Origin of the sequence: Streptomyces rishiriensis (assembly GCF_030815485.1) — a bacterium.
GTDB lineage: Bacteria > Actinomycetota > Actinomycetes > Streptomycetales > Streptomycetaceae > Streptomyces > Streptomyces rishiriensis_A.
Genome location: NZ_JAUSWV010000003.1, coordinates 1 through 57435, shown reverse-complemented (window position 1 = coordinate 57435; position 57435 = coordinate 1). Strand labels below are relative to the sequence as shown.

Genomic DNA, 57435 nt, shown 5'->3' with positions numbered 1-57435 from the left:
CAGACCACCGCCTGCCGTGTCTGCGCCCCAGCGCACCAGCCCCGTCCAAGGAGATGTGTCGTGACCACTGCAGTGACCCGCCGGGCCGCCACCGACCAGGAGCCCGCTGCCTCCGCACGGCGCACCGTCGAGGACCTGCTCCAGCGCGTCCAGGACCGGCTGAGCTCCTTCCTCGCCGCCGAACGCGCCCACTACGCCGAGGTGCACGACCACGCCGTCGTCGCCATCGACGCGCTGTCCGACCTCGCCACCGCCGGCGGCAAGCTCATCCGCCCGGCCTTCTGCCTCACCGGCTACCTCGCCGCGGGCGGCGACCCCGACGACCCCGCCATCGTCGACGCGGCCGCCGCCCTGGAACTGCTGCACATCTCCGCCCTCGTCCACGACGACGTCCTGGACGACTCCCGCACCCGGCGCGGCAAGCCCGCCGTCCACCTCCTGCACTCCACGCTGCACCGCACCCGCGGCTGGCAGGGCGAGTCCCGCCGGTTCGGCGAGGGCGTCGCCCTCCTCGTCGGCGACCTCGCCCTGGTCTACTCCGACGAGCTGATGTCCACCGCCCCGCGCGGCGCCTTCGCCGAATGGCACCGGCTGCGCTCCGAAGTGATGATCGGCCAGTACATGGACGTCGCCGCGGCCGCCGAGTTCAGCATCGACCCCGACCTGTCCCGGCTGATCGCCCTGATCAAGTCCGGCCGCTACACCATCCACCGCCCCCTGGTCGTCGGCGCGAGCGCGGCCGGCCGCGCCGACCTCGCCCCCGCCCTCGCCCAGTACGGCGAGGCGGTCGGCGAGGCCTTCCAGCTCCGCGACGACCTGCTGGACGCGTTCGGCGACTCCGCCCAGACCGGCAAGACGGCCGGACTCGACTTCAGCCAGCACAAGATGACCCTCCTGCTGGGCTGGGCGATGCAGCGCGACGCCCGCATCCGCGACCTCATCACCGAGCCCGGACACACCCCCGACGAGATACGCGGCCGCCTGCTGGACACCGGCGTCCCCGAGGACGTCGAACGGCACATCGCCGCCCTCGTCGAGCAGGGCCGCACCGCCATCGCCGACGCGCCCGTCGACGCGGTGTGGCGCGGCGAACTGGCGAACATGGCCCTGCGCGTGGCCTACCGGAACAAGTGACCCGCCCCCGTACGGCAGTTGGAGGAAGCATGTCGGAAACCACGCAGCTGGCGGACCTCTTCGCCGGGGTCGAGGAATCGGCGGGACTCATCGACGTGGCCTGCTCGCGCGAGAAGGTCTGGCCCGTCCTGGAGGCGTTCGAGGACGCCATCCCGCAGGCCATCATCGCCTTCCGGGTGGCGACCAACGCCCGCCACGAAGGAGAGTTCGACTGCCGCTTCACCATCCCGCGGCACATCGACCCCTACCTGCGCGCCCGCGACCACGGCTTCATCACACAGAGCGGCCGCCCCGCGGAGACCCTGCTGGCCGACATCCAGCAGCACTGCCCCATCGACAGCTACGGCATCGACTTCGGCATCGTCGGCGGCTTCCGCAAGATCTGGGTGTACTTCCCCGGCGGCCACCGCCAGAGCCTCGCCGAACTGCGCGACCTGCCCTCGATGCCGCCGAGCCTCGCCGAGAACTTCGCCTTCTTCGCCGACCGCGGCCTGGCCGACAAGATAGACGTCGTCGCCATCGACTACCGCAACAACACCGTCAACCTGTACTTCACCGGCTTCCCCGACCACCTGCGCCGCCCCGACGAGGTCCTGGCGATGCACCGCGCCACCGGCATGCCCGACCCCAGCGAGCAGATGCTGAGGTTCTGCGAGAAGTCCTTCGGCTTCTACGCCACCCTGAGCTGGAACTCGGCGGACATCGAACGCATCGCCTTCAGCGTGAAGACCCGCGACCCGCTGGCACTGCCCGCCCGCCTCGGCCCGAAGATCGAACACTTCCTCACCAGCGTCGCCTACGGCGGCGACGACCCCAAGATGGTCTACGCGGCCATGACGTCCTCGGGCGAGGAGTACTACAAACTCCAGCAGTACTACCGCTTCCAGGCGCGCAGCCGGCTGGACCTGATGCCGTCGATCGACCATGCCGCCGACGCCGCGTAGCGCGAGCCGCCCCGCGCAGTTCCACTTCCACCGGATGGAGCGTCTCCTGCGCGGCCACCCGCTGCGCACCGTCTCGGTGGACGGCGTGAGCGCCGAGTTCGTCACGGACGCGGCCCTGGTGCGCCGCATCCTCGTCAAGGACGGCAAGCACTACGGCAAGGGCGAACTCTTCCAGAAGGCGAGGATCCTCAGCCGGGCCGGGCTGCTCGCCCAGGACGACACCCTGCACCGGCACTACCGGCGACTGGCGCACCCCTACCTGCGCACCGCCGCGGTCGCCGGCCACGCCCCGCTGATGGAGGAGATCGCCCGGGACACGGCGGCCTCATGGCGCCCCGGGCAACCGGTCGACGTCCAGGCCGCGATGTGCCGGGCGGCGAGCGCCATCGCGCTGAACACCCTCTTCGGCGCGCTGGCGCGCGAGACGTCCGACGTGCTCGGCGCACACCTCGCGGCCCTGTCCTGGGAAATGATCAGAAAGCCGCTGTACGGAAGGGCGGCCCGCTCACCGCAGCCCTCCCGGCGGCTCGCGAAGGCGTTCACCGCCTTCCGTACGCTGCTCGCCTCATGCGTCGCCGGCCGCCTCGGCTCCCCGGCCGCGGCCGCCGATCACCTCTCGGCGCTGCTGGCGGACACCGGACCGGACGGCGCCGCCGCCCTGAGCGCGGATCAGATCTGCGACGAGGCCGTCATGATGCTGACCGCGGCCACCGTCACCACCGCCTCGGTGATGTCCTGGGCCCTGCACCTGCTCGCCGAGGACCCGCTGATCGAGGAGAAGGTCCTCAAGGACCTGGCCCGGACCACGGCCGGGGGAGAGGGCGCGGACGCAGCCGGGCGCTCCGGCCACGGCCACGGCCCGCCCGGCTACGCCCTGCGCTTCCTGATGGAGGTACTGCGGCTCTACCCGCCCGTATGGATCACCTGCCGGACGGCCCTCTCGGAGGTCACGCTCGGCGAACACGCCCTGCCCGCGGGCACCCACGTGATGTTCAGCTCCTACCTGCTGCACAGGGACCCCGGCCGCTACCGCGACCCCCACCGCTTGGACCCGGACCGCTGGCTCACCCTCAGGCCGAACGCGCAGGACGCCTCCTACCTCCCCTTCGGCGCCGGAGCCCGCGGATGCGTCGGCGAGGCATTCGCCTGGAAGGAACTGGAGATCCTGCTCGGCGCGGTGGCCCGCGAATGGCGGCTGACCCTCCCACCGGGCAGCCGGGTCCGCGCCGCGGCGCACACCACCTTGCACCCGCAGCGCCTGCTCATGATCCCCCAGCCGCGCTAGCCCGCCCCCTCAGCCGCACCAACGCCCCACGCCCCTTCCCCAGTCGTGTCCGATCGCGCGCCCCGACCAGCCGAGGAGTGCCGCCATGGCGACCCCCACGACCCACGCACGGACAGCCGAGATCACCTCCCGGGCCCGGACCGAGGCCCGCTCCATGGCAGGCGCCGGTCCGGACCTCACGCACCGCCCGCAGCACGGCCCCCTGGCCGCCGCCGCGCTGCGCACACACCGCAGGCTGTCGGCCGGCCTGCGCCACAGCGTCCCGCTCACCGTCCTCGGCCCGGCCGGCGGCACAGTGCACGCCCTCACCGCCTTCCTCGCGGTGTACGCCGCCCAGGACCCCGACGACACAATGACCGCCCGGGACCGCCACTGAACGTTCGCGGCGCAGGCTGCTGCACGAGGCCCGACGCCTTGACCGTGCTGTCGTAACCGAGCGGCTGCGCCTGCCGGCACCGCAGTAGGCGCAACCCGGCCGCCCGGGCAGCCGAGGGCGAAGGGGCCGGGTTCCGGGACCGGGGCGCGGGAGCGGGCTGTACCGGCGGTGTCCGTCCGAACGGCGGGGATGCGGGGGAGGGGCGGGGCCGTCGGATAAGTCGGTGACGTTCAGTCGGGTGTCGGGCCGGCAGTGCGTGCAGGCGCGCAGACCGTCGGCCAGGAGACGGCGGGCTTCGTCGCGGCCGACGGCGCGACGGCGCTTGCCCGCCGAGAAGCAGTCGCCGGCATGGACCTGGACCGGCGGCCGGCCGGCGCCGATGCCGAGCTCGACGGTCCACTCCGGCGCCCGCGGCCTGCGCGCCCGGCCCCGTTCGGTCTCGGCCTGCCGCTGCCGCACGGCCGCGATCCTGGCGTCGATGCGGGCCAGCCACATGGCGTGCCACACCCGCAGGGTGTGCAGGCGCTCCAGGTCGGGCGGCAGGTCATCGAACATATTTTTGATTCTATGCCCGCGATCAGCGCTCGGGCCTCGCGTGTTCGATTTTTTGTTCGATAACATGGATGGGGGAGGTGGGTGTCATGACCGCACAGACGCCGGCGGGTCGGAGCACGGTGATGCAGGTGCGCTGCCCGGACCGGCTGCCGCAGGAGACGTACCGGCAGGTTCTGGAGGAAATGGCGGAGCTCTCCCCGGTCGTGCAGGCCCTGCCGCCGGCCGCGGCCCTGGCGGAGCTGAAGGGCGCCCTGCGCTATCACGGCGCCGATGCCCGCCGGCTGGGGGAGATGCTGCGGGTGCGCACCCTGTCCCGTCTCGGTGTCGACATCCGGGTCGGTATCGGGCCGTCCATCACGGTCGCGGCGACCGCCTGCGCCCGGATCGGCGCCCCCGGTGGCGTCCTCGCCGTCGCCCCCGACCAGGTCACCGACTGGCTCGGCCCGCTGCCGGTCGACGCCCTGCACGGCATCGGCCCCCGCCAGGCGGCAGCGCTGCACGACTACGGCATCCACACCGTCGCCCTGCTCGCCGCCGTCCCCGCCGAGACGGTGCAGCGCCTGCTGGGCGGCCGCGCCGGCCGCACCGCCGCCGACCGCGCCCGCGGCATCGACCCGCGCCCCGTCACCCCCCGCGGGCTTCCCGCCGCCGCGACCGTGCGCTGCTCCTTCTCCCGCCACGCCCTGGACGGCGCCGACGTCCGCAGCGCCCTGCTTCACCTGGTCGTGCGGCTCGGACACCTGCTGCGCGGGCGTGGCCAGGCCGCCCGTGGCCTGACGCTGGTCCTGAAGTTCGCCGGCGGCGCCTCGTGGGAGAGGACCCGCCGCCTTCCCGAGCCGTCCGCGCACGACGACGACCTGCGCGTCCTCGCCTACCGGCTGATGGACGCCGCCGGTCTGCAGCGTGGCCGCCTGACCGCGCTGGCACTGAAGGGGGAGGACCTGGTCGACGCCGGCCGGGTCGCCCGGCAGATCAGCCTCGATGACGCCCGGGAGGCCCGGTTGGTGGCCGAAGCGGCCATCGACCGCGTCCGCGACAGGTTCGGCGCCGGCGTCATCGGCCCGGCCGCCGTCTTCCGGTGCGCCTCGTGAACAGGAGACGGCGAAGCCGCGGGGCACGACCGGCTCCGAAGGCGTGTCGCCTGCTCGGCGTGCCCGCCCGGCGAACGCCGGCCCGTCCGGGCGCTCACCGTCACTGCTGCTGGGTGGCGGAGGGCGTGCGCAGCGCGAGCATGGCGACGTCGTCGTCGTTGTCGCCGGGGCGGACCTGGTCCAGCAGGGAGTCGCAGAAGGAGTCCAGGGGCCGGTGCGCGAGGGAGGCTGCGTGCCGGCGCAGCCGGTCCAGACCGTGGTCGATGGAGCGGCGCGGGGATTCGACCAGTCCGTCGGTGTAGAGCAGGAGCGTGGCCCGGGGCGGCAGGACGGTGACGGCGTCGGGACGGTGTCTGCTGACCCCGGTCCCCAGGAGTATGCCGTGAGCTTCGTCGAGGTAGCGGGCCTGGCCGTCGTGGGTGACGAGCAGTGGTGGCGGGTGGCCGGCGTTCGTCCAGTGCAGGTGCCACAGGGTGTCCTGGGCCAGGGTGAGCCTGGCGAGGATCATGGTCGCCATGGGGACCTCGGCTATGTGCATCACGGCCTCGTCGAGCCGGGTGACGACGCTGCTCGGGGCGGCCTCCGGGTGGGACCAGGCGAAGGCGCGGAGCATGTTGCGGACCTGCGCCATACCGGCTGCGGCGTCGAGGTCGTGCCCGACGACATCGCCGATGGCCAGTGCGTGGGCATGGTCGGCCAGGGCGAAGGCGTCGTACCAGTCACCGCCCACGGAGGAGGCGTCCGGAGCGGGCACGTAGCGTGCGGTCATCTCCAGCCCGGGCAGGACGGGGAGCTGCGGCAGCAGGTGGCGCTGCATGGTTTCGGCGACTTTGCGCTGGCGCTGGTACAGGCGCGCGTTGTCCAGCGCCAGGCCTGCCCGGCGGGTGAGGTCCTCCAGCAGCGGCAGGTCGGCAGGGGTGAAGGCGTCATGTCGCTGTGCGCGGCCCAGGGTCAGGGCGCCCAGTACGTCGCGCAGACCGCGAATGGGAGCGATGGCAGCGGAGTGCATTCCCGTCTCGGTGAACAAACGCTGCTGCTCGACCGCGATGCCTGAATCGGGCGGCCCCTGGTAGGTGGCGGGACCGACGAGGGAGGAGGCGGCGCCACGCAGGGCCCGCGACAGGGGCATCGGCGACTCCGACGGCACGGGAGGCATCGGGCCCTGCAGGTCGTCGCGCTCGATCAGAATGCCGTCCTTGTGCTCTGCCACCAGAACGCGTCGTACTTCGTCCCGTTCGGTGAGGAGGTCGAACACTGCCCAGTCCGCCAGGCGTGGCACGGTCAGGGCCGCCAGCCGGTGCAGCGCCTCCTCCGCGTCCAGAGTGGAGGTGAGCTGTGTGGTCGTCTCCGCCAGCAGGGCCAGGCGGTCCAGCTCCGTCAGCGGGGCGGAGTGCCGGTCGTCGCCGGGGTGCACGTCCTCCTGCCCCGGTCCGTGCAGCATCGTCAGCGCACCTGTCACCCCCGGGCCGAGTGCGCAGGGCGTGACCAGCCAGGACAGCTGGACGAAAGTGCCGTTGCCGCAGGCGAACCACTCGGCGTCGCCGTGCATGGTCTGCCGCGTGAGCAGCGCCTTCCTCATCCGGCAGCGAGTGCGCGGCATCGCGTGCCCGTGCCTGTCGCGGTGCAGCAGGTCGTGGAAATCCCGCCCGACGAGTTCCGGGGCCTTGCGGCCCAGCAGGTTCTGGGCCGCGCTGTTGGCCGCGACGATGAGGCCGTCGTCATCGACCGCGACGGCGGACGCCTGCAGGCTTTCCAGCGCCTGGTCGAGCAGGGCGCCGGATGGGGCCTGATGCCCGGGCGCGGGAATGCCTTCCCTGCCGGGGTCGGCGTCGTCGTCCATGTCCCTCCTTCGTCATGACACGAATCCCTCCGTCTACCCCGACCGGACCGATGCATGTGACAACGGCCTGCTGCCGTACCGCAGCAGCAGCAGCAGCAGCGGCGGGCGGCCCCTGGGGCCCGCCCGCCGAGACGTTCCGCCCACCGGGTCGTCCAGCAGGCGTCGCGCCATGTCGCGCCTGGTCAGTGCTGCCGCTTGCCGTGGTAGCGCCCGGCGAGGCGGGCGAGTGCGACGGCGGCGAGGAGGAGACCGAAGTCGCGCAGCGCGATGGCGTAGTGATCGGGGATGGTCAGGAGGGGTAATGCCGTCGGCGCCCCCCAGGGCCCGAGCCTTCGAGGCGCTCGCACACCGCCCGAGTCGGTGAGCGCAGGACCGGTCAGCCCACCTCTGGTGTGTTTGCGTGATGACTGCACACATGCGGGACGGCGGGGTCGCTTCTAGGCTGTTGCTGCTCGGGGTTACCGCGGAGGTTGGTCATGCCCCGATCCATCTGGTCCGGCGCCATCTCGTTCGGGCTGGTCACGGTGCCGATCCATGTGCAGTCTGCGCGGGAGGACCACTCGATCCGGTTTCACCGGTACCACCTCGAGGACCTGGGCAGGATCCGCACGAGGAAGGTGTGCGAGCTGGAGGACCGCGAGGTCAGCCAGGCGGAGATCGGCAAGGGGTATGAGTACTCCAAGACCCAGGTGATCCCGATCAGCGACGAGGATCTGAGCAACCTGCCGCTGCCGACGGCCAAGGCGATCGAGATCGACGCGTTCGTGCCGTGGGAGTCGATCGACCCGATCCGGATCGGCGAGGGCTACTACCTGGCGCCGGACGGGCAGGTCGCGGCCAAGCCCTACAAACTGCTGCGGCAGGCGCTGACGCGGTCGGCGAAGGTGGCGGTGGCGAAGTACGCGTGGTCGGGCCGTGAGCGGCTGGGGCTGCTGCGGGTGCACGGCGAGGCGATCGTGCTGCACGCGATGCACTGGCCGGACGAGGTCCGCGACCCCACCGAACTGCTGCCACCGCCCGTGGAGCTGTCCGAGGACGAGATCCAGGGCGCACTGGCGCTGATGGACAGCATGACCCGCGACAACCTCGAGGGGGAGGACTTCCGCGACGCGTACACCGAAGCCGTCGCGAAGATCATCGAAGCCAAGCGGGAGGACAAGCCGCTCCCGGACGCGCCGGAGCCGACGGAGCAGGGCCAGGTCCTGGACCTGATGGCCGCATTGCAGGAGTCGGTGCGCAAGGCGCAGGCCTCCCGCGGCGAGACGGGCGAGACGGGCGAGACGGGCGAGACGGGCGAGGCCGAGGCCGACGTCCACGAGCTGGCGCAGCCGAAGAAGAAGGCGCCTGCGAAGAAGACCGCCAGGAAGACGCCGGTCAAGAAGGCCACGGCCACGGCCGCCTCGCAGAAGACGACTGCCGCCAAGAAGGCCACGAAGAAGACGGCGGCGCGCAGACCGCGCAGCGCGTGAGGCGGCCGTACGCCGGAGCGGGCAAGATGGCGGTAGGGCTCCCGTTCCGTGTTTCCCCCGAGCCGGGACGGGAGCCCGCCCGCCGGCCGGTGGACGGCGCGGGAATGCCGGCGCGGCGGACCGTGTTGTGAGGGGTGTGGTCGTGGAGGGGACAGTGTCCCCGGGCCTCACCTATTGCCTGCGGGGACGATCGTCCGGCTGAAGCCCCGCAGAGCCTTTCGCCGCGTAGGCGACCGCCCTCCACGACCACACCTCTTCGTCCGCGGCCCCGGCCGGCGTCCTAGCCGACCGGGGCCGCACCCCTGTCTGTCGCCGGCCGCCGACGCTGCCTGATCATGGACGGCAACGACCACCTCGACCTGACGAGACCGAAGAATCAGAACCGACCCCGGTCAGGGGCGCACTGCGGCACGGAGCTGATGACGATCTCCGAAACCTCCACCGCGGCTCGGCTGATCCGCAAGACTTGCTCTTGTTTCCCGGCCGAGAAGGGGACGGCAGGCATGGCGAACAGCGCACTTCTGGTGATGGACGTCCAACGGGACGTCGTGGCCATCGCCGACGACGGTTCCGGGTACCTGCCGCGCTTGCGCAGGGCGATCGACGGCGCCCGGGCGGCCGGCATCCCCGTGATCTACGTGGTGATGGGACTGCGGCCGGGCGATCCGCAAGTCAGCCCTCGCAACAAGGTGATGACCAACGCCGTGCGGGCCGGCCTGTTCACCGAGGGCGCCCCCGGCACCGCGATCCATGACGACGTCGCGCCCCAGCAGGGCGACGTCGTGGTCACCAAGAGGCGGGGGAGCGCGTTCTCGGGCAGCGACCTCGACCTGGTACTGAGGGCTCGCGACATCGACAGCCTGGTTCTCACCGGCATCGCCACCAGCGCTGTAGTGCTGTCCACCCTGTGGCACGCCATCGACCTGGACTTCGGCCTCACCGTCCTGGCGGATGCCTGCCTCGACACCGACCCCGAGGTGCACACGATGCTCACCGAGAAGCTGTTCCCGCAGTGGGCAGACGTCGTCGCCGTCGAGGACTGACTCAAAGCCATCGCACCGCGATAGCGGGAAGCCGTCCCGACCCTCGCGTGATGATCACCCCGACTCACACACCAGTCGCAGGACTCCAGCCGGCCTCGGCGATCGCGCTGGGCGTGGGCGACGGTAACTGCCCGGGAAGGCGCACCGCCGTCCCTGCGGCGCTCCCGTTCGTCCACCGCCGTGCACGCCCAAGGACGGGTGTGGTGACGGTGGTTGCTCATGGGGTGGGTGATGGTGGCGTGGGATGCGGGAGATGCTGCTTCTTGCGGGCGAGTTGAGCTGTTCGAAGAGCTGTGGGGACCGATTTTGATTGTGCGGTGTTCGATGCTGACCGCTTTGCACGTGCAGGCGTGTCGGATACCGCAGCGATGTCATTTACGTACGGTAGCGCTATGCGTTCGTTTGAGTGGGCAGGTAAGTTCCCCTCAACGCGCGAGTGAGCCCCGGCACGGCGGGATACCAGACCGGGGCTCAACTCAACTCTCCTCTTCGATCAAGGAGTTGACATGCCCCCTGACCGAACCTCCATCTTCGACCGGTCGCCGGATCCGGCTCGGCCGAAGCGGTTCGACCGTAACATCCCGCAACAGGCCGCGGTTGAAACTCGCGATCTGCGTGACAGGGAAGTCACCATGCAGGTAGGGGCGTTCATTGCGGCCCCCGTCCTTGGCATCGTGCTGGTCCTGCGGCCCGAGGCGTACGACCTCGCCGCAACGGCGGTCTGCATGCTGCTGGCCGCAACACGTCGTTCGCACCTGCGCTACCGGCGGATTCGCACCGCCTGACGAACAGGTGGCTGCCGTCCGGCAGGGAAAGCCGGCCGGACGGCAGCCACCCGGTGCACGGAGAATTCACCTGCCCTGGCCCACACAGCAGGCGCCACGCCGTGTCGGGATCTGTCGAATCTCTCCATTTCCGCACCCGTGCCTGTTCCCGGTAGCACTTCGCGGAAGGGATGCCCCTGCCATGACGCCGAAAGACCTAGGCCCCGCCTACTGCCCCAACCCGGAGTGCGGCAAGCCGATCGGCCGCAGCCCCGGCTCCGGGCGGCCGCGCAATTACTGCAGCGACACCTGCGGCCGTGCCTACCGCAAGGCCCGTGAGAAGTCCCTCACCCCCGACGCCCTCGCCCACCAGGCATTTGCCGGCCAGGTCGCCGACGAACTGGCCCGGGTGGTCACTCAGCTGCTGCAGCTGGCCCACACCAGGCAGCCCCTGGCAGCGCTGAGCCTCATGCGTGTGGCAGAGGGCGATCTCGAGGACCTCAAGGCCGCACTGATCCAGCAGGCCCGCGACGACCGGCAGAAGAATGCCGACATCGCTCAGTGCCTGGGGCTGCCCTCCGAGCAGCTCACCCGCAAATACTCGGCCGAAGCCGTGCGCCGCCGTAAGGAAAGCCGCCCGCTGCGCACCCGAACGAGGGTGCGTCTGCCGCGTCAGGCCGCCCCTGCGGCCACGTCGGCACCGCAGGCAGTGTCTGCCGCGCGGTTGCCTGCCCACCGCCGTACGGCCGATGGCGGAGGAGAGGTGACGACGTCCCGGGCCAGAGCCCCCGACCGGCACGCCCACAGCCCGGCTGCCGTACTCACTCGTGCTCTGTCCCAGTTGCAGCACCTGAGCGGCAAGTCCCGTCGTGAACTCGCCGACGACATAGAGGTGTCCGCCTCCTACGTCTCGCGCGTCCTCAGCGGCGAACGCTGCCCCTCCTGGAAGATCGCACGCCGGCTCACCCTCGCCTGCGGCGGAGACCCGGCAGAGATCCAGCCGCTGTGGATAGCCGCCCGCGGACAGACGCCCGCTCAGTGTCAGAGTCTGCCCGCGGCCCTGCGCGGACTGCACCTTGCCGCCGCCCGCCCCCGCGCCGACCAGATCAAAGCGAGCACACGCCTGACCGCGCACGCCATCACCGGCATGTTCAACGGCACAGCCCTACCGGCCTGGGAGGACGTCGAAGAACTCGCCCACGCTCTGAACGCTGAAGCCCAGCCGCTGCGGCCCCTGTGGAATGCCGCACGCGCCGCCCTGGCCGGCCCGCTGCCCTGCACAGCCGACTTCGCGACCAAGGTGACCGGATGACCACCTCCACCCCATCTCGCCCCACCGCCCCTGCCCGCGCCGACGCAGCACGCCTCCCGCGGTCTCGCACCAGCAAAAGCCAGCCGCGCGAGCCGGCCGACCTCACTGCAGCACTTCCTCCCGCCTTCGAGGCGTTCTGCGCCCTCAACCGCGACAGCTACCTCGACTACGCCCGCGCCCACCTGCCGCACGTACAGGCCCACCGCCTGGTCCGCGGCCTGCTCGGCGAACTCGCCGTCGGCTGGCTCGACATCGTCGGCAGCCCCAACCCCCAAGCCAGGGCCTGGACACATCTGCGCACCCGGGTCCAGCTCACCGCCCCTGCCCTGCCCGCTCTGCAAACCTGTTCCCCGCACCAGTACGACGCACTGGTCCTGCACTGCAGGCTCGGCTACACCAGCGCCGGCGCCGCCGCCGTCATGGGCCTGGACGCGAGCAAGATCCGCTACCTGGTCCTGTCGGCGACGTCAGCCCGACGGCAGGCCGTACGACACCTGCATCCCAGGCCCGCCGTCTCCCGCGCGGCCTGAGCGAGCCACCCGACCGAAGTCCGCGAAATCCTGCAGGGTGCTCTCGGCTCGGAAGACGACACACAGCGCACCGTCATCCTCACCTGGCGGCCGTGGAAGCTGCCGCCGGTATCTCCGGCGGCGCCCGCCAGGACGCCCGACGGCACGCCCGACCGGGCACCGGTGCCGCGCCAGGCCGCAGTGTGCACCTGTCAGAGGTGGCTCAGGATCCAGGTCTGCAGAGGGCCGGCGCCCACTTCGCTGTAGTTCGCGCCGGTGGAGCAGTTCTGGCCTTTCATGACGCCTACTTGGAAGAGCTCACCGCTGATGCTGACCATCAGAGGGCCTCCGCTGTCGCCCGGGCAGGGACCGCCGCTGGTCGGGATCGATTTCAGCCCCACACCGTCGGGCCCGGCCGGCATGATGGACACGCCCTTGAACTGCAGCCGGTCGGGAAGCTGCCCGGCGCCGTTCTGGCCCCACCCCGCAATGATGCCGTCGTCGTACTGCGTGAAGGGACCGCCCTGCCGGCCGTCCCATCGGTGGCTCTGGCCGGGATCGGCCAAACTGATCGGCGTGATGCCGTTCACCGGGGATTGCAGTTCCAGAAGGGCTATGTCGTTGTGCCCGCCGCTGTACCCGGGATACGAGTAGAGCGCACTGGCCTTCCTGACCTGCCCGCCGGTGTCCTTGAGGTTGGTGCCGACACGCACGGTCATGTCACCAGGATTGGTGACACCGCCCACACAATGCGCTGCGGTGAGCACCCAGTTGTTTCTGATGAGGGTTCCGGTGCAGAAGGTTCCCCCGACGTACGAGACCTTGGCGACGGCATTGAAGGAATCGTCGGTGACCGCGTTGCCACCGGTTATCGCATGTGCAGGCGACGGGGCAAGGCCCGCTACACCTGTGCTGATCAGGACGCCGACGGCCAGTAACCGCAATGAATGTCCCAGAGTTCCTTGAAGTCCGAAAGACATGGCCTGTCCTTGTCTCCGCAGGTACCCCCAGACCAGTCTTGCGCGCCCTCCTCAGCTCCGCCATTCGGATTAGGAGTTCGGGGAATTGGCTGAGCCGGGCCGGCTTCGTGGTCGCGGGCCCGGCACCACTGGTGGACGCCGGTTGAGTGAGAACAACGCGAGCCCACGGCTTCCCGCCCTGGCATTGCCGGTCGCCCTGCGTTCTCAGGCGGGAAGTATGAACTCACGCCAGACCGCTTTGCCTTCGACTCAGCGAGAGCCGGGAGCCGCATGCGGCGGTGATCGACTCGGCGTCCTTCGCGAAGGGCTGACCGAGGCGTCCCTGCCGCAGATCTGGCAGTGCAGGGCTTGCATGCACATCAATTGCCGGTAGGAGTGCATCAGTTTCCACTGCGGGCGGCCGGCGGGCTGGCTGCATGCGTCGAGGAGGTCGAAGGAGCAGCGTGCCCACGGCGCGCCGCGCACCTTGCGGTCGCGGAGGTCCTCGCCGAGGCAGTGCAGGTGGAGCCGGCCGTCGGTGCGGGGGAGGAGGGGCAGGTCGTCGGGGGCTGCGTCCTCGCCCTCGCGGTGGGTGATGAACTCCGGCTGAAGGATGCCCGCAGGCGCGGCGAGGTGACGGACGAGGAGACGTGGCGGCGCACGGCACCGGCCCTCCGCGCCGAACGGGGGCTGCGCTGCCTGCGGGGCCTGCCGGACCGGGTCGTCGCAGGGCTCCGCGGTCGTGGACGACTACCTCGCCGCTGGAGTCACGAAAATCTGTGGTGGCTGGAGTAGACATTGGGTGGCGGGCCGGTTATGGTTTCTCTCGTAGCCGAGATCAAGAAGGGCCCGGCAGAGATGAACTGCCGGGCAGCAGTACGCAGTTGCAGTGCGCAGGACGGTGCGGCGGTGGAGTTCCGGAGCCAGAGCGGTTGCAGGACGGTGACGGGACTGACGGCCGGACCGGGCGGCCCGCAGTGATCAGGGGCCGCCATGAGCAGTACCGCAGTACCCGCAGTGCCGCAGTATCCGCAGTGAGATTTCGAGTGGTTCCCCGGTAAAGGCGTCTGGCTGCGGGCGCGCGTACCGGGAGGTTCGGCAGTGGGGTTCCAAGCCAGAGCAGATGCAGGACGGGCGACGGGGCTGGCTGCCGAAGAGTGGCGCTGTTCCAGGCCACAGCAGTACGCAGTACCAGCAGTTCGCAGTACCGCAGTATCAGCAGTTCGCAGTACCGGTTTGGCAAGTGTTTGGCCAGAGGGAAGAACGGAGGAGTCTGGCGCCATCGGGATCGCCCGGACGAGTGGTGGGTCCGGGTACCGCAGGACATCGACAGTGAGGTGGTCTCCGGTCACGCATCCGCGATCCCCGCAGTTCCGGCAGTGTTCAGGCCGGGTCCGCGGAAACAGAAGGCCGGCGCAGGACTGGGGCCGGCAGATGGTGTAGCAGTTCCTTCGGGGCCCTGGTGGCGGTACGGCACCAGGGCCCCTCGACGTGTTCCGGCAAAGAGGTGCGATGACAGCAGACGATTCCTACGGCCGTCTCGATGACGACGACTACCCCGCCTACACCATGGGCCGCGCCGCCGAGATGCTCGGCACCACGCAGGGCTTCCTGCGGGCCATCGGCGAGGCCCGCCTCATCACCCCGCTGCGTTCCGCGGGCGGGCACCGCCGCTACTCCCGCTACCAGCTGCGCATCGCCGCCCGCGCGCGTGAACTCGTCGACGACGGCATCCCCGTCGAAGCCGCCTGCCGCATCGTCGTCCTCGAGGACCAGCTCGAAGAGGCCCGCCAGCGCAACGCCGAACACCGCCGCACCGCCGAGGCGTTCGGAACGCCCGCGGCCTGAGGCGGCACGTGGCCGTTGCCTCTGGTGACAGCGTGTGTGGAGCGTGTAGCGTCTGCGTCAGCTGTCATGGTTCGGAAGTTTCCCTTCGCCCACGTCTTCGGCGTGGGCGTTCTGCTGTGCTGTGCCGCAGGAACCAGGGCGATCACCTCCGCCTGCCACATGGAGTGGGAGGCGTAATCGACCGGAAGGCATCAGACATGGCAACGGGAACTGTGAAGTGGTTCAACGCGGAGAAGGGCTTCGGCTTCATCGCCCAGGACGGCGGCGGCCCGGACGTCTTCGCCCACTACTCGGCGATCAACTCCTCGGGCTTCCGTGAGCTCCAGGAGGGCCAGCTGGTGACGTTCGACGTCACCCAGGGCCAGAAGGGTCCCCAGGCCGAGAACATCAGCCTGGCCTGACCCACCGGCCCGCCCGAGAGGTCGGGGCTCACCGCGTCCGGCAGCACGCGTAGGCCATACGGCCGACGCTGTCAGCCGGACGCGGGACCCCGCTCCTCGTGGTTCCTGAACCCGGTCGGCCTCGGCCCGGGTCGTTCGCCCGCAGGACGCAGGACGCAGGACGCAGGACGCAGGACGCAGCACGCAGCACGCATGCCGTTGCGCCGGAAGCGACGACGCTGCGGTCATGGCGGGAGGCGCAGGCCGTCGGTGACCGGCGCCCGGAGCATGCTGCGCGCCTCCCGAGGCTGCGTGCCGCGGGGCGGCTGGGCGCCGCATGTCCCCCGGGGCGGGGGCAGACGTTCAGACGCTCGTCCAGGCTTCGAAAAAGGCTCTCCGCCCAGCAGGGTCGTCCGACCTGCGGTCGGCGTGCAGGACGCGCCAGGCGGTGAGTTCGAGATCGCGGAGCCACAGTTCTCCGATGACCTGTGTCTTGAGATCGGGAAGACGGTCGGACTCGACGAGCGCCTGACCGATCACCTCACCGGCCGCGACGCGTTGGGGCGGGGTCATCTCATCGACAGCCGAGAGGATCTGCCGGGCCAGGGGGGTGCCTTCGCCTGCCAGGGCCCGCAGCACCTCGGCCCTGATGTTGGCCGGCAGCAGGTAGGCAGTGCCCGAGGACCTCCACAGGTCCGACCAGAAGCGTTCGCCTGCCGCGGTGGGGGCAGGGAGCGCGGCCAGCAGCCCGAGGAGATGGCCGATGGCCGCGTAGCCGCCGGAGTGGGCGGCTGCGACGACCGCGATCCCGGCGACGCGCTCCACATCGAGAGGACCGGCTTCGAGGCCTGATGCCAGGCCCAGTTGGTGTTCCAACTGGTCGGTGAGCGGGGCGGACACGTGAGGGCGGACCTCAGGAAGCATCGGCGATCCTTGCGGTAGGCGAGCGGTGGTGCCCGTTCGAAGCCTTGATCGTTCCCCACGACCAGCCGCTGTACTCGGCTTGGGACGGCCCAATCGGCGGCGGGAACAAGGGGCCGCAGTCCACACGGCGTGGAGTCCACGCGGTTTTCGCAACCAGCCTTTCGACAAGGCCGTCCTGCGAGCTCTCCTGGCATGAGCGCGGTGTTCCACCCGCTGACCGTGGCAGCCCTCGCGGCGCACCGCACCGCCCTTTCCCTGGCCGCCTGCTGACCGCTTCCGCGCTTTGGTCCGTCACCATGTCCGCCGCCGGCCGGTCACGCCCTGAGGGTGGCCGCGATCCCCTCGGCCAGGGCGATCGACGGGACGAACCCGAGGTCCCTGCGCGCCCGTTCGGCCGAGCACGTCCATGCCGCGCAGCGCAGCTCGCGGCTCTTGTCCCGGTTGAGGGGCGGGACGAAGCCACCCAGCCGCCCCAGCGCCTCGGCGCACTCGGCGACCCCTCGCGTCATGGCGTGCGGCACGGGCAGCACCAGCGGAGGACGGCGGCCCAGCGCCTCGGCCACTGCCCGGCAGATCCCCTGCCACGTGTGTTCCGTGCCGTCCGAGACCGTGTAGACACCCGAGTCCGCAACACCGGGACGCATCCTGGTGCCCCGTGTCGCGGCGGCGAGCAGGGCCGTGCACAGGTCGTCGACGTGGATGACGGAGTAGTGCCTCGGCCCGAAGCCGCTCTTGACGACGAGCCCGCTGCGGATCATCGGCACCAGCGACGGCAGGAACGCCGGATCGCCGGGCCCGTACACGATGGGCGGCCGGATCGCGATCACCGGCAGCACGCCGGCCCGTTCCCGCACGGCGAGCTCCCCGGCCAGCTTGCTGCGCCCGTAGTGGGAGACCGGGGCGGGCGGTTCGTCCTCGGTTCTCGGCCTGCCCGGCCGGGCGGGACCGGCGGCGGCCAGCGAGGAGCACACCACCAGCCGCGGCGGGGACGCCAGCGCGGCCAGGATCTCGGCGAGCCGCCCGGAGCCCTCGGCGTTGCAGCGCCAGTAGCCCTCGGCCGAACGTGCTTTGACCACCGCGGCGAGATGGAACACGCAGTCCGCGCCGGCGGCCGCCTCACGCACCGCCCCGGCATCCGCCGCGCTGGTCAGATCGCCCACGACCAGCCGCGCGCCGGAGGGCAGACCGGCCCGGACGGACGTTTCCCGCACCAGGGCCGTGACGTCGGCCTTCCGTGCGGCGAGCCGGGCGCACAGGCGCCGGCCGACGAAACCGGTGGCACCGGTGACCAGGAAACGCCGCCCGGACAGGTCGTCGGGGCCGTCCGGCCTCACCGTAGGGGTCCGCGCGCACGGGCCCGGGCGGAGGGCTGCCTCGCTGCGGGGGAGGTCGGGGTGCGCACCATGCCTGCCTTCGTGGGGGGACGTCGCGGGAGCAGGACCGTACCACCACAAGTACACAGAGAGTTCCGGCCGTTACTCTCAGTGCCTTCGCCCGTTGGAGAGGAGCAGGCCATGAAGGCGAGTCGGAGGAGGAACAGCCGGTGGCGTACGACGGCGAGCCGGCGCGACCGTGCGCGACGTTGACCGAAGTGCTTCGCACACACGCTTCCTCACGGGTGCCGGGCACGGTGGGGGCGGCCGGGGACACGGAGTTGACGTATCCCGAGTTCTGGGCGCGCGTCGTGGAACGCGCGGCGTGGTTCACCGGGCGCGGGGTGAAGCGGGGCGACGCCGTCGCACTGGAGATGGACAGCACCACGGTCGCGATGGTGGCGTCCCTGGCCATCCCGCTCTGCGGAGCCGTCCTGGTGCCGACCGGCGTACCGCGGGGCTTCGGCGCCCGTACCCAGGAACGGCTGCGGGCCCTGGCCGCGCTGCGGGCCGGCGGAGCACGCTGGTACGTGTCGCAGGGCGCACCGATGCTCGGGCCGCAGGACACTGCCGCCGCCGCGCTGACGGTGACGCATCTGTCGCTGGCCGAGGTACCGGAGCGGACCGTCCCGGGCGAACTGCCCGCGCCCGTCCCCGACCCGGACGACGTCGCCGTGGTCCAGTTCAGTTCGGGCAGTCTCGCCGCACCCAGGGGCATCGTTCTCACCCACCACAACCTGGCCGTGAACTTGCGCGCCATCACCGACCGCATCGGACTGGTGGCAGCCGGGCGAGGGATGTCGTGGCTGCCGTTCTCCCACGACATGGGCCTGATCGGCAGTTTCTGGGCCTGCCTGTACGCGGGCTTCGCCTTCCGGGCGCTGGCGCCGGGTGCGTTCGTACGCGACCCGCTGCGCTGGATCGAGCAGCTGGGCGAGTTCCGTGCCACGCATACCACCGCGCCTCCCTTCGCCTATGACATGGCCGCCCGCGCCGCAGAGCGTGCGCCCGCCCGGCTGGCCGAGGTCGACCTGTCCGCGCTGCACGTCGCCGTCATCGGCGCCGAGCGGGTCGCTCCCCGGCTGTGCGAACGGTTCGAGGAGACGTTCGCCGCGGCGGGGATGCGCCGCCATGTGCTGCTGCCCGCCTACGGGCTGGCGGAGAACTGTGTCGCGGTCGCCTGCCGGGCACCGCTGGTCGGCTCGGTCGTGCGCCGCTTCGACACGGCCGAACTGGAGCGAGGACGGCTTGTCACGCTGCCTCGGCCACGAACCTCGGCCACACCGTCCGACGGCGACGGCGACGGCGGTGGCGGGGTGCGTGAACTCATCGGCCATGGTGCCCCGTTGCCCGGCACCGAGGTCCGCATCGTCGCCGCGGACGGCGAAGAACTGCCCGAAGGGCGCGTCGGCGAGATCCGGATCGGTGGCGGGGCCGCGGCCCGCTGGACGATCGGCCCCGACGGCGTCCGGCGTCCCGCAGCAGGCGACGACGGCCTCGTCGCGACCGGGGACCTGGGCGCGCTGGCCGGCGGTGAGCTCTTCGTGATCGGGCGTTCCAAGGAGGCCGTGAAATACGCGGGACGCCTGCTGGCCCCCACGGACATCGAGCAGACGGTCCTCGACGCCTCGCCGGCGGCCCTGGGAGCGGTCGCCGCGGTCGCGGTGACGCGGGATGCCGCGGCGACCGAAGACCTCGTGCTGTTCCTCGAACTCGCGGACGCCCGAAGGGCGGCCACCGGCGCGGTGGACGAGGCGGCGCTCGTGCACAGCGCCAGGCTCGCCGTCCTGCGGGAGTTCCGCATGCCGGTGAGCGAGGTCTACATCGCCAGGCGGGGCGCGCTGCCGCGGACGGCCAGCGGCAAGGTACGACGGCTCAGCCTGGGCGCCGCCGCCACGGCCGGGGAGTTCCCTCCCGGGGTGCGGCCGGCACACCCGGCCGGGCCGGCCGCACCCCGGCAGCCGAAGTAGCCGCAGCGGACGGAGCGAACCGGGCCGGCGAAGCAGAAGCAGCGCAGATGACGCAGAAGAAGAGGACACCCGTGGAAACAACGCCGGCACTGAGCCGGGAAAGCCGTCAGGTCCCGGACCGGGAGGACCTCAAGCAGCGCTTGGCCGCTCGGCTGCGGCTCGACACGGCATCGCTTCACGAGACGGCCACACTGGAACAACTCGGCCTCGACTCACTGCTCCTGGCGGAGACGGTGGCCGACGTCGAGATCCGCTACCGGGTGGAGTTCGACATGACGGTGCTGGCCGGCAGCCTCGTCCCCACCCTTCCGCTCGGCGCGTTCCTCGACCTGCTGGGCGAGGGCACGAGCCGGGGCTCCTCCCATGCCGGCGCCTGACCGGAGCGACGGCACGGCCATGGGCGCGGCCGTACTCGAGATGGTCGCCCAAGGGCTGAGCGGACCGGTGCTCGACCGACTGGCACCGGGCTCCACGCCCAGGCCCTACCGGGTCAGCACCGCACTGGGCGACACCACCACCCACAATCTGCTGGGCACCCGGTGCGACCTCGAACTGCACGGGCCCCCCGACCGCCTGACGGCCCGCGGACACGCCGACCACGTCCTCGGCCTGCCCGACGCCGGGGCGGTACTCGTCGAAGGCATCCGCCGCTACGACGGCCGTCGCGTCCTTCTTCTGCTGCCGCTCGACACGCCGTACACGCAGGTACGCGAACAGCGACTCGGCGCCCTGGCCGGTGCCCGGTACGGCCACCTGGAGGTGACCGCGCTCGCGGTGCCCGGCCACGCGCTGCTGGGCACCGTCCAGCGGCACGCCTCGCTGCTGCACGACGCCGTGGCGGCCACCCGGCTGGGCCTGGCCCGGCTGCTGAGCGACCTGGCCCGGCAGGCCGTCTGCGAGGCACTCGCCCATGCGCAGCGCAGGCCGTTCCAGGACGGGGTCCTGGCCGGCCGCCAGGCGTTCGGGCACGCGGTGGCCGAAGCGGCGGCGGCCGTACGGATGTGCCACGCCGTGACGCGTCGCGCAGCCACCGCGAGCGGACCCGCGCGGTGGGACCGTGCCGTGCGCGCCGGGGCGTTCGTCGCGAGGGCGGTACCCCAGTCGGTGGGCACCGCCTGCCGGCTCTTGGGCGGCCAGGGGTTCATGGACGGGCACCCGATGGCCGCGGCCTACCGCGAGGCGGTCTTCGCCCCGGTACTGCTCGGCGGACAGCAGCGGCTCGTGGACAGCATGCGCCAACGGCTGGCGGGCGAGGCGTCGCCGCCGACGCCGGCCGACGGCCAGACGCCAACGGACAGTCAGGCACAGGCGCAGGCACAGGGCGTCGGGCGGCCCGGACCGCAGCCGGTGCCGGTGCCGGGGAGCATGCGGTGAAGCCGTCCACGCCGTGCCCGGCCACGCCGATGCCGGACCAGGCCCTGCTCGGTGCGCTGTCTCCCGTGCTCGACCCGGGCTCTCCCGCGGCGTTCAACGAGTCGGCGCGCGCCCTGGCCGACGCGGAGATCACACCGTATCTGGCGCACTGGGAGCGGCAGGGCAGCGTGCCGCGTTCCCTGTTCGAAGCCATGGGCCGGGCCGGGGTGTTCGGCATCGGCGTTCCCGTGGAGCACGGGGGACTGGGGCTGGACCTCGCCCACGGCATCTCCTTCGTCCGCGCCGTGATGCGCGAACCCGCGGCCGGAGTGTGCACCAGCCTGTCCGTGCTGACCCATCTGGTCGCCCCTCTGCTGTCCCGCCACGGCACCCCCGGACAACGCGAGAGATGGCTGCGCCCGGTCCTGGCCGGCAGGTGCGTCGCCTCGGTCGCGTTGACCGAGCCCGGCGGCGGCTCCGACCTGGTCCGCTCGGTGGCCACCACCGCCCGGCCCGAGCCGGACGGCTGGCTCCTGCAGGGCGAGAAGACCTTCATCACCAACGCGCCCCTCGCCGATGTCCTGCTCGTCCTGGCCCGCACCACCCCCGGCACCTCCGCCCTGGGCCTGACCCTGTTCCTCGTCCCCGCGGACCTGCCCGGCATCGTGGTCACACCCCTCGCGACCGCAGGGCTGCGCGCCTCCCCGACCGGACGGGTGAGCTTCGAGGACTGCCGGCTGCCCCGCGAGGCCGTCCTCGGACGCCCGGGCCTGGCCATGGTCCTCCTGGCGGGAATCCTGCCCGAGGAGCGCCTGGCGATCGCGGCGGGAGCCCTGGCCTGTGCCCGCTGGGCACTGGAGCGGACGGCGCACATGCTGGGCGCGTCGGACCAGGCCATGCCCGAACTCGCCTGGTGGGACGCCGAGATCGAGGCGGCCGAGACCTTCGTCGACGCCGCCGCGGAACGCATCGGCGGCCCCCAGGACCAACTCGACGCCGCGTTGGCCAAGACGACCGGGGCCCGCCTGGCACAGCGGGTCGTACAGGAATGCGCCCGGCTGTCCGGGCCCGGCGCCTACCGGGACGACGAGCCGGTCCCCGCAATGTCCAGCGCGCTGCGCGACGTCCGTGTCCTGAGCGTGTACGGCGGCAGCTGCGAAACGGTCCGCGACACGGCCGCCGCGGAGATCCTGCGCGGCGCACTCACCCCGGCGCAAGGACCCCCCACCACCTCGCAGGCCGCGCCCACCGCCCCTTAAGGCCCGCATGCCCGCAGGGGGCGTGAGAAGAAGAATGGAGAGCGCCGATGGAATTCGGGCCCGCGCACAGCAGCATGCTCGACCTGGTGGACCGCTGGCAGCGGGAGGGCACCTACCCGCTCTTCCCGCTGATCACGCAGGCCGCAACGACCCGGGCCCGGATCGGCGTGCCCCACGCCCGCCCCGGCTCCGACGACACCCACGGCCGGCCGGTCACCGTGTTCGGTTCCGCCGACTACCTGGGGCTGGCGCGGCACCCGGAGGTGGTGGAAGGCGCACTCGCCGCCACCCGCCGGTTCGGCACGGGGACGTACGGCACCCAGGCGGTCGGCGGTTACACCCGGCTGCACCAGGAGCTGGAGACCGCCGTGGCTGACTGGTCCGGGCGCCCGGCCGCGCTGCTCTTCCCGACCGGCATGCAGGCCAACCTGGGCGTGCTCGCCACCCTGGCCGGACCGCGCGACCACGTCTTCGCCGACCGCTTCAACCACCAGTCGATCACGATGGGCGTCCGGCTGTCCGGAGCGACCCTGCACGTCTTCCGGCACAACGACCCCGCCCACCTCGCGCAGCTGCTCCGTACGGCGGGCCCGCCCGACCGCTCGGGGCGCCGGCTGATCGTCGTGGACGGACTGTTCAGCGCCGACGGTGACCTCGCACCCCTGGCGGAGATCGCCGATCTGGCCGAACGCCACGACGCACTGCTGGTGGTGGACGAAGCGCACAGCGCGGGCACGCTGGGCCCCCAGGGGCGCGGCGCAGCCGAGCTGTGCGGCGTGCTGGACCGGGTCGACGTCGTCACGGGCACGTTCAGCAAGGCGTTCGCCTCCACCGGAGGCTTCGTGTGCGCCGACGCCGACGTGGTGACCCTGCTCAGGCACTCGGCGGACGCCTACCTGCTGTCCCTGGGCCTGCCGCCCGGCACCGTCGGGGCGGCACTGGCGGCGTTGTCGGTGCTGGCGAGGGAAGGCACCGAGCGCCGGCGCCGACTCCAGGACAACGCGCGCACGCTGCGCACCCGGCTGCACGCCGCCGGCGTCGGCACGGCCGGCTCCGCCGCCCATGTGGTCGTCATCCCGGTGGGCACCATGGACCGCACCGCGCACGTCACCCGGCAGCTGGCCGAACGCGGCCTGATGGTCTGCCCGTTGTTCCCCCCGGCGGTGCCCATCGGCGGGGCCCGGCTGCGGCTCGGCGTCTGCGCGGAGCACACCGAGGAGGACATCGGCCACGCGGCCGCCCTGATCGCGGCCGCCCTGGCCGAGACCGCACCCCAGGCGGGGCCCGCGGGCGGGACGCCGGTGCGGGGGACGGCATGACGACAACCGCGGCGCGCACCCTGGACGGCCCGCTCCGCGTCACACCGGTGCACGACCGGGCCCGGCGCCGGGAGTTCGTCCGGCTGCCCTACCAGCTCTACCGGGACGAGCCCTGCTGGGTGCCGCCGCTGGAGAGCGAGCGCAGGGCGTTCCTGAACCGGCACAAGAACCCGTTCTTCGAGTTCGGTGACGCCGAGCTGTTCCTCGCTCACCGCCACGGCCGCCCCGTCGGGCGCGTCGCCGCCGTCCACAACCCCCGGCACAACAGCCATCACGGTGGCAGCGACGGATTCTTCGGCCTCTTCGAGTGCGCGGACGACACCGCCGCGGCCCAGGCGCTGTTCGAGGCGGCCGGGACCTGGCTGCGCGCACGGGGGCTCACCTCCGCGCTGGGACCGGTCAGCTTCTCGACCAATGGCGAATGCGGCACCCTCGTGGACGGCTTCGCCACCTCACCGGCCGTCCTGATGCCGTACAACCCGCCCCATCACGACGCGCTGCTGCGCTCCTGCGGATTCACCAAGGCCAAGGACCTGTGGGCCTGGGAGTGGACCACCCACACCCCCGAGGACGCCGCCGTCACCAAGGTCGCCCAATGGGCGCAAGGACGCGGCGGCGTCCACGTCCGGCCACTCGACCTCCGCGACCTCGACGCCGAGGAGCGGCGGATACGGGACATCTACACCGACGCCTGGGAACACAACTGGGGCTTCGTACCGCCCACGGAGCGGGAGTTCCACCACCTCACGACCCAGCTCCGGCAGATCGTCCGGCCCGAACTCGTGCTGCTCGCGGAGGTGCACGGCGACCCGGCCGCCTTCTGCCTGGCCGTCCCCGACGCCAACCAGGCCCTGAAAGCGGCCGGCGGCCGGCTCACCCGGTACGGGCTGCCCGTCGGGCTGGTGCGGGCCGCCAGAGCCGCCCGCAGGATCGACTGGTGCCGGCTGATCGCCCTGGGGGTGAAGGCGCGGTACCGCAACCAGGGACTCGACGCGCTGCTGTACACGCGCCTCGCCCAGGCCGGACGCCAACTCGGCTACCGCGGCGGCGAGTTGTCCTGGGTCCTGGAGGACAACACCGCCATGAACCAGGCCATCGCACGGATGGGAGCCCGGCGGTCCAAGACCTACCGGATCTACCAGCGGCCCCTGTGAGGACACGAGAGGACCGAAGGAGACCCGGAGGAGGACCCCGCAGGACCGGGACAAGGTCCCAGAAGGAGGAACGATGAGCGCGCTGGCGCATCCGGCGGCCGAAGAACCGGCCGCCGCCGTCCCGCGGGCCGCCGGGGCCCGGGCACACCGAGGGGGCACACGATGACGGCGCACGAACCACCGGCCGCCGCAGCGAGCCTGCGACGGGCGGACCAACTGCGGGCGTCCCCGCCCATGTTCCGCTCACCCTTCCTCGACCGCTTCACCCGGGTGCACCCCGCCGTACCCCCGCTCGTGCACGGCCCGCTCGCCCTGCTGCTGCTGACCTGGGCCGTCCGGCACACCGGCCTGCCCCTGCTCCTGGCGTACGCCCTGCTCGGCTACGCAGGATGGACACTGACCGAGTACTGGGTGCACCGGGCGCTGTTCCACTTCACCCCGCGCAGCACCTGGGGACGCCGCGCGCACTGGATGGTGCACGGCGTCCACCACGACCACCCCAACGACCCACGCCGGCTGGTCATGCCGCCGTCGGTCAGCGTCCCCGGCGCGTACGGCGCCTACGAACTGTTCCACCTGCTGGCGGGAGAGGGGCCGGGCGCCGCACTGACCGGCGGATTCATCGCGGGCTACATCGTGTACGACGTCCTGCACTTCCATATGCACCACCACCGCCCCTCCACGGCACTGGGCCGGCGCCTGCGCAACCGCCATCTGCGCCACCACTTCCAGGACGAACGGCGCGGTTTCGGCGTGAGCTGCCCCTACTGGGACCACGTCTTCGCCACCGCCCCGCGCTGAGAAACCCCGCGCCACGCCGGCAGCCACCAGTTCGCCCGGCCCGCGAGCTGCATCACGGCGGGTACGAGCAGGGCGCGCACCAGCGTGCAGTCCACCACCACGGCCACCGCCAGACCGACACCCACCACCCGCAGATGCAGCAGCCCGGACAGCGCCAGCGAGGACATGGACACCGCGAAGACCAGCGCGGCGGAGGTGAAGAGCCGGCCCGTTCGCTGCAGGCCCGTCGCCACGGCATGCGGGGTGGGGCTGCCCCGCCGGTGTTCCTCGAGGATCCGTGAGAGCAGGAAGACCTCGTAGTCCATGGACAGGCCGAACGCGACCGCGAACATGAGGGGGATGAGCACATCGGTGATCCCCGCGGGAGGAACTCCGGGCAGCCGGCCCTCCTGGAAGACGGCGACCAGGACACCGAACGTGGCGGCCAGGCTCAGCATGTTCAGCAGCACCGCCTTCACCGGCACCAGCAGACTGCGCGTGTAGAGCAGCAGCAGGAGACAGGTCCCGCCGCAGGCGAGCAGCGCGACCAGCGGCAGCCGGTCCGCCATCACTTTCTCGGTGTCCGCGAGACGGGCGCCCGGGCCACCCACGAGAGCCGGGACCGGCGCCGGAATCCGGCGCAGCCGCTCCACGAGCCGGCTCCCCTCGGGAGTGAGCGGCGCGCGGGCGTACGGCTGCGCGGTCACGGCCAGCCGGACACCGGACGCGGCCGCGAAGGACGCCGCCCGGGCGGCCGGGAGCGCGGACCGCTTCCCGCCCCGGTAGCTCCCGGTGACGGTGTCCACCCGGGCCGTTCCCGCAACGCGGGACAACCGGCGGGCGTAGGCGTCGAGCGCGGCCCGGGCCCGCGGGTCACCCGCCGCGTTCAGAGCGGGCAGTACGACGCAGGGGGCACCCGAGGAAGCGGCGCCGAACTCGGTACGCAGCGTCCGGGCGGTCGCGGCGACCGGCGAGGAAGCCGGCAGCGTCGCGTCCGCGTACACGCCGAACCGCACCTGCAGCGCCGGCAGGGCGAGGAGCACCAGCACCGCGAACCCCGCGAGCGCGACCGCGGCGGGCCGTTGCACCACCCAGTGCGCCAGCCGGGCCCAGGAGTCGCCCTCCCGGCGCCCGCCGTGCGGCCGGCGCAGCCGGGCGAAGACGTCCCAGCGATCGATCCGGGAGCCGAGCACCAACAGCAGCGCGGGCACGACGACCAGCGCGCCCGCCGCGGAGGTGACCACGATCGCGGTGCCGCCGAAAGCCAGGGAGCGCAGCAGCGGCAGCGGGACGACCAGCAGGGTGCACAGGGCCGCCACCACGGTGGCGGCGGAGAAGGCCACGGCCCGCCCGGCGGTGCGCAGCGTGACCCGCACCGCCGCGTCCGGGGCACTGCCCGCCGCGACATCCTCCCGGTAGCGCGAGACGAGCAGCAGGCTGTAGTCCACGGCCAGCCCGAAACCCAGGGCGGTGGTGACACTGACGCTGAAGGCCGACACCGGGATCACACCGTCCAGCAAGCGCAGACAGGCCCCGGCGACCACCACGGCGAAGGCCCCCACGGCGACCGGCAGCAGCGCGGCCAGCGCCCCCGCGAACACCCACAGCAGGATCAGCAGCACCAGCGGCGCCGCGACGAATTCGGCCAGACGCAGACCGCGCTCACTGAGCCGCTCGCTCTCGGAGAGCACCGCGTCCTCACCCCCGGCGGAAACCCGCAGCGCCGCACCCGGCCCGCTCCGGCCGGTGTACCGGTCCATCACGTCGTCCGCCGCGGCGCGCACGGCCCGCTCGTCCCCGCGAAAGCGCACCAGCACCAGCGCCCGTCGCCCGTCGCCCGTACGGAACTCCGGCAACCGCAGGGGCCAGTAGCCGCGGACCCATGCGGTGCGGGGATCGGCGCCGATCCGCTCCAGGAGCACCCGGCCGGCCCGCGCGGCGCGCGGATCGTCGACCGACCCCGCAGCGGTGGCCACCAGCGCCAGATGGGGCTCACCGGCCATGAACCGGGAGGCCAGGAACTCGTCGGCACGCAAGGACTCCGCGGTGGGCGGCGTCCAGCTCTCGGGGGAGGGACGGCTGCCGACACCGAGGAGGACCCCGATCGCGCAGCACGCGGCCAGGCACGCGAACACGAGCACCCCCACCGCACGGCGCCGCGTGAGCGGTGCCGGGGCCGTCCGGCCCTCGGGCCGCCGGAGCGTTGCAGGCCCCCTCCGGGGGGCGGTTTCCACCACGCCCGGGGCAACGACGCCACGGCACAAGCGTTACCGGGACGGACGCGATCAGCGCGCAGCCGCGGCACAGCCGGTGACTGGCTTCGGTGTTCTCCTCGAGCAGGAGCGCGTACTGAGGCGGCTGAATGCGCAGCGCCTCAGCTTGAGGACCGAGGGCCGAGGGCCGAGGGCCGAGGGCCGGTGCCCGGGGTCGCCGGGAACGCGAGCCCCGGGTACGCACGGGCACCCCGGAGGGGAGCAGCGGCCGGCCTGGGAACGGTCCGGTCAGATGCGGCTCGCGAGTCTCGCCAGGAAGTCCGCGTTGGCCGCGATGTCGTGGCCGAGGACGACCTGGTGGTGCGGGAGGGCGGCGAGCCGGCCAGCGACCGAAGCGCGGGCCGGGCCGCTTCCGCCGCCGTCGACGCCGTGGGCCAGACCGAAGAGGTCCGGATAGCGGTCCTCCGTCGCACCGCTCATGAAGTCGTCCTCACCGAGCGTCCGCTCGCCGTCGACCAGGGCCGGAACGGCGGCAGGATCGATCCGGGGGAACAGCAGCCCGGCCGCGCAGCCGCTGGCCGCCAGCTCCATTGCGAACCACCTGCCGAACTGGTCGGGGAAGACCTGCACCTTCCGCTCCCGCTTGCCGCCCGGCTCCCACAGCGGCTCGCGGCGCCCGGCGAGCAGCGCGTCGGTGACGTCCTGGTGCTGGGTCGGGTGGAGCTGCTCCCCGCCCACGAGCCGGTCGCGGACGACGTCGTACAGGCCGAGCGCGTCCAGGAGGCCGAGGCCGACGGCTGCTGCCGAGGGCCAGGGCAGTACGCGCAGCTCATCCCCGACGGCCTTGACGAACACCCGGTCGTTGGCGAGCAGTCCGGCGCCGCGGCCGGCCAGCAGCAGCGCCGTGGTGGTCTTCCCGGCGCCCTTGGATCCGAAGGTGAGCAGCGCCCGGCCGGCGCGGACGACGGCGGAGGCGTGCAGGAGCGTCCAGCCGTCCCGCAGCAGGGCCGCGCGGATCATCTCGCGGGCGATCCGGGCCGTGGCCAGTGCCAGCCGCTCGGGCGTTCGTCCGGCGATGGTGACGTGGCCGCCGCGCTGCTCGGAGCGGTAGGCGAGTCCCTCTTCGGGCGAGACGCCGGTGATGGTGCCCGTGCTGTCCCGGGCGAGCAGCAGCCGGGTCCTGGCGTAGGTGACTTCGTCGTGGGGGCAGCTGGTCACCAGGGCGAGCAGATGGGCGTACGTCTTGTCGTCGATGCCGGCCGTGACCAGCGGTCCGGCGCAGACGCTGCCGGCGGGCACATCGAACGCGTTCCACCACGGGCCGAAGTACCGGCGGGCCCAGTCGGTGACGAAGGGAGTGTTGCTCAGGACGGTCACGCTCGCGTCCGCGGCTTGCAGCCGGGTGGCGGTGGGGGTGCTCACGTCGTCTCCGGTCGGGTCGAAGAATGGGGCGGGACGGCGTGACGCCTGGCAGGCGTCACGGAGTTCGGTGACGGTCGCGGCCAGTTGCCCGTCTTCGCCCACCCCGAGGGCAGGAAGGCAGGCACGCCAGGGGCCGACCGGCGGTGAAGCGCAACGCCATGCGGGGGAGCCCCGACCACACACGGCCCAAGAAGCTCGCCGCACAGGCCGGTGGCAGCCGGCCCGCTGTGCCGCCGGTGATCACCTACGGTCACCATCCGGCTGGGCTCGTCGGCAGGCCGACGACAGGCGGGCAGTGAACGCATGGAGACGTGCAGCAGTCAGACCGGCTCCCGGGCCGGCGGCGGATAGCCGATCTCGGAGATGTCCTGGGCCAGGTCCGCCAGGGTGACCTCTGCGTTCAGCGACGAGAGGAGTTGTTGGTCCAGTGGTCGCAAGGCATACACGTCGCGTACCGCTCTCAGGTCCACGGGAAGCTCGTAGTAGTCCTCGGCGAAGCGCTGGAACGCTTCCGGCGTACGGTCGACCAGGAGCTCGAACAGTCCTGTCGTACCGTCAGGATCGGCACGGCCCACGGGAAAGCCGATCGTCCCGTGGTGCCACTGATCGTCGGTCTTCCCCCGCCACAGGCAGGCCGTTACGACGGGCACCCCGTCCTCGTCGGTGAACGCCGGCTCCTCCACGCAGGACCGGAAGGCCTCCGGTACTTCGTCGATCACTCCCGGCCAGGGCTCACCGTCGTTGCCGTACGGGCTCATCGCCGATTCGTGGCCGAAGCCGCGGACGTATGCTCCCGCTGCCGAAAACACGATGGAGTACTCGTCCCCCGATCCGTTGCGCATCGAGGCCATCTCCTCGCCGGCAGCCCAACCGGCGTTGAAGGAGTGATACCGGCTTTCCCGGTCCGGGCTCAGGATCGCATCGAGCATCGCGAGCGAGCGGCACAGATTCCGCAGATCGGCGACGCCGGGAAGCCGGCGGGCTAGGTCATGGACAGTCACGCGCTCATCCAACCGGATGCCTCTGACATCCGGAATCCGAGGCCAGGAGCGTGACGAAACCTTAAGGCTCCGCGGACCAGCCGGGCGGCCCCGTCCTGGAGATCGGAGCGATGGTGGAAGACGCCGCTGCCGGCTGAGTCCGGCTGAGTCCGGCTGAGTCCGGCTGGGCACAGCACCGCATCGCTGCGAGACCGCGGCGCAGCAGGTGGCGGATGCATCCGACGCAGAGCAGACGGAGCCGGGGGCGTACGCCGGGGCGCTCTCCGGTCGGCTCAACGACGGCCCGGATGACCCAGTACTCTCTGTATCCGATGACGGTGGAAGATCGGGAAAGGGGACCAGGTGAGAGCGGCTCGAGCGTTGGCTACGTTCGACGACGTCGAGCCCGGTGACCACGTCTGCTGGCACTCCGACTCTGCCGTCACGTCCCCTGCGGACGTGCTCGCCTACGTGGCCGACGGCGCACTGTACGGCGACAAGATCGTGGTGGTCGGCTCCACCGGTGCCGCCTCCGGCCTTGCCCGTGAGGTGGTCCCCTCCGCCTCGGTGATCCTCGATTTTCCCCGCGTGACGGACCCCGACACCATCCTGGCCGCGGTGCGCCGGGAAGCCCGTACCGCAGCCCGGGAGGGCTACCGCTCGGTGCGTGTTCTTGCCGAGCGGGTGCCTGCGGCAGTGCCCGGTGAAACCGAGGAACTGGTGCTTCAGGAACTGAGGCTCGACGAGTTCGCCTCGGAGAGCAATGCCATCGTGGTGTGCGCCTTCAGGCGGTCGCAGTGGGACGCGCCTACGCTGGAACATGTGGCATGTGTGCACCCGCACGAAATGGGCATACGCGCTGAGCGTCCGGCCTTCCGGATGTACAGCACGGGCGCCGACAGCTGGAGCGTTGACGGAGTGATCGACTCGGAGTGCGCGCACGCGTTCAACGTGGCGGTGCGGGCGGCAACCCGGTGTTCACCCCGGGTGAGGCTGCGCTTCGACACCGTGGAATTGATCGACGCCGCTGGAATGCACGCGCTCGTCGACGCCGCCCGCCACCTGCCGGACCGCCGGGTCGTCGTGGAGGGCGCCAACGAAACCGTGCGCCTGTGCTGGGAGCTCGCGGGCTATGCGAGCGTCGCGCTGCCGGTGGTGATGGCCGTATGACCGCCAACGTGCCTTCGAAGCCGTCCAGCCAGGAACAGGCCTCGTTCCGCCATGAGCTCTACCCCTACCGGGGGGACGCGCACTTCCTGTCCGGAACACTGGGTTACATCCACGAGGCACTGGAAGGCGGCGAGGCCGTCGTCGTCGCCGTCCCCTCGGCCAAGGCGTCACTCCTGCGCAGCGAACTCGCCGACGAGTCCGCCGTCACTTTCGTCGACACCACGACGCTCGGACCCAACCCCGGCCGCCTCATCGACGCCTGGGTCGACTGGATGAAGGAGCGGGGCGAGGGCGACAGGCCGGTACGGGGCATCGGGGAAACCGCCTGGCGCGAGGCCCGCAGCGCCGCCCACCTTTCGGAGCTGCGCTATCACGAGTGGATCTTGAACCGGGCCTTCGCCCGCAGTTCCGCCTGGTCGATGCTCTGCCCCTACGACGCCGCCGATGAGGACCAGAGCGCCCTGCAGGCCCTGTCCCGCTGCCACCCGCTGATCCGCGAGGACGGCCGCCACATGCGCAACGAGGGCTACCTCTCCGCCGAGGAGTATCCCTTCGAGGCACTGAACCCCCCGTGCGACCCCTTCCAGGAGCTGAGCTACACCCACGGTGACCTGACCGCGATCCGTTCGAAGGTCTCCCAGTGCGCCACGGACGCAGGCGTCACGGAGGACCAGCAGCGCAAACTCGCCGTCGCCGTCACGGAGATCGCCACGAACAGCATCCGGCACGGCGGGGGCCGCGGGACCCTGCGCACCTGGACCCAGAACTCCACCTTCCTGTGCGAGTTCCGCGATGCCGGCTACATCCCCGACGTGATGGTCGGCCGCACCCGCCCCGCCACCGATCAGATCGGCGGCCGCGGTCTCTGGCTCGCCCACCAGCTGTGCGACCTGGTCGAGATCCGCTCCACCCCGGACCAGGGGACCACCGTCCGCCTGCACACCGACATCCCCGCACGCAGCTGACCCACAGGGCCAGGACGCGTTCGCGCAGGCCGGACTGTGAGAACGGCGAACGGCGAACGGCGAACGGCGATCACGCGCGGCCAGGTCATGCAGGCCTGCCGGAGGGGTCAGGAAGACCGGCTCGGCGCGCTCGGCGGCGCGCTCGGCCACGTCCTGAATGCCGCCGTGCTCTGGACGGCCCGCCTGCCGGGACGGTGTGTCAGACCACGGCGAGCCGGTCCACCAGCAGCTCCACCCTCGGCCCGGTGTCCTCCGGCGGCAGCCGTCCCGACCGGGTCAGGGTCGCCACCCCGTGCAGGGACGCCCAGAACACCTCGGTGAACAGTCCCGGGGCGACGCCGTCCCCGGCGACCTCGCCCAGGCACTCCAGCAGCGCGGCGAAAGCGTCCTTGAGAGGTTCCGGGGTGTCCTCCTGCGCGTACGGGAGGCCGCCGTCGAGCTGGAAGATGGCGTCGTAGACCGCCGGGTTGCGGGCGGCGAAGTCGAGGTAGGCGTGGGCGAGGGCGTGCACCCGCTCGCGTGGGCCGTCCGCGGCGGAGGTCGCGGTCCGCACCGCCTCAGCCAGCTCGGTGGCGCCCTGGAGGGCGACGGCGCCGATGATCTCGCGTTTGCCGCGGAAGTGGCTGTAGAGGACGGGCTGGCTGTATTCGATGCGCTCGGCGAGCCGGCGGGTGGTGACCGCCTCCCAGCCCTGCTGCTCGGCGAGTTCGCGGGCTGTCGCCACGATGAGGCGCTCGCGTCCCGCCCGCTCGCGTTCCTTGCGTTCCTGTACCGACATGATCCGATTCTAGCACTGCTAGACAATCGAGCGGCAGTAGTACTAGCGTTGCACCATCATCTAGCAACGCTAGGTCCCTGGAGGGGTCATCATGCTCAGCGCACTCGAGGTCATCACCACCGTGGTCGTCGGCGTGATGGTGGGGGTGGAGTTCTCCGTCGCCTTCGTCATGAACCCGATCCTCAACGCCCTTCCGCAGGACAGCGGCCAGCTCGGCCACGCCCACGGAGGCCGGATGCTCGGCGCCGTGATGCCGGTCTGGTACATCGGCTCGCTCGTCCTCGTCGGTATCTGGGCTGTCGCCGGATGGCACCACCACGGCACCGGACTCGTCGTCACCGCCGGCGCCCTTCTGGTCCTCAGCGTGATCATGTCGATCCTGCTGCTCGTCCCGATCAACAACCGCAACAAGACGTGGACCCCTGACAACCGCCCCGCCGACTGGCAGCAGCAGCTGAACCGCTGGGGCCGCCTCCACTACGTCCGCGTCGCCGTCATCATCGCCGCCTTCGCCCTGCTGGTCGCCGCCCTCACCTGAGCCCACGGGCTCAACCCGCCCGGTCGTCAGCCGCAGCTCACGAAGACTCGCAGGGAGAAGACGATGTCGCTGAAGAAGACCAACACCGTCATGGCCGCCGCCTTCATCCTCTTCATCCTCTGGTTCGGAGGAGAGTTCATCCTGAGCCCAAAGACGACGGCGCCGGGCTTCGGCCTGCCGAGTTGGCCGTCCGGGGACGGCGGCGGCTTCCTGGTCATCAAGGGCATCCGCGACGTCGTCCTGGCCCTGGTCCTGGGCATCCTGCTGGTGACGGGCCACCGCCGGGCGCTGGGCTGGGTACTGCTGGTGGAGGCCCTCGCCGCCTACGGCGACATGACCACCGTGCTGGCCCACCACGGCTCCGTGGCCACCGCACTCGGCGTCCACGGCCTGACCGCGACGCTGATGGTCGTCAACGGCCTGCTGATGATGCGCGAGACCCGCACGGCCGCCGCCGCTCCGGCGACGCCCGCCCCGCAGCCCGCCTGATCCCATCGGACCAAGACGGCCCGCACCCCGGCCGGGCCGTCTTGACGCATGCCGCTGTTCGCGTGTCAGCGCGCCGGAAAGGCCAGACACGATTTTCCTCCGGTGAGCGACGACCTGACGGCAGAGGCGGCCTGCTGCACCGCTCGGCCTCGTCGCCGCGATGGCTCGGGTGACGAGCGGCACGGGTGATGAGCCGCGGCGCACATGCTCAATACCGGCCCGTCCAGGTTGTAGAGCATGTCCCACGTCGCCGTGGTCTACGGGTGACGTCGCGGTTGTCCCGTCTCGCCAGACGTCTCCCGGCCACGCCTGATCCCGGAGGTCTGGCTGCCCTGGAACTTCACTACCGGAGGCGGCCGCTTGTTACTCTTTCCGGTCATGCGAGCCCTCTTCCCAGGATCCTTCGACCCGGTCACTCAAGGACACCAGGACGTACTCCGGCGCGCCGCCCCCCTGTTCGACGAGGTCGTCGTCTGCGTGATGTTCAATCCGAACAAGACCGGCCGCTTGCCCATCACGGAACGGCTGGACCGGCTCCGCGCCGCAGCAACTGACTTGAGCAACGTCACGGTCGACTCCCACACCGGCGGCCTGCTGGTCGACTACTGCCGCCGAGGCGGAATCGACGTCGTCATCCGCGGAGTCCGCGGCGTTGCCGACCTGGACTACGAAATGCCGATGGCCCGCATGAACCACGAACTGGCCGGAGTCGAAACGTTCTTCATCGCTGCAGACCCCGCCCTGGCCCACATCTCCTCCACCCTCGTCACCGCGATGAGTCAACAGGCCCGCGTCCCCGACGTGTCCGACGCCGAAGGGCCCGGGCCCTGACGGACCGGACGTGGAACGGCAGCTCGGGGGCACGACCTGCGAGAGACCGTTAGCGCGATCTACGCGAAGTGGGAAACCGACGGGCGACGCACGCTCCCTTTCGCAGGAGCTACTGCAGCCATGGGCCCGGCGCGGGAACAGGGCCGGTTGTCGCGGTGACGGCCGGCCCTGGGGCTTCCCGCGCCGGGCGCGGCCTGCCCGCGGGCCCGGGGTGGGGTGTCCGGGACGTACGGGCAGCGGTCTACGCGGCCGGCGTAGCCAGTTCCCGCACGAGCTGATCCACATCGAGGGTCCGGAAGGAGTGCAGACGCCGGATCTGCTGGGAGGCGAGGAAACTGCTGATGTCGGGGTGGCCGTAGGGCAGAGGCGGCACTGGCTGCGCGACGGGCTGCACACCGTACGGGCCCATGCCGTAGAAAGTGCCGGTGACGCCGTACAGCGGTGCACTCTCCGCGAGGTGAACGGTCGGCCTGCCCTGCAGGTGGGGGCACACCCGCGCGGCCGTGCGTACATGCCGGGCACAGACAGGCGGCTGGTTGGTCAGCACCTGCGCCGCGTCGGGAGCCCGGTCGTGGGGGCCGGCAAGAAAGATCAAACCGAGCGGGGTGCGGGCGGGCTCTGCGCAGATCTGGCAGTGCAGGGCTTGCATGCACATCAACTGCCTGTATGGGTGCATGAGTTTCCACTGCGGACGCCCGGTCGGCTGCCCTCGGGCGTCAAGGGGGTTGAACGAGCAGCGCGCCCACAGCACGCCGCGGGGGTCGCGGTCGCGAGCGTCTTCGTCGAGGTAGTGCAGGTGGAGGCGGCCGTCGGTGTGCGGTAGGAGGATCAGGTTGTCGGGAGCTGCGTCCTCGCCCTCGCGCTGGGTGATGAACGGAACGAGACCAGGACCGACGGGCGGGGCCGGCGCGGATCGCCACTTGCTGGGGTCGGAGGGGCGGGGGCTGTAGGGGAGCGGGGGAGTGAACATGCCGCTGTCTTTCCAGGAGTCGAGGGTGACCAGGCGTTCGGACGCTGCGGTGACCGTCCGCGATCTGCCGGGGCTTGAGGCAGCTCTCATACACGTCGAAGGGGAGGGCGCAGCACTGAGGGAAGCTGAGCCTGGGCGGCCTGAACCTGAACCCGGTTCTTCCTGACGGCCAACGGCCGGTAGGGCCATCAGGGGGCGACAGGGACTGGCAGGGCAGCAGTTCAGGGTGCGGGCGAGAGCGCGGAGACCGTGACCCCGATCACGAAGCCGCAGGACGCGGAGATCATCACGTGAGGAACGGTCGGGTGAAACGGGCCAGCCAACTGGTGAACTTGCGCCACACGCAGGCGGCGTAGGCACGGGTGCCCTGTCCCGCCCGAGGTCTACCACGAGCGCCGCCTTGTGCGCGTGTGGCGAACTTGGGCTCGGTCATTGGGCGGCCTCGCTGATCAACTCGGCCCAGACCTGCTTGCCTGAGCGATATAGCTCTGTTCCCCAACGTTCAGTGAGGGCATCCACGAGGAGCAGTCCGCGGCTGTTCGTGCTGAGGGTGTCGGCGGGCGCGGCGGGCACGGGAGGCATGGGCGTGGTGTCGGTGACGCCGATCAGTACGGATCGCTCTCCTGTGCGCCGGACGGCGATGTGGATGCGGTAGCTGTCGGTGTGCGTGATCGCGTTGGTCACCAACTCGCTCGCCACCAGGGTCCCGGCATCGCTCAGGCACTCCAAATGCCATACGGACAAAGCCGTTTCGACGAGCCGGCGGGCAGCTTCGGCACTCTGCTTTGCGGCGGGCAGCTCCTGGCAGTATCCGGGGCGGTGCCCTTGGGGACGCGACTTCGTTAACGCGATCATCTGGACCTCGAAAGGGTCGGTGAACGACGGCCTGACCCAGTCAACCGCCGCCTTCGGCAGCAGGGGAGGAAAGATCCTGCGGGTGTGCAGCGCGGCCCACCGGAAATTTCCCGCCTCCTCGGCAACTGACGAAGCACCAGTGGCTACGGTGGGTACATGGAGGGGAACCCGCGTCTCGGTAGCGCGTTACGGCAGAGCGGCCTTACCCAGGCCGAGTTGGCCGACAAGGTGAACGCTCACCTCATCAGAGCCGGGTACGAGGGAACGGTCGGGGACCGTACGGTCCGTAACTGGATCACGGGCAAGACCCGGTGGCCGCACCCTCGTCAGCGTGAGGCGCTGGAGGCAGTATTCGGCTGCATTGCCCAGGAGTTGGGGTTCTTTCCTCCGGCTCCAAGAAGCCGCTGCGCGAAAGCTTCGGAGAACCCCGTGAGACGCAGGAACTTCCTCACCGCTACCAGCGCAACGAGCGCTGCTGTTGCCACACCCCTACTCGGGGCTCCGCCCCGAGTAGGAACCTCTGACGTGCTCCGACTGCGCAACGGACTGGATGCGCTGATGGAACTGGACGACGCCCGGGGAGGCCACGAGGCCCTCGAAAAGGCCGCGCTGGCCGGCGCAGCCGAAACCCTGAACAAGCAGAAACTCGCAGCAACCCAAAGAATCCGGTTACGGCTTTTCTCCATCGCCGCCGACTACACCGCCACCGCGGCTTGGAGTGCTCTGGACGCACGCAAGGGTGAGCGGGCCGAGGCTCTGCTGGCCCGCGCTCTATACCTCGCCGGAATGGGGCAGGATCCCGTCGCGGAACTGCGGGTATGGAACTCCTGCGCCATGCTCGCCCACCAGCGTGGGGGCCACGCCGAGGCCGTCGACTCAGGCCTGGCCGCCCAATCGACAGCGATCATCAGGCGCGACCCGTTCTTCGCCTCCCTCGCCCACGCACGAACGGCCATCGCTCACTCCAACCTCGGCGACCGCCAAGCCGCCCTGCGCTCCCTGGGCCGCGCCCAAGAGTCACTGGCCAAGGCACGACCGCAGGAGCCCCGCCCCTCCTGGTCGGCCTTCTACGGAGCGGCCGAACTGACAGCCATCTGCGCCATCGTGCGCGACCGCATCGGAGACAGCGCCGAGGCTGAGGCCGCCTCGCACCAAGCTCTAGGCTCGATCCCAACACAGTTTCGCAGGAACCGTGCCCTTGCTACAGCACGGCTCGCCCTCGCCCAGCTTCACCAGCGCGAGATCGACCAGGCATGCGCCACGGCATCGAAAGCCCTCGAGCTGATGGCGGGCACGCCGCTGCCAGGACGAATGAGGTTCCTTCTCGGCGATTTCCACCGCGACTTGATCACCCTCGCGCCGACCGCGGGGGTTGCCCAACGATGGGCAGACCGCTACCGATGCGAATGGAGCCGAACTTGAGCGCCCCCCAACTGGTCATCCGGCGCTTCGCACACGAAGACCTCCCCCAGATCCGACAGGCCCTGATAGACATCCACGCCGACGCCTACGCAGACGCCATGGACGACCAGTTCAACCAGCGCTTCCCCTGGTTCGTCGACCACTGGGGAGGCAACCCTGGCTTCGCCTGCGTCGTTGCTTTCGATGGACAACAACCCGTGGCTTTCGCCTACGGAGCACCCGCCACGCCTCACCGCGAATGGTGGCGGGAGCACATCGAGGAGCCCCCCGACAACCACGCGACCTTCGCCTACTCGGAACTAGCGGTGCGGACCACTCACCAAAAGACAGGAACAGCGAAACTGGTAACGAAAGCCCTCCTCGACGAACGGCATGAGGACCTGGTGGTCCTCCTCGTCGACACCGAACACCCGCGAGTACGGGCCTTGTACGAGTCCTGGGGCTTCCGACAGGTCGGTGTGCGCCAACCCTTCGCCGACTCACCGCTCTACGCCGTCATGCTGGCCGAACTACCCCTACGCTAGCCACTGACAGAGGAACCCAGACGAAAACCCCGGCAGCAAGCCCACACCCTGATAGCACCCCGGCAGAAGGGCCGTCGCCCAGAACGGCGAGACTGACGGTGGCCGCAGCACGAAGGGGAAGGGCCAGCACTTCTTGCCCTGCGGCTCGTTCCTGACGACCTGCTGCCCTGCGGCCACTTCTCCGGCGTGGTGGCGGTCAGGTACTGGCTTACGGGTGTCGGCGGTGACGGGTCGCCACTGGGAGAGGTCCAGGCAGCTGGAGAGCATCGCCTTGGGCGTTTTTCTATCCAGATCGGTACCGGTGACTCTCGACTCCGACACGACGACCGGGCCGATGTAAATCCGGCCGCGGCCGTGGGCCTACTCAGCGTCGCTCTCCGCGCTGGCCCGCGCCTCGGAGGCGGCATAGCCCTTCGGTCCTTCAGCGGTGCCGTCACGGTCAGCATAGAAGCCTGGCATCTCCTGCCAGTAGCCCCGATAGATCTCGAGCGCGGTCTCCTTTGCTATGACTTCAGGATTCGCCGACACAGTCGATGCGGGGGGCGGTTGGCTTGCCCCGGCCCGCATCCGTGCCCGTCCGGCCGCAGGCTGCTGAGTGGTGGCTGCGCAATCACCCCACCGCCGACCGCGCAGAACGGGCGGCGGGTGGCGGCCGTGCGCAGCCCTTCCGTCTTGCGCAGTCGGAAGGGTGGCTGCGCAAGACGGTTGCGCAGTCGGTCCCGCCGCCGACTGCGCAGGACGGGGCGGTGGGTGGGCATGCGCAGTCGGATCGGTAGTGGCGTCGTACTGGTGCCCTGGTTGTGCGCAATGGTCTGCGCAACGCTGTGACCTGCGCTGGTCGGGCCTGTGGTCGGGGTTCCGATCTCCGTGGTCGGGCCTGTGGTCGGGGGTGTTGCGCAGACCACGAGCGGGTGCGCAATCGCCTGTTGCGCAACACTTGCTGCGCACCCGGCGACAGCACCAGCGGGTCCAGCCAGCCGACCCGGCGCTCGAAATCCCATATCTGGCGCCGTTGGGGTGCGGCCGGGTCTGCGCAACGCTGTGACCTGCGGTGGTCGGGCCTGTGGTCGGGATTCCGATCTCCGTGGTCGGGCCTGTGGTCGGGGGTGTTGCGCAGACCACGAGCGGGTGCGCAATCGCCTGTTGCGCAACACTTGCTGCGCACCCGGCGACAGCACCAGCGGGTCCAGCCAGCCGACCCGGCGCTCGAAATCCCATATCTGGCGCCGTTGGGGTGCGGCCGGGTCTGCGCAACGCTGTGACCTGCGGTGGTCGGGCCTGTGGTCGGGATTCCGATCTCCGTGGTCGGGCCTGTGGTCGGGGGTGTTGCGCAGACCGCGAGCGGGTGTGCAATCGCTTACGGTGCCCCGCCTTCTGCGCACCGTCTACGGCACCCGTTAGCCCAGCCAGCTGACCCGGCGTTCGGGGTCCGGTACGGGGCGCCACACAGCTGCGGCGGGTCCGTGCTGGAGCAGGTCGGTCATCGGCGCGGCGAGCACGGTCACTTCCCGAAGGAAGAGGGCCACCGAGAGATCCACGTCAGCCGACGCGTGCAGGGCACGGAGACGGTTGTCGATGCCGGCGGGGCCGGTACCGTCCAGGACGAACAGCAGCCGTGGGAAGAGCGGATAGTGCCGCCGCCATTCCTCCTGGACCGCCTCCACCGCGCGGCGCCGGCCGACTGGCACGGGTGCGTACTGGTGGAGGCGGGCGTAGGCGCGGAGCTTCGACGCGAGGCGTTCGGGGCCCATGGTCGCCCGGTCGACCTCAAGGAACGCCCGCAGCATCGAACCCTCACCACCATTACGGCTGCCGCGCTGGTAGTAGAGCAGCGCGTCCGGGATGACCGCCTCACCGCCCCCGATGGGGTGGTGGACTTCCGGCAGGAAGTCCAGCGGCCGGCACACCTCCCCACGGCGGCGCGCGTCCAGCAGGAACTGCAGCCCGGTCTCGGTGACGGTCAGGGTGTGGCTCACCCGCAGCCGCGCCGCTATCGGATCCGACACCAGCCGCGGCGGCCGCCGGCCCCGCAGCTCCGGCCACTCCCCGGCGACCTGCACCCCGTACGCGGTGGCGAACCATACCCGGGTACGCCCCGCCTGCGGCAGGGTGATCCGGTCGACCAGGCCCTCGGCACGGAGTTTGGCCAGCCGCCGTCTGGTCTGCTCGATCCGCACCCGGGAGCGGTGATCAGATGCATTTGCTCGGTGGTGGCCATCCGGTACTGCACCAGCACCGCCAACGCCAGCCGGTCCCCGCCGCCGGCATCCACATCCGCCCTCGTTCTTGTCATTGCCAGAACTCCCGTATGTCACAGCGCGGTACGGCCTTGTGCGGTACCGCGCGTACGGCTGAGCGCATCAGGCGGCCCCGACCACACCACCGACCGTCAGGGCCCGACCACGGTCACAGTGCGACAACACTGCCCCCGACCGGGCCGGTGTCCCCGCCGACAACCCCTCCTACAGCGGCACATGACCAGTAGCCACGCGTCAGCATCACCGCAGGTCACCACAACGTTTTCAGCGTGGTCGGGACCCCGACATCCCCCTCAGCACACCCCAACACCCGAGTCCAGGAACAGAAAGAAGGGACGGGTGGGTGGGCGCGCGGTCGGGGGATCGGGGCGGCCGGAGGTTGCTTGCGCGTCGGCGGGGCCTCCGCGCACGCCCCCGGCGCGGCCCTGAGAGGGCCTGAGGGAGCCGCAGACGACGGCTGCCACAACGGGGAGCGGGGCGGGTCAGGCATCCCGAGCCGCCGCGGCGTTGATGCCTAGCTGTCCAGGGAGCCGTTGCTGCTCAGGATGCAGATCCGGACACCGGATGCGGCGGTTTCCATCCGGTGTCGGTGCGGACGTGGCCGACGTAGTCGGTGGCGGGGTCGATCAGCTGGCGAGCGGTATCGTAGTGGCGGTCGTGTCATGCCGAACTCCGAGGAAGGGGCGGGCGTGTTCTCCGCCGTTGTTGACTTCGACGAGCAGGGGGCCGGGCCTTTCGCCCTGGTCGTCGATGTGGACGGGCGGAATACCGATGCTGGGGCCCCACCGGACGCAGCGCATCCAGGGCTCCAAGAACACCACCGACCCCCAAGTCCCCCTCTTCCTTACCGCTTGGGCGGACTTCGCCCGTACACCGCTCAGGACTGCCCCTGACATGATCGGAACGGTTTTTAAGAGCGACGACGTGCCCAAGGAGCACCGGTTCGACTACTGGGGCGAGTTGATGCACCGGGCGATCGCGCCCAGTCACATGAGCAGCCTGTTCGCCGATGACTTCTGGGCGGAGCAGCGGCTGCTGGAGCTGGGCCCGGTGCTGGTGTGGCCGACGTCGCACCTGCCGACGGGGTTTCGGCGTACCGAGAAGCTGGTGCGGCAGTCCGACCCGGAGATGTACCACCTGTCGCTGGTGCTCGGCGGCGACTTGGGGTTCGAGCATGTGGGGCGGGCCGAGGCGTACGGGCCAAGCGATCTGTGGGTGAGCGACACGTCACGGCCGTACGAAGTGCACCTGCCGGCCGACGCGGTCCGCCAGGTGAACAGGGGCGTGGGCGTGGACTTCCCCAAGGCACTGGTGCCCCTGCCCTCTGCCCGCATTCAGCAGCTGCTGGGGCGGCGGCTGCCGGGGCAGGAGGGGGTGGGCGCCCTGCTGACGGGCTTCCTCACCGGTCTGGAGCAGCAGGCCGACGCCCTCCAGCCGGCCGACGCACCCCGCCTCGGCACCGTCCTGATCGACCTGCTGTCCGCCTGGTTCGCCCAGGTGCTGGAGGCGGAGGACGCGCTGCCGCCGGAAACCCGCCAGCGGGCTCTGACGACGCGCGTACGGACATTCATCCGCCAGAACCTGCACGACCCCGAGCTGGCACCGCCCGTGATAGCAGCCGCGCATCACATCTCGCTGAGCTACCTGCACCAGATCTTCAAGGAGGACACCCCCGGCGAGACGGTCGCGGCCTGGATCCGCATCCAGCGCCTCCAAGGCGCCCGCCGCGACCTGGCAAACCCCAACCTCAGCTCCACGCCCATCCACACCATCGCCACTCGCTGGGGCATGGGCCGCGCCTCCGACTTCGGGCGAGCCTTCCGGAGCGCGTACGGAGTGTCGCCCATGGAGTACCGCGCAGGGGGTACAGGCGAGGGCGGCGCGCGATCGGTGGGGGTCAGCTGATGCGTAGAGCGCGGTTCCACGTGAGGGGGCTGCCCCCGACGGCTTCGAGGCCAGCCCCCTCACGTGGCTTCCTCGGCCGGCTCACGCTCTTTGGCAGCAGGCTGCGCCGGGGACGGCCGAAACCCTCGTGACCTTGTGAAACGCGAGGCCCGGACAGACCGGAGCCCGCACAAGAGGGTGCTCACGACTCCTCGTACAGCGTGCTAAGGGCTTGTCGAGCACCGTCCCCGTCAGCACCGCTGGTCGGGCAGCGGCTCGGCGTTGGTGTCGGTCTGTGCGAGGCGCTCGACCGGCTCGGACACCCGGTCCCGCACGATCGTCACGACGAAGTCCACGTTGCTGCTCCCGGGCGGAAGGTGGCCTCTCCGGCGTGGACGCATTGCATAAGGAACCGTGGACGGAGTGCGCACGACAGCTGTTCAGCTCCCTGGCAACCTCAATTACGCGCAGCCCTCCCCCCCCGGATCACCCAATCCCTCCGGGGGAGGAGGGATGACCGATTGAGGCGCAGGGAAACCGAATCCTAAAGAACGGGAATCCAAAAGTGCGTACGACGCGAAGAATAGTTACAGCTGCAACGACAGTGGCCGCTTCGGTGGCAGCATTGCTCGCCTTTGGTACGCCAGCCCACGCCACTACTACCACCTTCTGTAACGCCCCTTATTCTTACGCACCTGGATGTTTCTACTCGACAGGCGACAAATTCACTGTTCAGGACTTGCGCGCTGATGGAATGCGCGCTGTCCTCGTGTGGCTAACGGATTACGGACGCAGCGGCGAATGCCACGACGCGAACGGCGCCAACAACCCTCCCACGACATGCGATGAGGACCTCGCAGAAGGGCACACTGTGACCTTCTGGACAGTTCTGCGGAACGGTGCCAACGGCGCGGATACGTGGGAAACCGAGCCCATGGTGGCATGGACATCCGGCCGATAGGGACGGTTATACCAGGCTTGGCCATCGGCACGATTTTTTCTGCGCTGACTAGTACAAGTTTCCGTGTCGATAAACCCCTTCACTACAGAGATGCTCTGCATCTCTGTAGTGACCTGAGGTGGATTTTCACGTCTAAGGTGCTGTGAATCCGCATCGAAGCTCCGGTTGGTGCAGGTGTGGTCCGTCCGGTCCGAGACGTCCAGCCACGATGGCCACTGGGGAAGATCGCCGCGCAGGTCCCGGTGGAGCGTCAGCGCGGAGTCGGGGTCACGGCCCGCTTCGACGGCCGCCCGGAGGTCCGCCTGACGGAAAAGCAGGTGCAGTTCGGTGGTGGCGTCCGTCGGCCGCAGGTCCGCCCGGAACTCCACGGCGCCGGACGAGCGCGCCTTCTCCATGACCCAGCGCAGGAACGCCACGGAGGCCCCGCGGCCGGCGGTCCTGCAGGAGTCACGGCGGACCAGGCGGCCCGAGCCTGCCCGTCCTGCGGGGTCATAGCATGGGTGACCTAATGTCGAAGACCGGCATACAAAGGTGCTCTTTCGAATTGTCCCCCTTGTTGTCTTTCGGAGACATTCTGGAGCTGCGATTATTCCGCTCCATCGCCGGGGTGCCCATCTCCTTTATGGGGCATTGCGGCCGGTTTATGCGGCCCGATCGCCGTAGAGGTCAGTACGTGCGACTCTTGTGAGTCTCGGGGTCTGCCGCAGACCTGTCGCCCTTCCGGGCGCCCCCAACTGCCCCCACAAGCGCCTTGGCGCACTGTCAAGTCATCCAGTATCGTGAATTCTCCTGCATTCGCAGGCGCCGTAGTTAATTCCGACAGGAGAATCCATATGGAGCGGGCTAATATCCGCGCCGTGCCGTTCTCAGCTAAGCGCTCGGGAATCTACCCTCAGACTTGGGGGCAGCAATGGATGTGGGAAGAAGTGGTGGCCTGCGGCCCGGACCTCCACCACCTCAATATAACCGAACTGGTACCCGTGACTGGCGCCCTGACAACAGAAGATGTCTGCCAGGTGCTACGGACTCTTGTAGAGCGCTATGAGGTGTTACGGACAACATTTCGGCTAGGCGGCGCCGGGGAACCTCAGCAGGTCGTCGTCGGCCACGGGCAGTTGTTCCTGGAGATCTATGACATCGGACGCGGCAACGAGGAGTGCCTGGATGGTCTGATCGCACGTATGGACGACTTCCGGTTCGCGGCGGAAGACGTTTTCCCCATCAAGTTCTGCATCGTTGTTCGAAATGGACGCCCGGAAGCCGTCGTCTTCGGATTATTTCACCTGGCCGCGGACGGATGGTCCCTACCCCTCTTGTTCGCCGAACTGAAGGAAATGCTCGGCTCTCCCGGGGCTCCCCGCCCGTCGGCAGCTCCAGGGGGGCTGGTCACCCAGCCCGCAGATCTCGCGCTTCGAGAGGGGCAGTCGGAGGGCAGGGAGCACGCCAGGCGCTCCCTGCGCTACTGGATGGCCAAGCTGCCGGAGTGCCCACCGGCGATGCTCCCGGATCAACGCCGGGTTCCGGAGTCACATCGCTTCCAGAACTTGATCATGAAGTCACCGGCCATGACCGCCGCGAACGAGGTTATCGCCGCACGACACAAAGTCAGCCCCCAGACCGTGACACTGTCGCTTGCGGCCCTCCTTCTCGCGGCTTGGTCCGGAAACCCTCGAAGCGGGTTCACCCTATATTCCGCCAACCGCACGCGAGGCCTTTCGCACCCTTCGCTCGGCACCCTAGTGCAGGATGTTCCGATATGCCTCGACGTCGACAGGACGACGTTCTCCCAGGTCCTCCGAGGCGCTTGGGCAGCTGCACTACCCGCCTACCGCTGGGGCCGATACGACCCCGCCGCGGTGAAGACGGCGGTGCGGGAGATGCGCACCCTCGGCCGTTGCGAAGCGGACCTGTCCTGCACACTCAACCTGGGAATGATGCAAAGCAATCCCAGCTCCCCCCAACGCCCCCGGGGGCCGCTGTCTAAAGATCCCGCCGACCTCCTCGGTCTCACGACGGTCAGCACGATGAGGGGACTCGACCGCGACCGGCCCGGGAGACGCTTTTATCTGACCGCCGACTACTTCCCTGACGAGACGTGGATAAAGCTGCGAGCCGATACAGCAGTTATTTCTCCGGACGACATGAAGTCCTTCCTCCACGCGTTGGAATCCCTCGCCGTCCAAGCAGCGGTCGACGGAACAGCGAATAGGGAAGTCGCAGGCAAGATCCTTGACGCCTACCCGACAAATCGATGGTGAGGTTAACCGATGGTGAGGTTCCCCACCTACTGTGGAGACCGCGCCGGGAGGGACAGTTGGGGTCATGGCATCAAGAGCGCCTCTACGATCCGCAGTTCCGCGAGGGGGCGGTACGGATTGTGACGGAGACCGGGAAGCCGACCCCGGAGGTGGCTGCGGATCCGGGCATCCCTTCCGGGACAAGTGACGCCTTCGGCGACGGCGTCATCCTCTACCCCGAAGAGGAGGCGGTCATAGCGCGGGCCGTGGAGAAACGGCGCCGCGAGTTCACCGCAGTTCGGGGCTGCGCGCGGCTCGCCATGGAGAAGCTCGGCTGGCGCCGCAGCCGGTTCTGCCCGGCCAGCGTGGCGCACCGCGCTGGCCCGACGGGCTGGTGAGGCACCCACGTCCCAGCGCCCGGTGCCACGCTCGGCACACCAGCCCCAGCGCCGCGCAGCGCGCCTTGTCGACGACGGCACCAGACCCTGGCCTCCTCCAGCTGCCTGAGCTGCCCAGCAACCCCAGCAGACAGCGCGGCCCAAGAACTCCCTATGGCTGGGCGCTCTACATGGCTAGTTGAGCGTTCGTTCCCCAGCCCGTCCCTCACCCCACGTCCCGCCGGACGAGCACGTGCGCGATCGGCTCTCCACTGCGCTGCGCGTGCGTCATCCGTTCGCGTACCTCACGCAGGGTCCTGGGGCGATATCCAGGCCCGCCGCAGCAGCTCTTGTGAAACCCCACGCCGACGTTCAGCAGCACCGTCAGTGTTCGCCACGCCGCGACATCCCGCCGCCGGGGCGCGGCGAACGCCGAACCTGCGTGGATCAGCGGCTCCGCACAGCGGGGACAGGTCCGCTGTCGCGTTCTGTCGTAGGGCTGCTTGTAGGAGGTCCGGCAAGAGAGGCAGACGTACGAGGTCTTCGCGTGAGCCATGCGCTCAACCCTAGAGATCTCCCTGGGGACCGACCAACGTATTGAACAGATCGAGGGGCCAGGCAGGAGGGTCGGAACGCCCTCCAAACCCAACTGACCAACTCGAACGCTCAGCGGCCAACTGACGTGCTGCCCGACCACAAAGCAGGTGCCTGTGACTGAGCATTCGATTTGGCGAGTCGAACAGGGTATAGGTGCGCGTTGTCGATGTCGGTTTGGGCACTGCCGAGGATGCCCGGTAGCCTGCGGCCGCTGTGACGTCCTGGACATCGCCGTGCGTTGCCAGTGGGGCTGGCCCCAGTAGAACGCTGGGGACCCGGAAGGCGAGGACGTCCGCGCCGCCTCCATCGGACAGCTGTCCGTGGTCTACGTGATCAACCGGCTGACCTGGAGCCTGTCCGCCCTGGACGTTGTCTGGATCGTGTATTCCTTGCCAGTCAGGCGGCCGTAGCTCATCGCCTTGTGCTTGGAGGCGCTGGCTTCCCGCTTGGTGCCGTCCAGCGCGACGCGGCCCATCTTGACCGTGCCCAGTTTCTGCGCCAGGGGCAGCGACTGCAGGAACAGACCGGCGAGCGCGGCCAGGTGGCGGCGGCGGAACCGGGAGATCGAGCGAAAGTCCGGAGCCTGGTCGGCGGCCAGACAGCGGAAGGCCACATCATTGGTGCACTTGCGCACGATCGCCCGCGACGAGCGCACTCCGGTGGTGTACCCGTAGACCAGAAGCCAGACCATCAACCGCGGGTCGTACGGCAGGAACCCGCGCTTCTCGGCGTAGGACGCCAGGATCGGCCCAGGTCGAGCACCTCGTCGACCAGTTCGGCCACGAATCGGGCCAGATGCCCCTCGGGCAGCCACTCATCCAGTGACGGCGGCAGCATCAGCATCTGATCGGGGACGAACGCCCGGAAGGTCTTCTTCACCGCCACCGTCGGCACGGTCTCCACCAGACATACCAGGTTCTCCCATATGGAAGATCACGAACAGGAGGCGGTCGCCTTGGACTCCCTTGAGGCGGAAGCCCGCTCGCCCCATCGGCAGCGGGTCCCACGTGACGGAGGTGAACTCGGCGCAGCAGGCGAACGCTCTTCACCAGGCATGGGAGACCGACCACATGCAGGCCCCGGTGCTGGTCGACGTCGACGGCAAGGCCCGCAGACCGTGGATCACCTGGTTCACCGACTGCGCGACGAACGCGATTACCGGCGTCGCCGTCACGCCGGTGCATCCGTCGCGGGAGTCGGTGCTGTCCGCACTGCGCTCCGCGGTCCTGCGCGAGGACCCCTATGACCACCCCTATGGCCCCTTCGGTGGCCTGCCGGAGAAGGTGCGTGTGGACCGTGGCAAGGGCTTCCTGTCCAGGACGGTGGCCGTTGCATTCGATCTTCTGGACGTGACGGTGGAGGACCTGCCCGCCTACACCCCCACCTCAGATGCGCCGCGCACCTCGAGGTGTTCCAGCTGCTGGTCGGCGTCCGCGTCCAGCAGCCAGCGTCCGTGGCTAAGGCAGACCGATGCCAGCGTGGCAGGTAGCGCACCGCCCGCAGCGCCTGTCCGGTGCGCCGCGGGCGGTGCACAGCCGGCAGCCGAACGCGGCCGGACCCGCCACCGTGCCGGACCCGCCACCGTGCCGGCCGCCCGCCACCGTGCCTGTGCCACCCCGGCCTCCCGACCGGTGCTGATCTTGGGGTTGTCCATGGTGAAGGCAGGCAAAGCGCGCGCTAGTACCTTGGGCTCCACCCTGCACAGCTCGGCGAGCACCCGCCGCCCGGCACTGTTGAGGACGACCTCCGTGTCCGCCCGCGCACCGCCGCCGTCGTGCCCGGCGGGGGAGTTGCGGCATGTCCACAGCCGCAGCACACCGGCGGTCGGGAGACCGTAGCGGGCCGCCACACGGCTGATCAACGATGCGGTCAGCTCCCCGGCCAGCGGCACGGTCCGCAACACCCCCGCTGCCACACCACACCCCCGATGCCGTTTCCCTGCTGCTGCTCAGCGTTCAGCCATCACAGCCAGCCCGCGGCCCCTGCCTGGGTGGCTCGCGTTCGGCGGGCTGGCCAGGATCCGAGGACCGATGCACAAGGCTAGAGGTCACCGCCCAACTTGCCGCCCTCGCCTACCGCTGAGTCACAAAGCTGGTGCTGGGCCTGCGGCTGGCGTCCGGTTAGTAGTCGAGGTCGAGGTAGTCGATGTCGTTGAGGGTGACGTCGGTGAGTCCGGTGGCGCGGGTTCCGTTGTCCTGGAAGTACACGTCTTTGAGTCCTTCGGCGATGATCTGGCGCATCTGCTGGTCGCTGGCTCCGGTGTTGCGGGCGTCGAACAGGCGTTGTGCGTAGGTGGGGGGGAGGTGGACGGTGAGTCGGCGGAAGCGTCCGTCGTCGGTGGTGCCGATGGGTGCGGTGTATCCGAACCGGGCCCGCGTCTCCACCGTGACCCCACCGGTGGTGGCGGCCTGCCGCTGCCTGCGTTTGCGTACCTGGGGCTGCCAGCGTTGCCGTACGGCGTCGTCGATTTTTGCGGCGACGTCGGCGCGGGCGTGTTTGCGGGCGCCGCGCCGGTAGCGGTTGACGGAGTCGGCGGTGACACCGATCTCTTGCGCGACGGCCTTCGCGCTGCCCAACTGCCGGATCAGGTAGCCGATCTGGCCTTTCAGTGTCTTGGGTGGCTGGCGGGTGAACGCTTCCCTGTCGGCCCGCTCGATGGCGTCCTCGATCTCTGCCACAGCTCAGCCCTTCTCGGCGGTTGGGTTTTGGCCGTCTGTGTCGGCCGGCGGGAATCAGGTCCGGTGTGTGTGGCGCAGGCGGGCGGTGGCGGCGAAGTGCCGGCCGCGCTGGGCACGCGTGGCGGTACTGCGGGGCTGTTGGACGGCCCGGCGTCTGCGCAGCTGCTGTGCGGCCCGCAGCGACGGCGCGGGGCCGGTGTCGGGCACGGCGTTACTCTCCTTCGTCCTGGACGGCGTCGCCGCCCTTGATGTGGCGGGCGGGGTTGTAGCCCTGTTCCATGAGGTCGACCGCCCACAGCATGGTCTGGACGCCTTCGAGCTTGGCCAGGCCCGGGGTGGGTCCGAGGCGGAAGCCGCCGGGCTGCGGTTTGCCGGACGCGGCGTACGGGAGGAAGTCGAGCGGGCTGTCGCCGGGGGAGGGGTAGACGACGCAGTCGGAGAGTACGGCGAGGGGGTACAGGCCCGTCATCCTGGCCATGTTGGTGAGTTTGCGGTGCATGTTGACCCGCGCCTTGGAGATGACGGCGGCACGGATGTCGGGACGCCAGGTGGGGCGCTGGAGGGCCGGCCACCGCTCGCCCTCCTTGTAGCGCTTGCCCTGCGGGCGCTCGCGGAGCTTGCCGATGCCGCCCTTGACGGTCGCCTTGATGGCGGCCTGGACGGCCGCCATCGCGGGGTCGGCGTCCTTGTGCCGTTCCATCGCCGCGAGGAAGGCGCGGTCGTCCAGGTCCCTGGTGACGCCGAGGTCGGCGAGGGTGTCGACGTAGGCGTTCTTCAATCGGTCGTGCCACGGGTCCAGATACGCGCCGGTCTCGCGGCGCAGGTACGCCTCGATCGGGGCGACGTTGTAGCCGAGTTCCTGGGCGTAGGCGACGGTGTGCGTCTGATACCAGGCAGGCCCCGTCGGGCGGGTGCCGTCCGGGGTGAACGGCGACGGCAGACGCGGGTCGACCTCCACGTGGGACAGATCGACCAGCCAGGAGCCGGGGATCTTCGGGTTGAAGGCCGGGGCGTGGAAGTGGTCGGGCGCGCTCAGGCCGACGACCAGGCGGGCCGCGGCGGCGAGGAAGGCGGTGTTGAGGTCCAGGCCGACCGCGTACGGCAGCGTGCACTCCTCATCGCTCAGCAGGCTGACGTCGCGCACCCACTGGTAGGCCTCCTCGTTCAGGAACCCGCCGCTCCAGCCGCTGTCGACGACGACGGGGTGCTCGGGGGTGGCCTCCGGCGGTGCGGGGTCCATCGGCTCCGTCCCCAGCGAGCCGGGGTTGTGGCCGGGCACCCAGTTTCCCGTCTGCGGGTCCTGCACCGCGCGGGTGGGCGGCCGCAGCGCCGTCATCAGCTCCAGCCCGGACACGGCCGTCGACCCGCGCGGGGTGATGACCCGCTGGGCATACACCCCCAGGACGCGGGCGATGTCGGCCGGCTCCATCTCCGCCACCCCGGGCCAGGACCGCTCGTCGAGGGCGTCCCAGGACAGGACCGCCAGCTGCACACACTGCCGCTCACGCCCCTGGACCTTGCGGTAGATCCTCGCCCACGGCCCGAATCCGCGCTGGGTGAGCCGCCACTTCGCCTTCACCACCTGCTTGACCACCGGATGGTCCTCCGGCAGCCGCAGGGAGCGGCGCTGCTCGTGGCCCTCCAGGCGCTCGGGGAGTCCGAGTTTCACGGCGGCCGCGGCGGTGAGGACGATCAGCGGGTCGGAGTCCTTGCCGTTGCGGTGCAGGCGCGGCGCGCCGAGGCCGGACTCGTGCAGCGTCCACTCCACCAGCTCCACCACGCTTGTCGCGGGGCAGTCGAGCACGATCCCGTCGACGCCGTACGCGCTGCCGTCACCGTCCAGGACCGCGAGGGGGCCGTGCGGGAAGCGCGGGTCGGCTGCGGGCTGCGCCGCCTTCTTCGCCGCCGGCCGCCGTGATGCCGCGGCCGGCCGGGCGCTGGCGGGGCGCGCCGGCGCCGTGGCTGGAACGGCGGGAGCCTGCGGGGCGCTTGACGGTTCCACCCCGGACGCGGCCGGCTCAGCCGGCGCCGTCGCGGCAATCGAGACCGCCGGAGCTGCCGGGGAGGTGCCGGGGGCGGGATACTTCGCCGCCCATCCGTTGAGCAGTCGCTGGTAGGCATCCAGGCGCGGCGACTTCGGCTCGCTGCGGCCGTTCTCCCAGTTCTTCACCGACTGGGTCGTGGTCTTCAGCGCGGTGGCGAGGCGGGCCTGGGTGATCCCGGCGGCCTCCCGCAGCCGGGCACGCTCCGCCGGAGGCGGCAGATGCGGCTCCTCGTTCAGCAGAGCATCGACGGACGCGAACAGCTCTTCCTCAGATGCCATGACCGCACCTTCTTCATCCGACAGGAACGTCGCTTATCTATAAACTTACCCTATGGTTTAGCCCGCAATGCCCAGCCCCGGAGCACTGTTCCCTCATGCCGCTGGTCGCGAAACCGAGAGCCCGAGCTGGTGGTAGCGGACCCCGCGTCGCGCATCGGCGTCCCTGCCTGCTGCCACACCCTCGCGACTGCTTTCCCCGGGCTCCCGCCCCCTCAGTCCCGTCGTCATGAGGGCATGGCTGCCAGCGCTCACACATCGGTGGCGTCGACGACCTCGCGCTGTACCGGGAGAAGTTCCGGCGTAGCCGGCCCCACTCGTGGAATTGTGCGGCCGCCGGCCCGAATACAGGCTGTCAGGCACTCGGGCCGGTGCGCACGAAGAGGCAGAACGGGTGGCCCGCCGGGTCGCACAGGACGCGTACATCATCCTGAGGCTGGAAGTCCGTCATCGTCGCCCCCAGGGCAAGAGCATGCTCGACAGCTGATGACAGATCGTTCACTTCGATGTCCAGATGCATCATCATCTGCTGCTCGGACCGTGTGGACGGCCACCGCGGGCGGGTGAAGAGCGGCTCTGTCTGGAACGAGAGGCCGGCACTGCGGTCGGGCGGAGCGATCTCAACCCAGCCGGGTTTCTCCTTCCATATCGGCCACCCGAGCAGGTCCTGGTAGAACTGCGCCAACTCGCGGGCGTCTGGTGCATCGAGAGTGGTCGCTGCCAGCGTGAAAAGCGGTTGAGCCTGCATACAGTGCTGCTGCCCCAACGGCCCCGGATTTCCTCCACCGAACCCGAGTCACGGACACCGGGCATCGGCCGCCGACCACCGACCGCGGCGCGGCACAAGACGCGATCTGCCCATCAGCGGCGGCCCACGGCCGGGCGTCGTGCCGCGGTTGTCGTGGTCAGCTGAACGTGTTGCAGCTGGCGACGCGGCCGGAGCGGTAGCCGGTGGAGAACCATTGCTGGCGCTGGCTCGCGGAGCCGTGAGTCCAGGCGTCGGGTGTGACCTTGCCCTGGTAGCGCTGCTGGATACGGTCGTCTCCGACGGCGGCGGCCGCGTCCAGCCCGCGATTTATGTCGTCCTCGGTCAAGTCGGTGATCAGTGGCTTACCGCTCTTGGGGTCGGGGGTGGTGGTGGCGTGGTGGGCCCACACCCCGGCGTAGCAGTCCGCCTGCAACTCGAGTTTCACCGAGCCGCTGTTCTGGCCCTTACCGCTGCCCCGGGAGATCGTTCCGCTGAGGTCCTGGAAGTGGTGGCCGTATTCGTGCGCGATCACGTAGGCCTCGGCGAACGGGCCGCCCTTGGCGCCGAACTCGCTGCTCAGGTCGTTGAAGAAGCCGAGGTCGAGATAGACCTTGTCATCGGCTGAGCAGTAGAAGGGGCCGACGTCGGAAGTCGCGTTCCCGCAGCCGGTGTTCACACTGCCGGTGAACAGGAACGTCGGGGCCTGCTGGTAGGGATTGCCGGCGGCTGTCTCCGTCTGTTTCCAGAAGGCCTGCACGCTGTTGACCACGGCGACGATCCGGCACTCCTCCTTGTGGTTGGCGTCGGCACCGGTCCGGCAGTCCGCCGCGAGGTCCGCGGCTGATGTGCGGGACGAGGAAGTGTCGCTGCTGCCCGAGCCGAACATGCCGGGGTCGACACCGAAGTACACGGACGCGACCAGCACCACGAGCCCGACCAGTCCTCCGCCGATGGTCTTCCCGCCGCCCGGGATCCCGCCCAGCGCACCTCCCCGCCCGTCCGTGACCTCGGACGTGTCCAGAGCAGCATCGTCGTCGAATTGCATACGTTGGCCCTCCCTCAAGCAGCGCGCCGGATCGCCCCGTGTCGTCCCGCTCGCCTACCCCGTACGAGGACATCCCCCTCCCGCCTGTTCTTCGTGCACACCCGCCAGGTTCCTGAGGGCGCGATTCGCGAGGAGGATGACGGACAGCTGGCCGACGGACAAGATGCGCGCATCCTCGCCCTCAAGGTCGCCTTCGTCCCATTGCGGGAAGCCGCATGGGCTTCCGGCCGCGGCGTCCAGGACGTCCCACCGTCTGCTCCGCATGCGAGCCCTGCCGCTGGCCGCCCTGCACGCCACCTCGACGCCCGGGCACCATCGTCAGGCGCGATGTGGGCGCGACCCCGAAGGGTCCGAGCTCACCGACGTGCAGCTACCCGACGGCATGTACGTCGCGGGACTCACGGACCGCCACGTGGCCAACGCACACCCGTGGAGGACCCGCCACACGACGTGCCCTCAACGCGGTCACTGACCTGGACCTGCCGACAGCACGAAACCCCGGATGATCACGACCCGGGGCTTCACAGTGCACTTCTCTTGACCGCCAGGCTCAACGACCGGCCGCGGCCAGCGTCACGCCCACTCCAGTCCGAGGCCAGCCAGCGCCTCGAGCTTGTCGGCGCTCAGCTTGGCGCGCCTGGTCTTGGTGTTGGTCAGCCATACCCCGAGCCGGACCTCGCTCCCGTCGTCCAGCCGTTCTAGGTGCCCCCTAGGCACTGTCAGGTGCCCTTCCCGTGCCTTGTACTGCGCCAGGGCCGCAACGCCGCGCTCGAAGGCGCTCACGGGGGCCGTGGACGGCTTCGCGGAGGGTACCTCCGGCTGCGGGGCGGGCGGTGTGATGCCGAGCTGTTCCAGACGTTCGCGCTGCCCGTCGTGAAGGGACTGCCAGACCTCGGGCTTGCGCTGTCGGGCCAGCCACTTCCCGATGTCCATGCCGTGGACCGTGAACCCGGGCAGAACCTCCGCCTGGCCCTCTTCGTCGGTCACCAGCTCGCGCAGCGCGACGTAGTGCCGCTGCCACTCCGCCGGCCACGCCGGGTTCCAGTCCTCGTCGATCTCCTTGAGCGCAGTCTCCCAGTCCGGGTGCCCCTCGAGCGCGCCTGCGCGGCGCAGGTTGCTCAACCACTGTCCTACCGGCCTGTCCAGGGCCACTGCCGACCTCGGAGCACAGAGGGTCCAGTGGTCTTCGTAGTAAGCCTTCGCGGCCTCCAGATTCTCCTGAAACCGCTCATCCGCGACGGACCACACCATGCCGAGCTGCTCCAGCCGGCGTGCGCGTTGGCCGGTCATCTGTCCGGCTGCGTAGGCGCGTCGTTGTTCTGCGATCCATTGGCCAAGTGGTGTGGCGCCCTCGCGGTGTCCGTAGGGCACGCGGGCGTTCCCCTCGCGTTCGACGTACGTCTTCAGTTTCGCCCAGGCGCGGGCCCAGTCCTGGCGTTCGGTGTCGATCACGTTGAAGGAGACCCAGTCGGCGACCATCACCGGGTCGCGTGGGGCGGCGAAACGGAGCAGCAACCGTGATTCGGCTTCTCCTTCCCCGGGGGGCCTGCCGATGTTCACGGACGGTTGGGCGACATCCTTCTGCGGCTCCTGCGGAATGGCGAGCAGCTCGACGGCTTCTTCATCGTGAGCGCGCAGACCTTCCAAGACTTTCACCAACGGCCGGTATGACCCGGAGGTGAACATGTCCTCCGGCTTTTCTCCCGGCTGGAGAAATACCGGCACGATCAAAGAGGCGAGCTTGCCCTGTCCCGGCTTCTGGCGGAGTGCCCGGCCGATGGCCTGGACGATGTCGTGCGGCGCTCCCTTGGGGTCCAGCAGGGCAACTGAATCCACGCTTCGAATATCGACACCCTCGCCCAGGACACGGCAGTTGGAGAGCACAGCGCGCTGCGCCGTAGACCCGAACGAACCCAGAACCTCCCGCCGACGCTCGGGGACATGCTCCCCGCACAGCCAGTCCGCCCAGATCCGAGCCGGGTACGCCTCGGGCTGGTCGGCGTGCAACTTCACCGCCACGCGCTCCAAGCCCTCCGCGTACGCCTGCGCCTCGATCGTCCGGTGATGGAAGGTGATGCACGTCGACAGGTCATGCTGCGCCATCGTGTGCAACAACGCCGCCTGCAAGGCTCCGAGCCGCTGCCCCCGCACCTCCTCACTGCGCCGCTCCTCACCCATCAGCCGCTCGGGCGTCACGACCGGGTCCTTCAGCTCCAGCACGATGATCTGGTACCGCGCCAACAAGCCCCGTGAGACGGCAGAGGCGAGCGAGAGCTTGTACAGGACAGGTCCGAAGACCTCCTCGTCGTCCATGGACGCCGCCATCTCCCGCGGCAGCGGATCCCGAACCCCTTCGGCGACCTCCCGGCTGAGCCGCTCCTCCCAGATCCGCGGTGTGGCCGTCAGGTACAGCCGCCGGTACGCCGGGATGACGGCCTGGTCGTGGATGTCCGCCCACGCCTTACCCATCGAGCCACTTGTCCTGTGGGCTTCATCAACCACCGCGAGGTCTAGTGGATCAAGCTTCTGACCGTAGACACCCTCGAACGCCTCCCCCAGGACACCCAAGCTGGCGTACGTCGCGTAGATGGTGACCGGCCCCTGGCCGTGCCACAGCGCCAACTGGATCGGGTTCGTCGTGGAGCGCACCCTCAACGACCACAACTCCGGGTCGTCCTGGAGCGAACACACCGCAACCGCCGGCCCCTTGTGCCCAGCCTCGTGCCACGCCCTCACCGTCTGCGCCAGCAGATCCAGCGTCGGCACCAACACGAGCACACGCCCCCTGGGCACAAGCCGCCTCGCCGTCGCCGCCGCCATGATGGTCTTCCCCGTCCCACACGCAGCGTGCACCTGCCCACGAAGACCATTCCGGGGAATACCATCCGGCGGAACATCAAGACCCCGCACAATGGCGGCAACGGCCTCGATCTGGTGATCACGCAGCTTCACGGCCATGCCCCGTGCTCTCCTTTTCTCGGAATGCAGCGCGTAATAACAAATGGAATCCAGGCGCAAGGTGCGCGGCGGTAGGGGTATAGCATCTGATCCCAGACTCTACACAGTAACAACTCGTGATGCATCACCCGCACACCAACTTCGCGTCCGAGGGTGGCACAGTGATTTAATCTCACTCACGAACGGCCGGTTGCCCTGTATACTGACAGGCCATTGGTGAACATGTGGGGACAGGTTAGACAGTGGGGGAAGGGGTCAGGGTGGAGCGCAGCGGAACCCGTCACTACAGCGAGGCCAGCACCGCATGAGACTGACGATCCGTCACATAGGTTGCAGAGGTGGTGGCTGGGAATCCCAAGCCCCACACAGTCCCGCGCGTGATGCACCCTCCTCTTGCTGCCAGCCCCAGGAATCCCGCTTGCGGGATTCCATCAATTCGCGCTTGCGCGAATTGACACGTATTCAGAATTCCGCTTGCGGAATTCGATTCCCGCGCTTGCGCGGGAATCCGGCGGAGCGTCAGCGGAGCCGTTCCCTATGCAGCGCGCCAGCGCTGCATATCCCGCTCCGCGGG

The 57435-nt window shown here is 70.1% G+C and carries 50 protein-coding genes and 3 pseudogenes; 31 read left to right on the top strand and 22 right to left on the bottom strand.

What is annotated here, in order from left to right:
- Window positions 1-60 precede the first annotated feature (60 nt).
- The 4 genes from QF030_RS40115 (at window position 61) to QF030_RS40100 (ending at window position 3739) form a co-directional block, all read left to right on the top strand.
- Window positions 61-1134, top strand: a complete 1074-nt coding sequence (locus QF030_RS40115; RefSeq protein WP_307167914.1) for a polyprenyl synthetase family protein — start codon at window positions 61-63, stop codon at window positions 1132-1134.
- A 29-nt stretch (window positions 1135-1163) separates the two neighbouring features.
- Window positions 1164-2078: an aromatic prenyltransferase gene (locus QF030_RS40110; protein ID WP_307167913.1), complete on the top strand. Its 915-nt coding sequence runs from the start codon at window positions 1164-1166 to the stop codon at window positions 2076-2078.
- A 34-nt stretch (window positions 2079-2112) separates the two neighbouring features.
- Entirely contained in the window at window positions 2113-3363 is a 1251-nt protein-coding gene (locus QF030_RS40105; RefSeq protein WP_307167912.1) for a cytochrome P450, read from the top strand.
- An 85-nt stretch (window positions 3364-3448) separates the two neighbouring features.
- Window positions 3449-3739 carry a hypothetical protein gene (locus tag QF030_RS40100; RefSeq protein ID WP_307167968.1) on the top strand — a complete coding sequence of 97 codons (291 nt, stop codon included), beginning with the start codon at window positions 3449-3451 and terminating at the stop codon, window positions 3737-3739.
- 291 nt (window positions 3740-4030) lie between these two features.
- On the opposite strand, the pseudogene QF030_RS40095 reads toward QF030_RS40100, so the two are convergent.
- Window positions 4031-4234, bottom strand: a pseudogene (locus tag QF030_RS40095) (DUF6233 domain-containing protein); the annotation flags it as partial.
- 146 nt (window positions 4235-4380) lie between these two features.
- Here QF030_RS40095 and QF030_RS40090 point away from each other — a divergent pair.
- Window positions 4381-5385 (top strand): DNA polymerase Y family protein, encoded by a 1005-nt coding sequence (locus tag QF030_RS40090; protein WP_307167911.1) that lies wholly within the window; start codon window positions 4381-4383, stop codon window positions 5383-5385.
- Between the two features lie 100 nt (window positions 5386-5485).
- Here the strand turns inward: QF030_RS40090 and QF030_RS40085 are convergent, their stop codons facing one another.
- Window positions 5486-7225, bottom strand: coding sequence for a SpoIIE family protein phosphatase (locus QF030_RS40085; protein ID WP_307167910.1), 1740 nt, complete (start codon window positions 7223-7225; stop codon window positions 5486-5488).
- A gap of 182 nt (window positions 7226-7407) precedes the next feature.
- On the bottom strand, window positions 7408-7572 hold the full coding sequence (locus QF030_RS40080) for a hypothetical protein (RefSeq protein WP_307167967.1): 165 nt from the start codon (window positions 7570-7572) through the stop codon (window positions 7408-7410).
- A gap of 129 nt (window positions 7573-7701) precedes the next feature.
- Between QF030_RS40080 and ku the strand changes: the two genes are divergently transcribed.
- The 5 genes from ku (at window position 7702) to QF030_RS40055 (ending at window position 12343) form a co-directional block, all read left to right on the top strand.
- On the top strand, window positions 7702-8694 hold the full coding sequence (gene ku / locus QF030_RS40075) for a non-homologous end joining protein Ku (protein ID WP_307167909.1): 993 nt from the start codon (window positions 7702-7704) through the stop codon (window positions 8692-8694).
- A gap of 503 nt (window positions 8695-9197) precedes the next feature.
- Window positions 9198-9737 carry a cysteine hydrolase family protein gene (locus tag QF030_RS40070; protein ID WP_307167908.1) on the top strand — a complete coding sequence of 180 codons (540 nt, stop codon included), beginning with the start codon at window positions 9198-9200 and terminating at the stop codon, window positions 9735-9737.
- Between the two features lie 506 nt (window positions 9738-10243).
- A complete protein-coding gene (locus QF030_RS40065) occupies window positions 10244-10522 on the top strand; it encodes a hypothetical protein (RefSeq protein WP_307167907.1) in 279 nt (92 codons plus the stop codon).
- A gap of 181 nt (window positions 10523-10703) precedes the next feature.
- On the top strand, window positions 10704-11813 hold the full coding sequence (locus tag QF030_RS40060; RefSeq protein WP_307167906.1) for a helix-turn-helix domain-containing protein: 1110 nt from the start codon (window positions 10704-10706) through the stop codon (window positions 11811-11813).
- Window positions 11810-12343: a hypothetical protein gene (locus QF030_RS40055; RefSeq protein WP_307167905.1), complete on the top strand. Its 534-nt coding sequence runs from the start codon at window positions 11810-11812 to the stop codon at window positions 12341-12343. Before QF030_RS40060 ends, QF030_RS40055 begins: the two co-directional genes overlap by 4 nt.
- A 191-nt stretch (window positions 12344-12534) precedes the next feature.
- Here the strand turns inward: QF030_RS40055 and QF030_RS40050 are convergent, their stop codons facing one another.
- Entirely contained in the window at window positions 12535-13302 is a 768-nt protein-coding gene (locus QF030_RS40050; protein ID WP_307167904.1) for a S1 family peptidase, read from the bottom strand.
- A gap of 501 nt (window positions 13303-13803) precedes the next feature.
- Between QF030_RS40050 and QF030_RS40045 the strand changes: the two genes are divergently transcribed.
- The 3 genes from QF030_RS40045 to QF030_RS40035 all read left to right on the top strand — a co-directional run bounded on the left by QF030_RS40045 (window position 13804) and on the right by QF030_RS40035 (window position 15530).
- Window positions 13804-14076: a hypothetical protein gene (locus tag QF030_RS40045; RefSeq protein ID WP_307167903.1), complete on the top strand. Its 273-nt coding sequence runs from the start codon at window positions 13804-13806 to the stop codon at window positions 14074-14076.
- 717 nt (window positions 14077-14793) lie between these two features.
- Window positions 14794-15129 (top strand): helix-turn-helix domain-containing protein, encoded by a 336-nt coding sequence (locus QF030_RS40040; RefSeq protein WP_307167902.1) that lies wholly within the window; start codon window positions 14794-14796, stop codon window positions 15127-15129.
- A gap of 197 nt (window positions 15130-15326) precedes the next feature.
- A complete protein-coding gene (locus QF030_RS40035) occupies window positions 15327-15530 on the top strand; it encodes a cold-shock protein (protein WP_307161950.1) in 204 nt (67 codons plus the stop codon).
- A 342-nt stretch (window positions 15531-15872) separates the two neighbouring features.
- Here QF030_RS40035 and QF030_RS40030 read toward each other — a convergent pair whose 3' ends face one another.
- Together QF030_RS40030 and QF030_RS40025 are read right to left on the bottom strand one after the other, a co-directional pair.
- The gene (locus tag QF030_RS40030; protein WP_307167901.1) at window positions 15873-16433 is read right to left on the bottom strand and encodes a hypothetical protein; all 561 of its coding nucleotides are present in this window, start codon (window positions 16431-16433) and stop codon (window positions 15873-15875) included.
- Between the two features lie 314 nt (window positions 16434-16747).
- Window positions 16748-17767: an NAD-dependent epimerase/dehydratase family protein gene (locus QF030_RS40025; protein ID WP_307167900.1), complete on the bottom strand. Its 1020-nt coding sequence runs from the start codon at window positions 17765-17767 to the stop codon at window positions 16748-16750.
- Window positions 17768-18024: 257 nt separating this feature from the next.
- Between QF030_RS40025 and QF030_RS40020 the strand changes: the two genes are divergently transcribed.
- The 7 genes from QF030_RS40020 to QF030_RS39990 all read left to right on the top strand — a co-directional run bounded on the left by QF030_RS40020 (window position 18025) and on the right by QF030_RS39990 (window position 25662).
- A complete protein-coding gene (locus tag QF030_RS40020; protein WP_307167963.1) occupies window positions 18025-19776 on the top strand; it encodes an AMP-binding protein in 1752 nt (583 codons plus the stop codon).
- Between the two features lie 47 nt (window positions 19777-19823).
- Window positions 19824-20153 (top strand): acyl carrier protein, encoded by a 330-nt coding sequence (locus tag QF030_RS40015; protein ID WP_307167899.1) that lies wholly within the window; start codon window positions 19824-19826, stop codon window positions 20151-20153.
- A complete protein-coding gene (locus tag QF030_RS40010) occupies window positions 20140-21150 on the top strand; it encodes an acyl-CoA dehydrogenase family protein (RefSeq protein ID WP_307167898.1) in 1011 nt (336 codons plus the stop codon). The genes QF030_RS40015 and QF030_RS40010 overlap by 14 nt, the downstream gene beginning before the upstream one ends.
- On the top strand, window positions 21147-22388 hold the full coding sequence (locus QF030_RS40005) for an acyl-CoA dehydrogenase family protein (protein ID WP_307167897.1): 1242 nt from the start codon (window positions 21147-21149) through the stop codon (window positions 22386-22388). The genes QF030_RS40010 and QF030_RS40005 overlap by 4 nt, the downstream gene beginning before the upstream one ends.
- A 47-nt stretch (window positions 22389-22435) precedes the next feature.
- Window positions 22436-23707 (top strand): aminotransferase class I/II-fold pyridoxal phosphate-dependent enzyme, encoded by a 1272-nt coding sequence (locus tag QF030_RS40000; RefSeq protein ID WP_307167896.1) that lies wholly within the window; start codon window positions 22436-22438, stop codon window positions 23705-23707.
- Window positions 23704-24861, top strand: a complete 1158-nt coding sequence (locus QF030_RS39995; protein WP_307167895.1) for a GNAT family N-acetyltransferase — start codon at window positions 23704-23706, stop codon at window positions 24859-24861. The genes QF030_RS40000 and QF030_RS39995 overlap by 4 nt, the downstream gene beginning before the upstream one ends.
- Window positions 24862-25023: 162 nt before the next feature.
- Window positions 25024-25662 carry a sterol desaturase family protein gene (locus QF030_RS39990; protein ID WP_307167894.1) on the top strand — a complete coding sequence of 213 codons (639 nt, stop codon included), beginning with the start codon at window positions 25024-25026 and terminating at the stop codon, window positions 25660-25662.
- Here the strand turns inward: QF030_RS39990 and QF030_RS39985 are convergent.
- From QF030_RS39985 to QF030_RS39975, 3 genes are all read right to left on the bottom strand, one after another.
- Window positions 25626-27776 (bottom strand): MMPL family transporter, encoded by a 2151-nt coding sequence (locus QF030_RS39985; protein ID WP_307167893.1) that lies wholly within the window; start codon window positions 27774-27776, stop codon window positions 25626-25628. The two genes, QF030_RS39990 and QF030_RS39985, sit on opposite strands and share 37 nt — an antisense overlap.
- A gap of 366 nt (window positions 27777-28142) precedes the next feature.
- Window positions 28143-29276, bottom strand: a complete 1134-nt coding sequence (locus QF030_RS39980) for a hypothetical protein (protein ID WP_307167892.1) — start codon at window positions 29274-29276, stop codon at window positions 28143-28145.
- Between the two features lie 320 nt (window positions 29277-29596).
- Complete coding sequence (locus QF030_RS39975) at window positions 29597-30295, bottom strand: hypothetical protein (protein WP_307167962.1); 699 nt, start codon at window positions 30293-30295, stop codon at window positions 29597-29599.
- A 324-nt stretch (window positions 30296-30619) separates the two neighbouring features.
- Between QF030_RS39975 and QF030_RS39970 the strand changes: the two genes are divergently transcribed.
- Complete coding sequence (locus tag QF030_RS39970) at window positions 30620-31426, top strand: MEDS domain-containing protein (protein ID WP_307167891.1); 807 nt, start codon at window positions 30620-30622, stop codon at window positions 31424-31426.
- A complete protein-coding gene (locus tag QF030_RS39965) occupies window positions 31423-32391 on the top strand; it encodes a sensor histidine kinase (protein ID WP_307167890.1) in 969 nt (322 codons plus the stop codon). Before QF030_RS39970 ends, QF030_RS39965 begins: the two co-directional genes overlap by 4 nt.
- Window positions 32392-32590: 199 nt before the next feature.
- Here the strand turns inward: QF030_RS39965 and QF030_RS39960 are convergent, their stop codons facing one another.
- Window positions 32591-33169, bottom strand: a complete 579-nt coding sequence (locus tag QF030_RS39960) for a TetR/AcrR family transcriptional regulator (RefSeq protein ID WP_307167889.1) — start codon at window positions 33167-33169, stop codon at window positions 32591-32593.
- A gap of 91 nt (window positions 33170-33260) precedes the next feature.
- On the opposite strand from QF030_RS39960, the gene QF030_RS39955 reads away from it, so the two are divergent.
- From QF030_RS39955 to coaD, 3 genes are all read left to right on the top strand, one after another.
- On the top strand, window positions 33261-33707 hold the full coding sequence (locus tag QF030_RS39955; RefSeq protein WP_307167888.1) for a DUF1772 domain-containing protein: 447 nt from the start codon (window positions 33261-33263) through the stop codon (window positions 33705-33707).
- 63 nt (window positions 33708-33770) lie between these two features.
- On the top strand, window positions 33771-34196 hold the full coding sequence (locus QF030_RS39950) for a DUF4267 domain-containing protein (protein ID WP_307167887.1): 426 nt from the start codon (window positions 33771-33773) through the stop codon (window positions 34194-34196).
- 378 nt (window positions 34197-34574) lie between these two features.
- On the top strand, window positions 34575-35027 hold the full coding sequence (gene coaD / locus QF030_RS39945) for a pantetheine-phosphate adenylyltransferase (protein ID WP_307167886.1): 453 nt from the start codon (window positions 34575-34577) through the stop codon (window positions 35025-35027).
- Window positions 35028-35268: 241 nt separating this feature from the next.
- Here coaD and QF030_RS39940 read toward each other — a convergent pair whose 3' ends face one another.
- Together QF030_RS39940 and QF030_RS39935 are read right to left on the bottom strand one after the other, a co-directional pair.
- The gene (locus QF030_RS39940; protein ID WP_307167885.1) at window positions 35269-36087 is read right to left on the bottom strand and encodes a hypothetical protein; all 819 of its coding nucleotides are present in this window, start codon (window positions 36085-36087) and stop codon (window positions 35269-35271) included.
- A 339-nt stretch (window positions 36088-36426) separates the two neighbouring features.
- Complete coding sequence (locus tag QF030_RS39935) at window positions 36427-36852, bottom strand: ATP-binding protein (protein WP_307167884.1); 426 nt, start codon at window positions 36850-36852, stop codon at window positions 36427-36429.
- A 525-nt stretch (window positions 36853-37377) separates the two neighbouring features.
- On the opposite strand from QF030_RS39935, the gene QF030_RS39930 reads away from it, so the two are divergent.
- Window positions 37378-38274: a hypothetical protein gene (locus QF030_RS39930; RefSeq protein WP_307167883.1), complete on the top strand. Its 897-nt coding sequence runs from the start codon at window positions 37378-37380 to the stop codon at window positions 38272-38274.
- Complete coding sequence (locus QF030_RS39925) at window positions 38271-38798, top strand: GNAT family N-acetyltransferase (RefSeq protein ID WP_307167882.1); 528 nt, start codon at window positions 38271-38273, stop codon at window positions 38796-38798. The genes QF030_RS39930 and QF030_RS39925 overlap by 4 nt, the downstream gene beginning before the upstream one ends.
- Window positions 38799-40195: 1397 nt before the next feature.
- On the opposite strand, the gene QF030_RS39920 is transcribed toward QF030_RS39925, so the two are convergent.
- Entirely contained in the window at window positions 40196-40975 is a 780-nt protein-coding gene (locus QF030_RS39920; protein WP_307167881.1) for a replication-relaxation family protein, read from the bottom strand.
- A 975-nt stretch (window positions 40976-41950) separates the two neighbouring features.
- Here QF030_RS39920 and QF030_RS39915 point away from each other — a divergent pair.
- Window positions 41951-42961 (top strand): helix-turn-helix domain-containing protein, encoded by a 1011-nt coding sequence (locus QF030_RS39915; protein ID WP_307167961.1) that lies wholly within the window; start codon window positions 41951-41953, stop codon window positions 42959-42961.
- Window positions 42962-43723: 762 nt separating this feature from the next.
- Here QF030_RS39915 and QF030_RS39910 read toward each other — a convergent pair.
- The gene (locus QF030_RS39910) at window positions 43724-44317 is read right to left on the bottom strand and encodes a hypothetical protein (RefSeq protein WP_307167880.1); all 594 of its coding nucleotides are present in this window, start codon (window positions 44315-44317) and stop codon (window positions 43724-43726) included.
- Between the two features lie 417 nt (window positions 44318-44734).
- Here QF030_RS39910 and QF030_RS39905 point away from each other — a divergent pair, with 417 nt between their 5' ends.
- A complete protein-coding gene (locus tag QF030_RS39905; protein WP_307167879.1) occupies window positions 44735-46159 on the top strand; it encodes a condensation domain-containing protein in 1425 nt (474 codons plus the stop codon).
- Between the two features lie 149 nt (window positions 46160-46308).
- A pseudogene (locus tag QF030_RS39900) lies at window positions 46309-46532 on the top strand (4'-phosphopantetheinyl transferase); the annotation flags it as partial.
- Between the two features lie 209 nt (window positions 46533-46741).
- Here the strand turns inward: QF030_RS39900 and QF030_RS39895 are convergent.
- Window positions 46742-47071, bottom strand: a complete 330-nt coding sequence (locus tag QF030_RS39895) for a deoxyxylulose-5-phosphate synthase (RefSeq protein ID WP_307167878.1) — start codon at window positions 47069-47071, stop codon at window positions 46742-46744.
- A 372-nt stretch (window positions 47072-47443) separates the two neighbouring features.
- Window positions 47444-47991: pseudogene (locus tag QF030_RS39890) on the bottom strand (transposase); the annotation flags it as partial.
- A 128-nt stretch (window positions 47992-48119) separates the two neighbouring features.
- Here QF030_RS39890 and QF030_RS39885 point away from each other — a divergent pair.
- On the top strand, window positions 48120-48950 hold the full coding sequence (locus QF030_RS39885; RefSeq protein ID WP_307167877.1) for an integrase catalytic domain-containing protein: 831 nt from the start codon (window positions 48120-48122) through the stop codon (window positions 48948-48950).
- Between the two features lie 282 nt (window positions 48951-49232).
- Here QF030_RS39885 and tpg read toward each other — a convergent pair whose 3' ends face one another.
- The 6 genes from tpg to QF030_RS39855 form a co-directional block, all read right to left on the bottom strand.
- Complete coding sequence (tpg, locus tag QF030_RS39880; RefSeq protein ID WP_307167876.1) at window positions 49233-49790, bottom strand: telomere-protecting terminal protein Tpg; 558 nt, start codon at window positions 49788-49790, stop codon at window positions 49233-49235.
- Window positions 49791-49844: 54 nt separating this feature from the next.
- A complete protein-coding gene (locus QF030_RS39875) occupies window positions 49845-49997 on the bottom strand; it encodes a hypothetical protein (protein ID WP_307167875.1) in 153 nt (50 codons plus the stop codon).
- 4 nt (window positions 49998-50001) lie between these two features.
- Window positions 50002-52113: a telomere-associated protein Tap gene (gene tap, locus QF030_RS39870; protein WP_307167874.1), complete on the bottom strand. Its 2112-nt coding sequence runs from the start codon at window positions 52111-52113 to the stop codon at window positions 50002-50004.
- Window positions 52114-52465: 352 nt separating this feature from the next.
- Window positions 52466-52858, bottom strand: coding sequence for a VOC family protein (locus QF030_RS39865; RefSeq protein WP_307167873.1), 393 nt, complete (start codon window positions 52856-52858; stop codon window positions 52466-52468).
- Window positions 52859-53015: 157 nt separating this feature from the next.
- Window positions 53016-53903: a KPN_02809 family neutral zinc metallopeptidase gene (ypfJ, locus tag QF030_RS39860; protein ID WP_307167872.1), complete on the bottom strand. Its 888-nt coding sequence runs from the start codon at window positions 53901-53903 to the stop codon at window positions 53016-53018.
- A gap of 573 nt (window positions 53904-54476) precedes the next feature.
- Window positions 54477-56861, bottom strand: a complete 2385-nt coding sequence (locus QF030_RS39855; protein ID WP_307167871.1) for a DEAD/DEAH box helicase — start codon at window positions 56859-56861, stop codon at window positions 54477-54479.
- Window positions 56862-57435: the final 574 nt, after the last annotated feature.

What these genes read in the sequence shown, in the direction of transcription:
- QF030_RS39895 (WP_307167878.1), bottom strand. Translation starts at nt 47,071, where the DNA reads ATGGCTCACGCGAAGACCTCGTACGTCTGCCTCTCTTGCCGGACCTCC.
- QF030_RS40060 (WP_307167906.1), top strand. Translation starts at nt 10,704, where the DNA reads ATGACGCCGAAAGACCTAGGCCCCGCCTACTGCCCCAACCCGGAGTGC.
- QF030_RS40070 (WP_307167908.1), top strand. Translation starts at nt 9,198, where the DNA reads ATGGCGAACAGCGCACTTCTGGTGATGGACGTCCAACGGGACGTCGTG.
- QF030_RS40015 (WP_307167899.1), top strand. Translation starts at nt 19,824, where the DNA reads ATGACGCAGAAGAAGAGGACACCCGTGGAAACAACGCCGGCACTGAGC.
- QF030_RS40085 (WP_307167910.1), bottom strand. Translation starts at nt 7,225, where the DNA reads ATGGACGACGACGCCGACCCCGGCAGGGAAGGCATTCCCGCGCCCGGG.
- QF030_RS39990 (WP_307167894.1), top strand. Translation starts at nt 25,024, where the DNA reads ATGACGGCGCACGAACCACCGGCCGCCGCAGCGAGCCTGCGACGGGCG.
- QF030_RS40030 (WP_307167901.1), bottom strand. Translation starts at nt 16,433, where the DNA reads ATGCTTCCTGAGGTCCGCCCTCACGTGTCCGCCCCGCTCACCGACCAG.
- QF030_RS40065 (WP_307167907.1), top strand. Translation starts at nt 10,244, where the DNA reads ATGCCCCCTGACCGAACCTCCATCTTCGACCGGTCGCCGGATCCGGCT.
- QF030_RS40010 (WP_307167898.1), top strand. Translation starts at nt 20,140, where the DNA reads ATGCCGGCGCCTGACCGGAGCGACGGCACGGCCATGGGCGCGGCCGTA.
- QF030_RS39935 (WP_307167884.1), bottom strand. Translation starts at nt 36,852, where the DNA reads ATGATCGCGTTAACGAAGTCGCGTCCCCAAGGGCACCGCCCCGGATAC.
- tap (WP_307167874.1), bottom strand. Translation starts at nt 52,113, where the DNA reads ATGGCATCTGAGGAAGAGCTGTTCGCGTCCGTCGATGCTCTGCTGAAC.
- QF030_RS40000 (WP_307167896.1), top strand. Translation starts at nt 22,436, where the DNA reads ATGGAATTCGGGCCCGCGCACAGCAGCATGCTCGACCTGGTGGACCGC.
- QF030_RS39905 (WP_307167879.1), top strand. Translation starts at nt 44,735, where the DNA reads ATGGAGCGGGCTAATATCCGCGCCGTGCCGTTCTCAGCTAAGCGCTCG.
- QF030_RS40055 (WP_307167905.1), top strand. Translation starts at nt 11,810, where the DNA reads ATGACCACCTCCACCCCATCTCGCCCCACCGCCCCTGCCCGCGCCGAC.
- ypfJ (WP_307167872.1), bottom strand. Translation starts at nt 53,903, where the DNA reads ATGCAATTCGACGACGATGCTGCTCTGGACACGTCCGAGGTCACGGAC.
- QF030_RS40090 (WP_307167911.1), top strand. Translation starts at nt 4,381, where the DNA reads ATGACCGCACAGACGCCGGCGGGTCGGAGCACGGTGATGCAGGTGCGC.
- QF030_RS39865 (WP_307167873.1), bottom strand. Translation starts at nt 52,858, where the DNA reads ATGCAGGCTCAACCGCTTTTCACGCTGGCAGCGACCACTCTCGATGCA.
- QF030_RS40105 (WP_307167912.1), top strand. Translation starts at nt 2,113, where the DNA reads ATGGAGCGTCTCCTGCGCGGCCACCCGCTGCGCACCGTCTCGGTGGAC.
- QF030_RS39940 (WP_307167885.1), bottom strand. Translation starts at nt 36,087, where the DNA reads ATGAGAGCTGCCTCAAGCCCCGGCAGATCGCGGACGGTCACCGCAGCG.
- QF030_RS40050 (WP_307167904.1), bottom strand. Translation starts at nt 13,302, where the DNA reads ATGTCTTTCGGACTTCAAGGAACTCTGGGACATTCATTGCGGTTACTG.
- QF030_RS40040 (WP_307167902.1), top strand. Translation starts at nt 14,794, where the DNA reads ATGACAGCAGACGATTCCTACGGCCGTCTCGATGACGACGACTACCCC.
- ku (WP_307167909.1), top strand. Translation starts at nt 7,702, where the DNA reads ATGCCCCGATCCATCTGGTCCGGCGCCATCTCGTTCGGGCTGGTCACG.
- QF030_RS39955 (WP_307167888.1), top strand. Translation starts at nt 33,261, where the DNA reads ATGCTCAGCGCACTCGAGGTCATCACCACCGTGGTCGTCGGCGTGATG.
- QF030_RS40035 (WP_307161950.1), top strand. Translation starts at nt 15,327, where the DNA reads ATGGCAACGGGAACTGTGAAGTGGTTCAACGCGGAGAAGGGCTTCGGC.
- QF030_RS39915 (WP_307167961.1), top strand. Translation starts at nt 41,951, where the DNA reads ATGATCGGAACGGTTTTTAAGAGCGACGACGTGCCCAAGGAGCACCGG.
- QF030_RS40110 (WP_307167913.1), top strand. Translation starts at nt 1,164, where the DNA reads ATGTCGGAAACCACGCAGCTGGCGGACCTCTTCGCCGGGGTCGAGGAA.
- QF030_RS39965 (WP_307167890.1), top strand. Translation starts at nt 31,423, where the DNA reads ATGACCGCCAACGTGCCTTCGAAGCCGTCCAGCCAGGAACAGGCCTCG.
- QF030_RS40100 (WP_307167968.1), top strand. Translation starts at nt 3,449, where the DNA reads ATGGCGACCCCCACGACCCACGCACGGACAGCCGAGATCACCTCCCGG.
- QF030_RS39960 (WP_307167889.1), bottom strand. Translation starts at nt 33,169, where the DNA reads ATGTCGGTACAGGAACGCAAGGAACGCGAGCGGGCGGGACGCGAGCGC.
- QF030_RS39950 (WP_307167887.1), top strand. Translation starts at nt 33,771, where the DNA reads ATGTCGCTGAAGAAGACCAACACCGTCATGGCCGCCGCCTTCATCCTC.
- QF030_RS39995 (WP_307167895.1), top strand. Translation starts at nt 23,704, where the DNA reads ATGACGACAACCGCGGCGCGCACCCTGGACGGCCCGCTCCGCGTCACA.
- QF030_RS39855 (WP_307167871.1), bottom strand. Translation starts at nt 56,861, where the DNA reads ATGGCCGTGAAGCTGCGTGATCACCAGATCGAGGCCGTTGCCGCCATT.
- coaD (WP_307167886.1), top strand. Translation starts at nt 34,575, where the DNA reads ATGCGAGCCCTCTTCCCAGGATCCTTCGACCCGGTCACTCAAGGACAC.